This window comes from Ruegeria alba (genome assembly GCF_022321465.1).
Classification (GTDB): domain Bacteria; phylum Pseudomonadota; class Alphaproteobacteria; order Rhodobacterales; family Rhodobacteraceae; genus Ruegeria_B; species Ruegeria_B alba.
The window spans coordinates 54906-111970 of sequence record NZ_JAKOEM010000008.1 but is presented as its reverse complement, the minus strand read 5'-3'; the positions used below and the strand labels follow the sequence as shown (position 1 = coordinate 111970).

Annotated in this window: 49 protein-coding genes and 2 tRNA genes (2 of these 51 cut by a window edge); 31 read left to right on the top strand and 20 right to left on the bottom strand. The window is 63.7% G+C overall.

Features of this window, described 5'->3' with window-relative positions; translation table 11 throughout:
* Window positions 1-526: the 5' portion of a flavin reductase family protein gene (locus MB818_RS11245; RefSeq protein ID WP_234177791.1), read on the bottom strand. 83 nt of this gene lie to the left of the window's left edge; 526 of the gene's 609 nt are visible here — the first part of the coding sequence; the start codon lies at window positions 524-526; the stop codon falls past the left edge of the window.
* A gap of 83 nt (window positions 527-609) precedes the next feature.
* Between MB818_RS11245 and MB818_RS11240 the strand changes: the two genes are divergently transcribed.
* The 5 genes from MB818_RS11240 (at window position 610) to MB818_RS11220 (ending at window position 3595) form a co-directional block, all read left to right on the top strand.
* A complete protein-coding gene (locus tag MB818_RS11240) occupies window positions 610-1098 on the top strand; it encodes a GNAT family N-acetyltransferase (protein ID WP_234139642.1) in 489 nt (162 codons plus the stop codon).
* Window positions 1099-1147: 49 nt separating this feature from the next.
* Window positions 1148-1909 carry an EcsC family protein gene (locus MB818_RS11235; protein ID WP_238905125.1) on the top strand — a complete coding sequence of 254 codons (762 nt, stop codon included), beginning with the start codon at window positions 1148-1150 and terminating at the stop codon, window positions 1907-1909.
* A 68-nt stretch (window positions 1910-1977) separates the two neighbouring features.
* On the top strand, window positions 1978-2478 hold the full coding sequence (locus tag MB818_RS11230; RefSeq protein WP_238905123.1) for an NUDIX hydrolase: 501 nt from the start codon (window positions 1978-1980) through the stop codon (window positions 2476-2478).
* Window positions 2479-2529: 51 nt separating this feature from the next.
* Window positions 2530-2955: a DUF1178 family protein gene (locus MB818_RS11225; RefSeq protein ID WP_234139645.1), complete on the top strand. Its 426-nt coding sequence runs from the start codon at window positions 2530-2532 to the stop codon at window positions 2953-2955.
* Between the two features lies 1 nt (window position 2956).
* The gene (locus MB818_RS11220) at window positions 2957-3595 is read left to right on the top strand and encodes an SDR family NAD(P)-dependent oxidoreductase (protein WP_238905121.1); all 639 of its coding nucleotides are present in this window, start codon (window positions 2957-2959) and stop codon (window positions 3593-3595) included.
* Here the strand turns inward: MB818_RS11220 and MB818_RS11215 are convergent.
* Window positions 3589-3942 (bottom strand): hypothetical protein, encoded by a 354-nt coding sequence (locus MB818_RS11215; protein WP_238905120.1) that lies wholly within the window; start codon window positions 3940-3942, stop codon window positions 3589-3591. The genes MB818_RS11220 and MB818_RS11215 overlap by 7 nt on opposite strands.
* 182 nt (window positions 3943-4124) lie before the next feature.
* Between MB818_RS11215 and MB818_RS11210 the strand changes: the two genes are divergently transcribed.
* The 5 genes from MB818_RS11210 (at window position 4125) to eda (ending at window position 12341) form a co-directional block, all read left to right on the top strand.
* On the top strand, window positions 4125-5363 hold the full coding sequence (locus MB818_RS11210; RefSeq protein WP_234139648.1) for an aspartate kinase: 1239 nt from the start codon (window positions 4125-4127) through the stop codon (window positions 5361-5363).
* A gap of 47 nt (window positions 5364-5410) precedes the next feature.
* Window positions 5411-7654 (top strand): phosphoenolpyruvate--protein phosphotransferase, encoded by a 2244-nt coding sequence (gene ptsP / locus MB818_RS11205; protein ID WP_234139649.1) that lies wholly within the window; start codon window positions 5411-5413, stop codon window positions 7652-7654.
* Between the two features lie 791 nt (window positions 7655-8445).
* A complete protein-coding gene (gene zwf / locus MB818_RS11200; RefSeq protein ID WP_234139650.1) occupies window positions 8446-9897 on the top strand; it encodes a glucose-6-phosphate dehydrogenase in 1452 nt (483 codons plus the stop codon).
* A 2-nt stretch (window positions 9898-9899) separates the two neighbouring features.
* Window positions 9900-11705, top strand: coding sequence for a phosphogluconate dehydratase (edd, locus tag MB818_RS11195; RefSeq protein WP_439653285.1), 1806 nt, complete (start codon window positions 9900-9902; stop codon window positions 11703-11705).
* A 3-nt stretch (window positions 11706-11708) separates the two neighbouring features.
* Window positions 11709-12341, top strand: coding sequence for a bifunctional 4-hydroxy-2-oxoglutarate aldolase/2-dehydro-3-deoxy-phosphogluconate aldolase (eda, locus tag MB818_RS11190; RefSeq protein WP_238905117.1), 633 nt, complete (start codon window positions 11709-11711; stop codon window positions 12339-12341).
* A gap of 22 nt (window positions 12342-12363) precedes the next feature.
* Here the strand turns inward: eda and MB818_RS11185 are convergent, their stop codons facing one another.
* A complete protein-coding gene (locus tag MB818_RS11185; protein WP_238905115.1) occupies window positions 12364-13158 on the bottom strand; it encodes an alpha/beta fold hydrolase in 795 nt (264 codons plus the stop codon).
* Between the two features lie 68 nt (window positions 13159-13226).
* Here MB818_RS11185 and MB818_RS11180 point away from each other — a divergent pair, with 68 nt between their 5' ends.
* Complete coding sequence (locus MB818_RS11180) at window positions 13227-13541, top strand: ArsR/SmtB family transcription factor (protein ID WP_238905156.1); 315 nt, start codon at window positions 13227-13229, stop codon at window positions 13539-13541.
* A gap of 93 nt (window positions 13542-13634) precedes the next feature.
* Here the strand turns inward: MB818_RS11180 and MB818_RS11175 are convergent, their stop codons facing one another.
* Window positions 13635-15491, bottom strand: coding sequence for an ABC transporter ATP-binding protein (locus MB818_RS11175; RefSeq protein ID WP_234139655.1), 1857 nt, complete (start codon window positions 15489-15491; stop codon window positions 13635-13637).
* Between the two features lie 157 nt (window positions 15492-15648).
* On the opposite strand from MB818_RS11175, the gene speB reads away from it, so the two are divergent.
* Complete coding sequence (gene speB / locus MB818_RS11170) at window positions 15649-16626, top strand: agmatinase (RefSeq protein WP_234216843.1); 978 nt, start codon at window positions 15649-15651, stop codon at window positions 16624-16626.
* Window positions 16627-16678: 52 nt separating this feature from the next.
* Window positions 16679-17887, top strand: coding sequence for a pyridoxal-phosphate-dependent aminotransferase family protein (locus MB818_RS11165; RefSeq protein ID WP_238905113.1), 1209 nt, complete (start codon window positions 16679-16681; stop codon window positions 17885-17887).
* Between the two features lie 7 nt (window positions 17888-17894).
* Here MB818_RS11165 and MB818_RS11160 read toward each other — a convergent pair whose 3' ends face one another.
* A complete protein-coding gene (locus MB818_RS11160) occupies window positions 17895-18074 on the bottom strand; it encodes a hypothetical protein (RefSeq protein WP_234139658.1) in 180 nt (59 codons plus the stop codon).
* A gap of 50 nt (window positions 18075-18124) precedes the next feature.
* Window positions 18125-19231 carry a pyridoxal phosphate-dependent aminotransferase gene (locus MB818_RS11155; RefSeq protein WP_238905111.1) on the bottom strand — a complete coding sequence of 369 codons (1107 nt, stop codon included), beginning with the start codon at window positions 19229-19231 and terminating at the stop codon, window positions 18125-18127.
* A 92-nt stretch (window positions 19232-19323) separates the two neighbouring features.
* Between MB818_RS11155 and MB818_RS11150 the strand changes: the two genes are divergently transcribed.
* Entirely contained in the window at window positions 19324-20394 is a 1071-nt protein-coding gene (locus tag MB818_RS11150; RefSeq protein WP_238905109.1) for an SMP-30/gluconolactonase/LRE family protein, read from the top strand.
* A gap of 73 nt (window positions 20395-20467) precedes the next feature.
* Window positions 20468-21250 carry a crotonase/enoyl-CoA hydratase family protein gene (locus tag MB818_RS11145; RefSeq protein ID WP_234216840.1) on the top strand — a complete coding sequence of 261 codons (783 nt, stop codon included), beginning with the start codon at window positions 20468-20470 and terminating at the stop codon, window positions 21248-21250.
* Window positions 21251-21420: 170 nt separating this feature from the next.
* Here the strand turns inward: MB818_RS11145 and MB818_RS11140 are convergent, their stop codons facing one another.
* The 3 genes from MB818_RS11140 to MB818_RS11130 all read right to left on the bottom strand — a co-directional run bounded on the left by MB818_RS11140 (window position 21421) and on the right by MB818_RS11130 (window position 27410).
* Complete coding sequence (locus MB818_RS11140; RefSeq protein WP_234139662.1) at window positions 21421-22818, bottom strand: alpha/beta fold hydrolase; 1398 nt, start codon at window positions 22816-22818, stop codon at window positions 21421-21423.
* A 184-nt stretch (window positions 22819-23002) separates the two neighbouring features.
* Window positions 23003-26164 carry a valine--tRNA ligase gene (locus MB818_RS11135; protein ID WP_238905154.1) on the bottom strand — a complete coding sequence of 1054 codons (3162 nt, stop codon included), beginning with the start codon at window positions 26162-26164 and terminating at the stop codon, window positions 23003-23005.
* Window positions 26165-26522: 358 nt separating this feature from the next.
* Window positions 26523-27410, bottom strand: a complete 888-nt coding sequence (locus MB818_RS11130) for a phytanoyl-CoA dioxygenase family protein (protein ID WP_234216839.1) — start codon at window positions 27408-27410, stop codon at window positions 26523-26525.
* Between the two features lie 104 nt (window positions 27411-27514).
* Between MB818_RS11130 and MB818_RS11125 the strand changes: the two genes are divergently transcribed.
* On the top strand, window positions 27515-28426 hold the full coding sequence (locus tag MB818_RS11125) for a LysR substrate-binding domain-containing protein (RefSeq protein ID WP_234144721.1): 912 nt from the start codon (window positions 27515-27517) through the stop codon (window positions 28424-28426).
* Here the strand turns inward: MB818_RS11125 and MB818_RS11120 are convergent.
* Window positions 28399-29127, bottom strand: coding sequence for a dienelactone hydrolase family protein (locus MB818_RS11120; RefSeq protein WP_234139665.1), 729 nt, complete (start codon window positions 29125-29127; stop codon window positions 28399-28401). The genes MB818_RS11125 and MB818_RS11120 overlap by 28 nt on opposite strands.
* Before the next feature lie 161 nt (window positions 29128-29288).
* Here MB818_RS11120 and MB818_RS11115 point away from each other — a divergent pair, with 161 nt between their 5' ends.
* Window positions 29289-31580 (top strand): xanthine dehydrogenase family protein molybdopterin-binding subunit, encoded by a 2292-nt coding sequence (locus MB818_RS11115; protein WP_238905107.1) that lies wholly within the window; start codon window positions 29289-29291, stop codon window positions 31578-31580.
* A complete protein-coding gene (locus tag MB818_RS11110) occupies window positions 31555-32634 on the top strand; it encodes a T6SS phospholipase effector Tle1-like catalytic domain-containing protein (RefSeq protein WP_439653284.1) in 1080 nt (359 codons plus the stop codon). Before MB818_RS11115 ends, MB818_RS11110 begins: the two co-directional genes overlap by 26 nt.
* Before the next feature lie 203 nt (window positions 32635-32837).
* Here MB818_RS11110 and MB818_RS11105 read toward each other — a convergent pair whose 3' ends face one another.
* A complete protein-coding gene (locus MB818_RS11105) occupies window positions 32838-33323 on the bottom strand; it encodes a PaaI family thioesterase (RefSeq protein ID WP_234139667.1) in 486 nt (161 codons plus the stop codon).
* A gap of 61 nt (window positions 33324-33384) precedes the next feature.
* Window positions 33385-34251 (bottom strand): methylenetetrahydrofolate reductase [NAD(P)H], encoded by an 867-nt coding sequence (gene metF / locus MB818_RS11100; protein WP_234139668.1) that lies wholly within the window; start codon window positions 34249-34251, stop codon window positions 33385-33387.
* Between the two features lie 106 nt (window positions 34252-34357).
* Here metF and MB818_RS11095 point away from each other — a divergent pair, with 106 nt between their 5' ends.
* Window positions 34358-35263: a LysR family transcriptional regulator gene (locus MB818_RS11095; RefSeq protein ID WP_238905106.1), complete on the top strand. Its 906-nt coding sequence runs from the start codon at window positions 34358-34360 to the stop codon at window positions 35261-35263.
* Between the two features lie 33 nt (window positions 35264-35296).
* Here the strand turns inward: MB818_RS11095 and MB818_RS11090 are convergent, their stop codons facing one another.
* Window positions 35297-36337 carry an NADP-dependent oxidoreductase gene (locus tag MB818_RS11090; protein ID WP_234139670.1) on the bottom strand — a complete coding sequence of 347 codons (1041 nt, stop codon included), beginning with the start codon at window positions 36335-36337 and terminating at the stop codon, window positions 35297-35299.
* Between the two features lie 174 nt (window positions 36338-36511).
* On the opposite strand from MB818_RS11090, the gene MB818_RS11085 reads away from it, so the two are divergent.
* Window positions 36512-37297 carry an inositol monophosphatase family protein gene (locus MB818_RS11085; RefSeq protein ID WP_234139671.1) on the top strand — a complete coding sequence of 262 codons (786 nt, stop codon included), beginning with the start codon at window positions 36512-36514 and terminating at the stop codon, window positions 37295-37297.
* A gap of 70 nt (window positions 37298-37367) precedes the next feature.
* Here MB818_RS11085 and MB818_RS11080 read toward each other — a convergent pair whose 3' ends face one another.
* On the bottom strand, window positions 37368-38111 hold the full coding sequence (locus MB818_RS11080) for a rhomboid family intramembrane serine protease (protein ID WP_234163419.1): 744 nt from the start codon (window positions 38109-38111) through the stop codon (window positions 37368-37370).
* 123 nt (window positions 38112-38234) lie between these two features.
* Complete coding sequence (putA, locus tag MB818_RS11075; protein WP_238905105.1) at window positions 38235-41639, bottom strand: bifunctional proline dehydrogenase/L-glutamate gamma-semialdehyde dehydrogenase PutA; 3405 nt, start codon at window positions 41637-41639, stop codon at window positions 38235-38237.
* 110 nt (window positions 41640-41749) lie between these two features.
* Between putA and MB818_RS11070 the strand changes: the two genes are divergently transcribed.
* The 3 genes from MB818_RS11070 (at window position 41750) to MB818_RS11060 (ending at window position 43136) form a co-directional block, all read left to right on the top strand.
* A complete protein-coding gene (locus MB818_RS11070) occupies window positions 41750-42232 on the top strand; it encodes an Lrp/AsnC family transcriptional regulator (RefSeq protein WP_235776007.1) in 483 nt (160 codons plus the stop codon).
* 30 nt (window positions 42233-42262) lie between these two features.
* On the top strand, window positions 42263-42823 hold the full coding sequence (locus MB818_RS11065) for a tetratricopeptide repeat protein (protein ID WP_234139675.1): 561 nt from the start codon (window positions 42263-42265) through the stop codon (window positions 42821-42823).
* 226 nt (window positions 42824-43049) lie between these two features.
* Window positions 43050-43136, top strand: a tRNA-Leu gene (locus MB818_RS11060).
* 583 nt (window positions 43137-43719) lie between these two features.
* Here MB818_RS11060 and MB818_RS11055 read toward each other — a convergent pair.
* Window positions 43720-44169 (bottom strand): MarR family winged helix-turn-helix transcriptional regulator, encoded by a 450-nt coding sequence (locus MB818_RS11055; protein WP_234139676.1) that lies wholly within the window; start codon window positions 44167-44169, stop codon window positions 43720-43722.
* 147 nt (window positions 44170-44316) lie between these two features.
* Between MB818_RS11055 and MB818_RS11050 the strand changes: the two genes are divergently transcribed.
* The 8 genes from MB818_RS11050 (at window position 44317) to MB818_RS11015 (ending at window position 53258) form a co-directional block, all read left to right on the top strand.
* Window positions 44317-46248 (top strand): FAD-binding monooxygenase, encoded by a 1932-nt coding sequence (locus tag MB818_RS11050; protein WP_238905103.1) that lies wholly within the window; start codon window positions 44317-44319, stop codon window positions 46246-46248.
* An 18-nt stretch (window positions 46249-46266) separates the two neighbouring features.
* A complete protein-coding gene (locus MB818_RS11045; protein ID WP_234165943.1) occupies window positions 46267-46635 on the top strand; it encodes a metallophosphoesterase family protein in 369 nt (122 codons plus the stop codon).
* Between the two features lie 56 nt (window positions 46636-46691).
* Window positions 46692-46904, top strand: coding sequence for a metallophosphoesterase family protein (locus MB818_RS11040; protein WP_234139679.1), 213 nt, complete (start codon window positions 46692-46694; stop codon window positions 46902-46904).
* A 619-nt stretch (window positions 46905-47523) separates the two neighbouring features.
* Window positions 47524-47597: transfer RNA gene (locus MB818_RS11035), tRNA-Gly, on the top strand.
* Between the two features lie 305 nt (window positions 47598-47902).
* Window positions 47903-49702 carry an ABC transporter transmembrane domain-containing protein gene (locus MB818_RS11030; protein WP_234139680.1) on the top strand — a complete coding sequence of 600 codons (1800 nt, stop codon included), beginning with the start codon at window positions 47903-47905 and terminating at the stop codon, window positions 49700-49702.
* A 66-nt stretch (window positions 49703-49768) separates the two neighbouring features.
* Window positions 49769-50197 carry a peptidoglycan-binding protein LysM gene (gene lysM, locus MB818_RS11025; RefSeq protein WP_234139681.1) on the top strand — a complete coding sequence of 143 codons (429 nt, stop codon included), beginning with the start codon at window positions 49769-49771 and terminating at the stop codon, window positions 50195-50197.
* A gap of 230 nt (window positions 50198-50427) precedes the next feature.
* A complete protein-coding gene (locus MB818_RS11020; protein ID WP_234144733.1) occupies window positions 50428-52317 on the top strand; it encodes an acyl-CoA synthetase in 1890 nt (629 codons plus the stop codon).
* Complete coding sequence (locus tag MB818_RS11015) at window positions 52305-53258, top strand: alpha/beta hydrolase (protein ID WP_234177769.1); 954 nt, start codon at window positions 52305-52307, stop codon at window positions 53256-53258. The genes MB818_RS11020 and MB818_RS11015 overlap by 13 nt, the downstream gene beginning before the upstream one ends.
* 13 nt (window positions 53259-53271) lie before the next feature.
* Here the strand turns inward: MB818_RS11015 and MB818_RS11010 are convergent, their stop codons facing one another.
* The 4 genes from MB818_RS11010 to MB818_RS10995 all read right to left on the bottom strand — a co-directional run.
* Window positions 53272-53832 carry a DUF4453 domain-containing protein gene (locus MB818_RS11010; RefSeq protein ID WP_234139684.1) on the bottom strand — a complete coding sequence of 187 codons (561 nt, stop codon included), beginning with the start codon at window positions 53830-53832 and terminating at the stop codon, window positions 53272-53274.
* Window positions 53833-53890: 58 nt separating this feature from the next.
* Complete coding sequence (locus MB818_RS11005) at window positions 53891-54727, bottom strand: alkaline phosphatase family protein (RefSeq protein ID WP_238905101.1); 837 nt, start codon at window positions 54725-54727, stop codon at window positions 53891-53893.
* Between the two features lie 95 nt (window positions 54728-54822).
* Window positions 54823-56460: an ABC transporter ATP-binding protein gene (locus tag MB818_RS11000; RefSeq protein WP_238905097.1), complete on the bottom strand. Its 1638-nt coding sequence runs from the start codon at window positions 56458-56460 to the stop codon at window positions 54823-54825.
* Window positions 56457-57065: the 3' portion of an ABC transporter permease gene (locus MB818_RS10995; RefSeq protein ID WP_234171365.1), read on the bottom strand. It continues 207 nt past the right edge of the window; 609 of the gene's 816 nt are visible here — the last part of the coding sequence; its start codon lies beyond the right edge, outside the window; the stop codon is at window positions 56457-56459. Before MB818_RS10995 ends, MB818_RS11000 begins: the two co-directional genes overlap by 4 nt.

The following is a 57065-nucleotide window of genomic DNA, read 5'->3' as shown; positions in this document are numbered from 1 at the left end:
AGGTGGTGACGTCGAAAATCCCGTCCTTAAGGCAGTCATCGCGCATGTGGATACCGGTCACCTCGCCGAATACCACCCGATTGGACTCGCCGGGCAGCGTCACGATCTGCGTCAGCTTGCATTCCAGCGCGGCGGGCGCCCCGGCGATGCGGGCGCAGGCGATCGTTTCGCACTCGACGGATGTCAGCCCGGCATGGGCGAATTCATCCACATCGCGCGGGAGACTCTCCGATGTCGCGTTCATCGCGTCGCGCATCGCGTATTCGACGATGTTGACGCAGAAGACACCTGTCGCCTCGATATTGGCGACGGTGTCCTTGGTGTTGTCCTGGTCGGGCTTGCTGCCCGTGGTCGAGAACATCACCTGAGGCGGGACATAGGCGGCACCATTGAAGAAGCTGTAGGGGGCAAGGTTGTTGGTGCCATCCGCAGCACGGGTGGATATCCAACCGATGGGGCGCGGCGTGATGATGGCGTTGAACGGGTTGTGCGGCAGGCCGTGCCCGTCTTCAGGTCGATAGAACATGTGTCTTTGATCTCCAAGCGTTTGCCCTAGGGGTAACGAAGTGATAGGGCGATTTCCACCCGAAGGGAGAGGCAGGAAGACAGGTGATCGAGGTCAAACCGGAAACACCGGACGATTGGTGGGAGGTCGAGGCGCTTTATGACCTGTGTTTTGCACCGGGCCGCACGGCGCTGTCCTCGTACCGGCTGCGCGATGATGTACCGCCAGTGGCCGGCCTGTCGCTGGTTGCGCGCGACAGCGATGGCACACTGGCCGGGGCGATCAGGTTCTGGCCGGTGCATGTGGGCGATTGCGACGCGCTGCTTCTGGGGCCCGTGGCCGTGCACCCCACCCACCAGGGCGAAGGGCTGGGTGGGTTTCTGATCCAGGAAGGGCTGGAGGCGGGCCGCGAAAGCGGCTGGGCACGGGTGATGCTTGTGGGCGATGCGCCCTATTACAGCCGCTTCGGCTTTGCCCGGCTGGATGGGGTCGAGATGCCGCCACCCACCAATCCCGACCGGGTGCTGGGGTTGGATCTGGTGCCCGGCGCCTGGGCAGGCGTTTCAGGCCGGGTCACCCGCTGGACCCGTTGAAATCGCATGATGCGATGCCGATCTTTGACTAACAGAGGAGGCATGCGCCATGCAGGATATCGTGATCGTTGCCCCGGTGGATGCCGAGGCCGAGCTGGAGGCGCTGGCGAGACGCTATCGTGCGGCGGGCGGCACCGGGATCCGGTTGTTGAACGCGCTGGGCGGGCAGGCAGAAGGGCTGCTTGACCGGCTGCCGCATCAGGTGCGCACCGGTCTGACCGAGGCGACCGAGCGGGCGCTGGTGCTGGCGATGCGCGCCGCACAAGGCTCGCGCCTGGCGGTGCCGGGACAGAGCGCGCGTACCAACATGATCTGGACCACAGCCATGGGCGCCGCCGGTGGCATGGGTGGGTTGCCTTCGGCGCTGGTCGAATTGCCAGCGACCACCACGGTTCTTTTGCGCGCGATACAGGACGTGGCCGTCGAACACGGGTTCGATCCCGCCGCCGAGAACGTGCAGTTCGACTGTATCCGGGTCTTTGCCGCCGCAGGCCCGTTGTCGACGGATGACGGCGCCGATCTGGGTTTTGTCTCGCTGCGGCTTACGCTGACCGGTGGGGCCTTGCACAAGATGATCTCGGCCGTGGCACCGCGACTTGCGACAGCATTGGGGCAAAAGCTGGCGGCGCAATCGGTGCCGGTGCTGGGCGCGGTTGCCGGGGCATCGGTGAACTATGTCTATACCCGCTATTACCAGCAGATCGCGCATGTGCATTTCGGGCTCAGGCGGTTGGCGGTGGATGCGGATATTCCCCATGCCGAACTGGTTGCGCGCCTGTCGGACAAGATGGCGCTGGGCGAAGGGATGTAACCGCAGTTTCACAATTCCGCCGTTAATTGGTTTCAACCCGCGCGACCACGCGGACAGGACGGAGCGCGATGAACGCAAAGCTCGACAAGGCGGTGACGATGCAAAGGGCGCAGGCGCTGACCCGGCTGCAATATGGCGCGCTCTGCTACCGGTTCGACGGGGACACGCCCCTGGTGCTGCTGATCACCTCGCGCGGGACGGGGCGCTGGATTCTGCCCAAGGGCTGGCCGATACCCGGCCTGGACGGATCCGCCACCGCCGCACGCGAGGCGTGGGAGGAGGCGGGCGTCGTGGGGCGTGTCTCTCCGGTCCCGCTGGGGGCTTACCACTATGCCAAGCTGCTCGATAAACGGCGCGAGGTTCCCTGCAAGGTCGAGGTATATCCGCTCTGCGTTGCGCGTCTGGAAGATGAATACCCCGAAACGGGCCAGCGGCAGCGGGTCTGGTTTGCCGCGACCGAGGCAGCCCGGAAGGTTGATGAACCGGAGCTGAAACAGCTGCTCGGGACACTCGATCCCATGGCGCTGCGGCGGTTGTGCCCGACCGCCACAGGGCCGCACTCCACTTGATCTTGCGGGATATGTGGATATCTACTGGGCGGACCGCAACGGAATGGCCAGATGATTCAGTATTCTCTGAAATGCAGCGCCGGGCACAGCTTTGACAGCTGGTTCCAATCGGCTGCCGCCTTTGAAAAACTGGCGGCGACCGGAATGGTCGCCTGCTCGGTCTGTGGCGGGACCGAGGTCGAAAAGGCGATCATGAGCCCCCGTGTCACCTCGGTCCGGTCCAACAAGGACGCCCGCCCGCTGACCGCGCCTGCAACGCCCGCCGAACAGGCACTGGCCGAGATCCGGCGCAAGATCGAGGCGAATTCCGACTATGTGGGCCGGGATTTCGCAACCGAAGCGCGCCGGATGCATCTGGGTGAGGCGCCGGAACGGGCGATCTATGGCGAGGCCAAGATGGAAGAGGCCAAGGCCCTGCTTGAGGACGGTATTCCCGTCGCGCCGTTGCCATTCCTGCCGAACCGAAAGGCGAATTGACATGCATGTACTGATCACCGGCGGCAACCGCGGGATCGGGCGGGAGCTCGCCGCACAGTATCGCAAGGCGGGCCATGACGTCACCGCCACCGCGCGCGATGACAGCTGCGATATCGCGCTTGATGTGACCGACCCGGTCCAGCACCGCGCCATGGCCGAGGTGCTGGCGGGGCGCCCCATTGATCTGTTGATCTGCAACGCAGGCGTCTATCTGGACAAGGGGCTGTCGCTGGAGGGCTACACCGCGCAGGTCTGGACCGACAGCTTTGCCGCCAATGTCACCGGCGTCTTTCTGACCGTTCAGGCCCTGCTCCCCAATATCAGGGCCGCCGGCGGCAAGATTGCAATCATCTCGTCGCAGATGGCCTCGCACACGCGTGCGCCGGGCGGCAGCTATGCCTATCGCGCGTCCAAGGCTGCTGTGCTGAACCTGGGTCGCAACCTGGCTGCCGATCTGGCACCCGAGGGCATCGCCGTGGGCGTCTATCATCCGGGCTGGGTCCGTACCGACATGGGCGGTCAGGGCGGCGATATCGACGTTACCGAGGCGACGGGCGGCCTGATCGAGCGCTTTGCCACGCTATCGCCCGAGACGACGGGATGTTTCGAAACCTGGGACGGGCGCGCGCACCCTTATTGAGACGCGACCGCGGCCGCCGGCAGTTCGAATACCTCGCCTGGTGCAATGAAAATCCGCAGCGTATCGCCGGAGGTTTCCGAACTGACGGCAGAGGGCGAGCTGCTGGAAACCGGTTTACCATCCTCGAAATAGATGTTGCGCACCGTCCCGCCGGGCAGGATGACAGCCAATGTGGCGGTACCATCCTCCTTGCGGCGCAGCTCTGCCGGGCAATCGGAAAGGGCCTGACCACCCGTCGCGCAGGGGACCGTTCCCAACGCGTTTTGTCCGTCGGTCCCGGATACGGTGGCGGCAAACGCCACAGACGAAGACAGGATAAGGCTGACAGCGAGAATGGTGGCGCGCATGGTCTTTCCTTTCTGGCTAAAGGCTGTGCAACGCTCGCATTCCGGCCCGAATCTGTAAAGCCCGTAGGCCGCCTTGCGGCCCTGCGTCAAATCGGTGCGGCCCCATTGCCCTCTTGCTCTTGTACCCCCCCTCGCATAAGAGGCTCGGGACATTTTTCCACAGGCGCGGAGACCTAGCCCCCATGCCAACGCTCGTGATGAAATTCGGCGGCACTTCGGTCGCCAATCTCGACCGTATCCGCCGCGCGGCCAAGCGCGTGGGCGTCGAAGTGGCCAAGGGCTATGACGTCATCGTCATCGTCTCGGCCATGGCCGGCAAGACCAATGAACTGGTGGGCTGGGTCAACGAGACCTCGCCGCTGTTCGATGCGCGGGAATATGATGCGGTTGTGTCGTCGGGCGAGAATATCACCGCCGGCCTGATGGCGCTGACGCTGCAAGAGATGGATATCCCCGCGCGCAGCTGGCAGGGCTGGCAGGTGCCGCTGATGACCAACAGCGCGCACAGCCAGGCCCGGATCGAAGATATCCCGCCGCACAATATCAACCAGAAATTCGCCGAAGGCATGAAGGTTGCGGTGGTCGCCGGGTTCCAGGGCGTCAGCCCCGAGGGCCGCATCACCACGCTGGGCCGGGGCGGGTCGGACACCACCGCCGTTGCCTTTGCCGCCGCCTTCGAGGCCGAGCGCTGCGACATCTATACCGATGTGGATGGCGTCTATACCACCGATCCGCGCATCTGCACCAAGGCGCGCAAGCTGGAAAAGATTTCGTTCGAGGAAATGCTCGAACTGGCCTCGCTGGGGGCCAAGGTGCTGCAAACCCGCTCGGTCGAACTGGCCATGCGGTACAAGGTCAAACTGCGTGTCCTCTCCAGTTTCGAGGAACAATCCGACACCGCCGGTACGCTGGTTGTCGATGAGGAGGAAATCATGGAATCCAATGTAGTCTCCGGCGTCGCCTATTCCCGCGACGAGGCCAAGATGACCGTCGTTTCGGTCCAGGACCGTCCCGGCGTTGCTGCCACCATTTTTAACGCGCTCAGCGAGGGTGGTGTGAACGTGGACATGATCGTGCAGAACGTGTCCGAGGAAGGCATCACCGACATGACCTTCTCGTGCCCCACCGACCAGGTGGCGCGCGCCGAAAAGGCGATGAACGCGGTCAAGGACGCGGGCGAGCTGGAATTCGAGGACCTGCTGGTCGATTATGACGTCTGCAAGGTGTCGGTCGTCGGCATCGGCATGCGCAGCCAGTCGGGCGTGGCCGCCAAGATGTTCAAGATACTCTCGGATGAGGGGATCAACATCAAGGTGATTACAACCTCTGAGATCAAGATTTCCGTGTTGATCGACCGGAAATACATGGAACTTGCCGTGCAGGCGCTGCATGATGCGTTTGAACTGGACAAGGCGGCCTGATCCAAGCGGGGCCGGGCGCGCCTGATCCTGCAACGGCGCGAGGACCCATGGCGGACGGAACCGAAAGCGAATCCCGCAAGCTGCTGGGGCGGCTACGCGAGGCGATGGCGACGGACGAGGCCGGTCAGGCCCGTCTGGACCGGATCACGCATCTGATCGCCGACAGCATGGGGACCGAGGTCTGCTCGATCTACCTGTTCCGCGATGTCGACACGCTGGAACTGTGCGCCACCGAGGGGTTGAAGCCCGAGTCGGTGCACCAGACCCGGATGCGGTTGGGCGAGGGGCTGGTCGGCCGCGTCGCCAAGTCCGGCAAGGTGGTCAACACGCCCGATGCGCCCTCGGCCAAGGGGTTCCGCTACATGCCCGAGACAGGGGAGGAACGCTATTCCTCCTTCCTGGGCATCCCCGTGCAGCGGCTTGGCGAAAAGCTGGGTGTTCTGGTGGTGCAGTCGCGCGACGCGCGCGAGTTTTCCGCCGACGAGGTCTATGCGCTGGAAGTGGTGGCCATGGTGCTGGCCGAGATGGCCGAGTTGGGCGCCTTTGTCGGCGAGGGCGCGGCGCTGTCGCCGCTGCATCAGAAATCTGCCATGTTCCGGGGCGGCACCGGGCAGGAAGGCGCGGCCGAGGGCCATGTCTGGCTGCACGAGCCGCGCGTGGTGATCACCAACCCGATCGCCGACGACCCCCATCGCGAGATGGAGCGCCTGAACGAGGCTGTGGACGAGTTGCGCGTCGGCGTCGACAAGATGCTGGAGATGTCGCAGAACGGCGACAAGGAACAGTTGCAGGTTCTCGAGGCCTACAGGATGTTCGCCAATTCCAAAGGCTGGATGCGCCGGATGGAAGAGGATATCGCCCGCGGCCTCAGCGCCGAGGCGGCAGTGGAAAAGGAACAGTCTCTGGCCCGCGCCCGCATGGGGCAGGTACAGGATTCCTATCTGCGCGAGCGTCTGGCCGACCTCGATGACCTGTCGAACCGCCTGCTGCGCATCCTGACCGGTCAGGGCAAGCAGACCGGCGCCGAACTGCCGCCCGATCCGATTCTGGTGGCACGCAATATCGGGCCCGGCGACCTGCTGGAATATGGCCGCTCGCTCAAGGGGATCGTGCTGGAGGAAGGCTCGGTCGGCAGTCATGCGGCCATCGTTGCGCGGGCACTGGCGATACCGCTGGTCGTGCATGCCGAGCGGATCACCACCGAGGCACTGAACGGCGATCAGATCCTGGTCGATGGCGATCAGGGGGTGGTGCACCTGCGTCCCGAGGAGAGTGTGGTCAGTGCCTTTCGCGACAAGATCGCGATGCAGGCGGATGCACAGGCGCGCTATGCCTCGATCCGGGAAACCCCCGCCATCACAAAGGACGGACAGCATATCAATCTGGTGATGAATGCGGGGCTGATGGCGGATCTGCCCTCGCTCGAAAGTTCGGGTGCCGAAGGGGTGGGGTTGTTTCGGACCGAACTGCAATTTCTGGTACGCAACCAGATGCCGAAACGATCGGAACTGGTGGCGCTCTACTCGCGCGTTCTGGACGCGGCCAAGGGCAAGCGGGTCGTGTTCCGCACCCTCGATATCGGGTCGGACAAGGTGCTGCCCTATATGAAGCCCACGGACGAGCCGAACCCGGCGCTGGGCTGGCGCGCGATCCGGGTGGGGCTGGACAAGCCCGGAGTGATGCGCATGCAGTTGCAGGCGCTGATCCGGGCCGCAAATGGCCGTGCGCTCAGCATCATGTTCCCCTTTGTCGCCCAGGCCGAGGAATATCACGCCGCGCGCGCCGAGGTGGACAAGACCATCGCCCGCGAAAAGGTTCTGGGCCATCCGCTGCCCGAGACGCTGGAAATCGGCGCCATGCTCGAGACGCCTTCGCTGGCCTTTGCGCCGCAGAAGTTCTTTGACGATGTCGGATTTCTCTCGATCGGTGGCAACGATCTGAAACAGTTCTTCTTTGCCGCCGACCGCGAGAACGAACGCGTGCGCCGGCGCTATGACACGCTCAACAGCAGTTTTCTCAGCCTGATCGAACGGATTGTCGAGCGGTGCGGCATCTCTGGAACGCCGCTCAGCTTTTGCGGTGAGGATGCCGGACGACCGATCGAGGCGATCTGTCTGGCGGCCATGGGTATCCGCACCTTGTCGATGCGCCCCGCTTCAATTGGACCCGTCAAGAGCTTGCTTTTGCGCACGGATCTGGGTGAGCTGCGTAAGATCATCACGGATGCCCGCCACCGTGGTGTTCAGTCCGTGCGTCCTGCGGTGATGGACTGGCTTAGCCAGAATCCTTGATCTTCCCCGATACCGGATCCCTGACAGTGCCCGTACGGGCCCGGTGCCATTTGTCTGTTGTTTTCAGCAAATCTTTGCTGGCCCTGGGCCGGATCGAGTAGCGGTTTGGGTCAACTTAGAGCGAGAGCTGTGGATAAATTCACCAGCGTTTCGCCGTAAATAATTGATGTTTCTTGATTCACTTGATCGAATTTCAGGAAGATTTTGCCTCAGAATATGCTATTTTTGATAACAAGCGTATTGTGCATCAATTTCATCCACAACTGCTGTGCAGACAGGAAATCCGCTGTACGATATGCTTTGACGTATCTCCGCAGGTCGTTTTCTGGCAGCAAGCCTCGTTCACCTTACTCTTGGTGGCACGGATATCAGGTGCAATGCGATTTCTCCATTGAATCCGTGCGTAGTGGTCTCAAATGCTGAACCGCCACATAAGTATTCATGTCTAACCATTTATAATAAAGTCAACTTTCGATATCACCCACAGAGTTTTCCACAGCCGAAAGCAGGAGCTTAATGGGCCTGAAAAACCTGTTTTCATATAGGTTATTTCGTCTGATGGTGGCAGTCGTGTCACAGATATCCACAATCGCTTCTCGTCGTGCTCGTCGCCGCTTGCTGAGGGTGGGCTGGATCAGGGCCGCTACAGAAAACTGTTTTATGTCAGGATGGGCTTGATATTTTGCAGGGTATCCGTAAAGAGGACGGCAAATTGTTAGCGTTAACATTTGTGATGTCCCGGCCCGGAGCCCGGCGTGGATACGCAAAAGAGCCGTTGCAAAGGAGACAGCATGGTATCCCGTGTCATTCCGGTCAGTGCCTTCGATCTGGTTCTGTTCGGGGCTACCGGCGATCTTGCTCGCCGCAAGATCTTGCCAGCGCTCTTTCATCGCTACGAAGTGGGACAGATGCCCGAGGAGGCGCGGATCATCGGTTCGGCCCGCACCGAGCTGACGACCGAGGCCTTTCGCGCCGAGGTGCGTCAGGCGATCGAGGAATTTACCCCGGACACCCCGACCCGCACCGAGGTGCTCGGACGGTTCCTGCAAAAGCTCGACTATGTGGCGGTGGATGCGCTCGGCGAGGATGGCTGGCAGGCGCTTGCAGCCATGTTGCGCGCGGATGCGGTGCGGGCCTTCTACCTTTCGGTCGGGCCGTCCCTGTTTGCCGGCATCGCACGGCAGCTTGAGAGCCACGGCATGGCCACGCCCGAGGCGCGGATCGTGGTCGAAAAGCCCTTTGGTCGTGATCTGGAAACCGCGCGCGCCCTGAATGCCGGTCTGAGGGTCTGTTTCGAGGAACACCAGATCTATCGGATCGACCACTATCTGGGCAAGGAAACGGTGCAGAACCTGATGGCGCTGCGCTTTGCCAACTCGCTGTTCGAACCCCTCTGGAACGCGACCCATATCGACCATGTGCAGATCACGGTGGCCGAAAGCATCGGCGTCGAGGGGCGAGAGGCCTATTACGACCAGTCCGGCGCCATGCGGGACATGGTTCAGAACCATCTGGTGCAGCTCCTTTGTCTGACCGCGATGGAGCCGCCATCGAAATTCACCCCCAACGCGGTGCGGGACGAAAAGGTCAAGGTGATCGAGGCGCTTGACCCGGTTCCGCCCGGCGACATCGCCCGGGGGCAATACCGCGCCGACGAGGGCGGCGATGGCTATCTGGACCATGTGGGCGATCCCCAGAGCCGCACCGAGAGTTTCATTGCGCTCAGGGTTCATGTGGCCAACTGGCGTTGGGCCGGGGTGCCGTTCTATCTGCGCACCGGCAAGAAGCTGCGGGCGCGGGTGTCGGAAATCGTGGTGCAGTTCCGCGATCCGCCACATTCGATCTTTCCCAATGTGGGGCCGATCCACGGCAACAAGCTGATCATCCGGTTGCAACCGGATGAGGGCATCACCCTGCGCACCACGATCAAGGATCCGGGGCCGGGCGGCTTCCGGCTGGCCGAGGTACCGCTGGACATGAGCTTTGCCGAGGCGCTGGGCGGCGATACCCGGCCACAGGACGCCTATGAGCGTTTGGTGATGGACGTGATCCGGGGTGACCAGACCCTGTTCATGCGCGGCGACGAGGCTGAGGCCGCCTGGGCCTGGGTGGATCCCATCATCGCCGAATGGGAAAGAAACCGCGACCGGCCCTATCCTTATGATCAGGGCAGTTCGGGTCCGGAAGAGGCGCTGATGCTGCTGCATCGCGACGGCCGCCGCTGGCGGCAGATCGGAGGATGACCATGGTACATGCGACCATAGCCGAGGTGACGGCCCGGATCGTGGCGCGCAGCGCCGAAACGCGCGGTCCCTATCTGGCCCGGATCGACGCGGCCCGCGACCAGGGCCCGGCGCGGGCGCATCTCAGCTGTTCGGGACAGGCGCATGCTTATGCCGGGGCGGGGGAGGATCAACAGGCGTTGGCCACCGGCTCGGCCGGGCATCTGGGCATCGTCACCAGCTATAACGACATGCTGTCGGCGCATCAGCCGTTCGAGCGCTATCCGGATGTGCTGCGCCAGGCCGCCCGCTCTGTCGGCGGCACCGCGCAGGTGGCAGGCGGCGTTCCCGCCATGTGCGACGGTGTCACCCAGGGCGCACCGGGAATGGAACTGTCGCTGTTCTCGCGCGACGTGATTGCCATGGCGGCGGGTGTTGCGCTCAGCCACAACACCTTTGACGCGGCGGTGTTTCTGGGCGTCTGCGACAAGATCGTGCCGGGGCTGGTGATCGCGGCGCAGAGCTTTGGCCATCTGCCGGCGATCTTCGTGCCTGCGGGGCCGATGACCAGCGGTCTGCCCAATGATGAAAAGGCCAAGGTGCGGCAGCGCTTTGCAAAGGGTGAGGTGGGCCATGTCGAGCTGATGGCTGCCGAGATGGCGGCCTATCACGGGCCGGGCACCTGCACCTTTTACGGCACCGCCAACACCAACCAGATGCTGATGGAGTTCATGGGGTTGCACCTGCCGGGCGCCAGTTTCGTGCCGCCGAACACCGGCCTGCGCGAGGCGCTGACCGCCGAGGCGGCGCGGCGATCACTCAGCCTTTCGGCGTTGGGCAACACCTATACCCCGGTGGCGCATGTGCTGGATGAACGCGCCTATGTGAACGGCATTGTCGGGCTGATGGCGACCGGTGGCTCGACCAACCTGCTCATTCATCTGGTTGCAATGGCGCGGGCGGGGGGTATCCTGCTGGATTGGCAGGACTTTGCCGAGATCTCGGCGGTGGTGCCGCTGATCGCACGGGTCTATCCTAACGGGTTGGCCGACGTGAACCATTTCCACGCGGCGGGCGGGCTGGGCTATACCATCCGCACCCTGCTCGAGGCCGGTTTCCTGCATCCCGACACGCTGACGGTGGCGGGCCGGGGGCTCGAGCGCTATACACAGGAGCCCAAGCTGCGGGATGGGGTGCTCGGTTGGGAGGCCGGAACGCAAACGAGCCTGAACGACAAGATCCTGCGCCCGGTCTCTGACCCGTTTCAGGCGACCGGTGGGCTGTCGCGCCTTTCGGGGTCGCTGGGAACGGCGGTGATGAAGGTCTCGGCCGTGGCGCCGGAACATTGGGTGGTCGAGGCGCCGGTGCGCGTCTTTCTCGACCAGGACGAGGTCAAGGCCGCTTTCAAGTCCGGTCAGCTGACCGGCGACATGGTGGTGGTGGTCCGCTTTCAGGGACCCAAGGCCAACGGCATGCCCGAGCTGCACTCGCTGACACCGATCCTGTCGATCCTGCAAGGGCGCGGGCAAAAGGTGGCGCTGGTCACCGATGGGCGCATGTCGGGCGCTTCGGGCAAGGTTCCGGCCGCAATCCACGTGGTGCCCGAAGCGCTGGAGGGTGGTCCCATCGCGCGGCTGCGCGACGGCGACTTGTTGCGGGTCGATGCCGAGGCGGGCGTGCTTGATATCCTGACCGAGGGTGTACTGGCACGCGACCCGGTCACGGCAGACCTGTCCGGCAACCAGTTCGGCACCGGCCGCGACCTGTTTGCCGCCTTCCGGGCGGCGGTCGGTTCGGCAGATACTGGCGCCAGCGTATTTGGAGGTTAGCGCATGACATCCCGAGAGACCCGCGCCATCTGCGAGATGGCGCCCATCGTTCCGGTTCTGGTGATCGACGATGCCGCCCATGCGCGCCCGCTCGCCGAGGCGTTGGTCGCCGGAGGTCTGCCCGCACTGGAAGTGACGCTGCGCACTCCGGCAGCGCTCGAGGTGATCCGCATCATGGCCCAGGTGCCCGGCGGCGTGGTCGGCGCCGGCACGCTGGTCACGCCCGAGGACGTGCGCGCGGCCAAGGCCGCCGGTGCCCGGTTTGGGGTGTCCCCCGGCGCCACCGACAGGCTGCTCGCCGCCTGCGAGGCGGAGGGCCTGCCGCTCTTGCCGGGTGCCGCCACCGCCAGCGAGGCGATGCGGCTGTTGGAACGGGGCTATGACATGCTCAAGTTCTTTCCGGCCGAGGCCTCGGGCGGGGCACCCGCGCTCAAGGCGATCGGGGCGCCCCTGCCGCAGATCGGGTTCTGCCCCACCGGCGGCGTGTCGCCGCAGAATGCCGAGAGCTATCTGAGCCTGCCCAACGTGGTCTGTGCCGGTGGCAGCTGGGTGGCGCCCAAGAACATGGTGGCGGCGGGCGACTGGGCCGGGATCGAGGCCCTGGCCCGCGCCGCAGCAGCGCTGGGCCGGGGATAGAGGGGGGCGGGATCGTCCAGGGTCAGGTGATCTGCTTCAGGACGGCGGCAACGATCGCTTCGGGGCAATCCTCCTGAACCAGATGCCCGGCATCGGGGATGGGAGAGCAGGCATTCCTTGAGATCAAAGCCGCCAGCTCCATGCCTTTGTCGCAGGGGATCCAGGCGTCGCGCTCTCCCCACAGGACGGTGACAGGGCAATCCATCTGACGGTACAGCCCTTGAACCTCGTCGGTGTATCTCTGATCCATCTGGGCGATCTGGCGATAGAAGGCCGGTTGTCCGACTGGGCCAGTCCAGGGCGTTGCATAGATATCCATCGCCTCTGGCGACAGCGGCCTGTACGCGGCGGTCTGCAAATAGGCGCGCAGCAGCGCCTGATGCATATAATCGGGCATTCCCGCAAATGCGGTCTCGTGCTGCCGCACGTGCTGCACGAAGGGCGACCCCCAGGGGGCAAGTGCAACAGCGTCGAAGATCGTCAGCGACTTGAAGCGCAGACCATCGAGGAAGTAGCCACGCAATGCCGTTGCGCCGCCAAAATCGTGGGCCAGAACATCGGGGCGGTCCAGGTCCCATTCCCGGAACAGGCCGGCCAGGACCCTGGTTTGAACCGCCAGCGATACATCCTGCCCGTCACGCATTTCGGACTGACCATAACCGGCCAGATCAAAATAATAGACCGTCCTATGGTCCGTCAGGTAAGGCACGATCCTGCGCCAGACTTGCGAGGAAAACGGCGTGCCGTGGATGGCAACCAACGGAGGGCCGTTCCCGGTCTTTCCCCACCGAATAGCGGCGCCTTCGATGATCGACATATGGGGAAGATCCAGCATGACCATATCTCACATTTACATTTAGCTAACTGACTATATGATTGGAAGCCATGGACAGGTCAATTCAAATCAAGGCCATGGCCAGCGGGCCGCGACTGAAGGTTTTGCAGCTGCTGGCGGAACCGCAGCGGCATTTTGCGGATCAATGGTCGGCGGATCCGGCAGAGTTCGGGGTGTGCATGACGATGATCGCCAAGGCGCTCGACGTTGCGCAGCCAACGGCCAGCAGGCATCTGGACCTGCTGAAACAGGCAGGTTTCATAACGGTGCGGAGGCACCTGAAATGGTCCTATTGCAAGCGGGAGGAGGCGGCGATCCGGGAGTATCTGGATTGGCTCGCAGCAGAACTCGCACCAAGGCGCTAGAGCGGTGAGGACGTAAGTCGGGGGCTCTGCCCCCGTCGCGCGGGCGCGACTCCCCCGAGGTATTTTCGAACAGAAGAAATGCGAAGCGCGCAATCAGCCCAGAATGCGGGACATGAGGCGACGGTACCAGCCGGAGCTGCGCTGCGTCTCGTCGGTGCTGGGCCGTTGCTGGGCGGCGGCGCCGATCGGGTCCACCAACTCCTTGCCGCCCTCGAATTGCAGACGATAGAGATCGGCATAGATGCCGCCGCGCGCCAGCAGGTCTTCGTGACTGCCCTCGTCCACAACTTCGCCACGCTCCATCACCACGATCTTGTCGGCGTTGCGAATGGTGGAGAGACGGTGCGCGATAACGAGCGTGGTGCGTCCGCCCGAGAGCTGATCCAGCGCCGCCTGCACCACTTTTTCCGATTGCGCATCGAGCGCCGAGGTCGCCTCGTCCAGCAGCAGGATCGGTGTATCGCGCAGCAGGGCGCGGGCGATCACCACCCGTTGCCGTTGCCCGCCCGACAAGGCAGAGCCGCGTGGCCCCACCAGCGTGTCGAGCCCGTGTTCCAGCTTGGGCAGGAAGTCCGAGACATGGGCGGCATCCAGCACCTCTTGCAGCCGCGCCTCGCTGACATCGGTGCGTCCCAGCAGGATGTTCTCGCGCAGGGTTTCGTCGAACAAGAGCGCCTCTTGCGTGACAACCGAAAAGAGGCCGCGCAGTTTTTCCAGCGACATGTCGCCAACCGCCACATCGCCCACGGTGACCCTGCCGGATTGCGGATCGACCAGCCGGGTGAGCAGGTTGAAGATGGTCGATTTGCCTGCCCCCGAGGCGCCCACCAATGCGGTGGTCTTGCCCGCTTCGGCGCTGAGTGACAGGTTGCGCAGCACCTGCGCATCACCATAGGAGAGCGACACATCCTGAAGCTGGATCGCGGGCAATCCCGAGGGTGCGGCCACCGGTTTCGGCGGCGACAACAGCAGGATCGGCGTGTCGAGCAGGTCCTTGATCCGCTCCAACGCGGCTGCCGCCGCCTGCCAGGTGCCCGAGATCGAGGCCAGCCGCCGCATCGGGTCAAAGCTGAGCCCGATGGCGGTGAAGAAGCTCATGAACTGGCCGACGCTCTTTTCGCCGGCGATGATCTCGGCCCCGCCGTAAAGCAGCACGCCCATGAAGCCGAGACCGGCCATTACATCCACCAACCCGGTGATCGAGGCGGTGCCGAAAGACGCGCGCACCTCGGAGCGGACATAGGTCTTCATGTGGCCATCGAACCGGTCGAGCTGATAGCGCTCCAGCGCGTTCAGCTTGATCGGTACGATGCCGTGGAAAATCTCGTCCAGCCGGGTAGCCAGCGTCGCGCCCTGATCACGGGCCAGCGCAGCTTTCTTGCGCACATAACGCTGTGCCATGGCGATGGGCAGGAAGGCCAGCGGGACGCCCACCAGCATCACCAGCGTCCAGATCAGATCGACATTGACCGCCACCCCGATCAGAACCACCAGCGAGACCAGATCCTTGCCTGCGCCGGTGATGATCACCTGCCAGACCTGGTTGACCGAACCCACATCCACCTGCACCCGCTGGATCAGGAAACCGGGCGGATGGGTCTGGTGAAAAGCGGTATCCTGTTTGATCAGCCGTTTGAGCAGGTCGAACCGCAGATGTGCGGCAGTTTCCTGGGAAATACGCGCCAGCAGCACCTTCTGCCCGACGCTGGCCATGCCTCGTACCGAAAAGATCACCAGAAAGGCGAGGCTGACCCAGACCAGCGCATCTGCATTTCCGTTGACGAAAATCTCGTCGAACATCGGCTGCATCATGTAGCTGATGGCGCCGACCATCGAGCCTTCGAGCAGCATGAACAGAAAGGCGAGGCCCAGAAGGCCCATCCGGCTTTTCAGATAGTTCTGCCAGAGCCAGCCCACCAGCTCGCGCGACGACATCGGTTTTGCGCTCATGGTTGGGCCTTTGGTCGGGGGAGGGGGGACAGATCGCGTGTCATGGTCGGCCCATTTAAGCAGGAGACCGCCGTGGCGCAAGCATTGCGCCGCTTGACCCGGCGGCGCATCCGGGCAGGGTGTTGGTCAAAGAGGTTGATCCGGGAAAGGACTAAGGATGGCAGAGACAGGGTTTCAACCGGTTTCGGGATTCGATTTGCCAAGGTTCGCAGGTATCGCCAGTTTCATGCGTTTGCCGATGATCGGTCTGGACGATCCGCGCCTGCCACAGGTCGATATTGGCCTGATCGGCCTGCCCTGGGATGCCGGAACCACCAACCGCCCCGGCCCGCGCCACGGACCACGGCAGGTGCGTGACATGTCCACCATGATCCGCGCGCAACACGGGGTCAGCGGTGTGCGTCCGTTCGAAACGGTCAACTGTGCTGATCTGGGCGACGTGCCGCCCAACCCGGCTGACCTGTCGGATGCTATGGACCGGATTACCAAGGCGGTGACGCGCGTGCACAAGGCGGGTATCCTGCCTGTCTGTGTCGGTGGCGACCACCTGTGCACCCTGCCGGTCTTGCGGGCACTGGCGGCTGACGCGCCTCTGGGGCTGATCCATTTCGACAGCCACACTGACCTCTTTCATTCCTATTTCGGCGGCTCGATGTACACCCATGGAACACCGTTCCGCCGCGCTGTCGAAGAGGGGCTGCTGGACCCGGCCCGGATGATCCAGATCGGCATTCGCGGCACCGCCTACGATTCGGAGGATCGCGCGTTTGCCGCCGAGCAAGGCATACGAATCGTCACCATCGAGGAGCTTTTCGATCGCGGTCTCAAGGATGTGATGGCCGAGGCGCGGCAGATCGCCGGCACCGGTCCGACCTATGTCAGTTATGATATCGATTTCGTCGACCCGGCCTATGCCCCTGGGACCGGCACGCCAGAGGTTGGCGGGCCAAACGCCTTTCAGGCCTTGCAGGTTGTTCGGGAACTCGCGGGTGTGAACATCGCGGGTGCCGATCTGGTCGAGGTGTCGCCGCCCTTTGATGGCAGCGGCGGAACCGCCTTCCTGGCGGCGTCGATCCTGTTCGAGATGCTCTGCATAATCGCCCCGGCGCTGGCCGCATCGCGCCGGGTGGATTGACGCCAAGCAACCGCTGGCTAGGGTGTGCCCAACGCAGACAAGAGGCATGGACATGACCGGCAATATCTCTCTTGCGCAGGGGCGCGAGTATCTGGCGATACCGGGGCCCTCGGTGATGCCCGATGCTGTGCTGCGCGCCATGCATCGCGCCGCGCCCAATATCTATGCCGGCGAGCTGGTCGAGATGATGCCGGGGCTGATGGCCGATCTGCGCCGGGTGGTGCGAACCGAACACCACACGGCCATATACATCTGCAACGGCCACGGCGCCTGGGAGGCGGCCCTGTCAAACGTGATCGCGCCGGGCGAGGTGGTGCTGGTTCCTGCTTCGGGACGGTTCTCTCATGGCTGGGCCGAGATGGCCGAGGGGCTGGGCGCCGAATGCCAGATCATCGACTTTGGCAAATCCGCGCCTTGGGATCTGGGCCGGATCGCCGAGGCGCTGAAGGCCGATACCGCGCACCGGATCAAGGCGGTGCTGGCGGTGCACGTGGATACCTCGAGTTCGATCCGCAATGACATCGCCGGGCTGCGGGCGGTTCTGGACGAGGTGGGGCATCCGGCGCTTCTGATGGCCGATTGCATCGCGTCGCTGGGTTGCGACGTGTTCGAAATGGATGGCTGGGGCGTTGATGTGACCGTGACCGCCAGCCAGAAGGGTCTGATGGTGCCGCCGGGGCTTGGTTTTGTTTTCTTTAGCGAAAGGGCGGCCGAGAAACGGGCATCCATGCCGCGTGTATCGCGCTACTGGGACTGGGTGCCGCGCGCCAACCCAGCCGAATTCTACCAGCATTTCGGTGGTACTGCGCCGACCCATCACCTGTATGGGTTGCGCACGGCGCTCGACATGATCCACGCCGAGGGGATCGAACAGGTCTGGGCCCGTCATGCGGTGCTGGCGCGGGCGGTCTGGGCTGCCTGCACGGTTTGGGCTGAGGGCGGCGATCTGGTGATGAATGTTGCCGACCCGGCTTATCGCAGTCATGCGGTGACTGCCTTGAGACTGGACAGCGGCAAGGGCGCGGCGCTGCGGGAATGGACCGAGGCTAATCTGGGCCTGACGCTGGGCATCGGGCTGGGCATGGCCGCGCCGGGTGAACCGGGTTATGGCAAGTTCTTTCGCCTTGGCCATATGGGGCATTTGAACGGGCAGATGGTCATGGGACTTCTGGGCGGGATCGAGGCCGGATTGCAGGCGTTGGACGTTCCGCGCGGCGCCGGAGCGCTGGAGGCGGCGGCTCAGGTCCTTGCCGGGGGCTAAGCGCGGTTCAGCGCATCCGTACGGCCAGCCGTGTGATGCCATGGTGAACGAGCGCCGCCAGCAGCAATGCGGCGCCAAAGCCCCAGAGCGCCCAGACCAGTATCAGGATCCAGGTCAGGTTCACCCCGAGCATGACCAGGGCAGGGATTGTGTAGTCGGGCGCACGCCCGATGCCGCGTTCATCCATGATCCGCAGTTTAGGGCAAATTGCCTGAATGTCAGGTAAATCCGTTGCGATCAGCGGCGTGCCGCCGCCAAGGCGGCGGGCAGGGCGGTGGCAAACGCGTCCAGATCGGCCCTTGGTCCGCAACTGACGCGGATGCAGCGATTGTGTGGCTCGGCAAAGGGCATCCGTACAAAGATGCCAGATGCGACCAGGTTATCCAGAACGCATTTTGCAAAGATGCCATCTTTGCCGCAGTCGATGGTCACGAAATTGGTGGCCGACGGCAGCGGTATCAGTCCGTTTTCGCGCGCGATTTCACCAAGGCGCGTGCGGGCTGTCGCGATCTCTGTCTGTACATGCGCAAGCCATTCACCATCGACCAGCGCCGCCAGCGCCCCGGCCTGGGCCGCGCGGTTCATGCCGAAATGGTTGCGCACCTTGTTGAAGGCCGCGATCAGCTCTGGCGCCCCCAGCGCATAGCCCACCCGCGCGCCCGCCATGCCATAGGCCTTGGAGAAGGTGCGCATGCGGATCAGGCGCGGATCGTCGGCATCGACCTGAACGGCGGTGCCGTCGGGGGCGCATTCCACATAGGCCTCGTCCAGCACCAACAGCGTATCCTCGGGCAGCGCCTGCATCGCGGCCACGATATCGGCGCCCTTCAGCCAACTGCCCATCGGATTGTCGGGATTGGCGAGATAGACCAGCTTGGCCCCCACCTCGGCTGCCTTGGCAAAAAGCGCCTGCGGATCCTCGTGATCGCCGGCATAGGGCACCTTGTGCAGTACTCCGCCAAAGCCCGCCACGTGATAGTTGAAGGTGGGATAGGCGCCCTCGGACGTGACCACCGGATCGCCCGGACCCACCATCAGGCGCACCAGGTAGCCCAAAAGGCCGTCGATCCCTTCGCCCACCACGATATTGTCGGGCTGAACCCCGTGATGCGCCGCAAGCGCCGCGCGCAGGTCGTGGTTTTCCGGGTCGCCATACATCCAGATCTCAGACGCTGCCCGCTGCATCGCCTCGATGGCGCGGGGCGAGGGGCCAAAGATATTCTCGTTCGCGCCCAGCCGGGCGGCAAAGGGCGCGCCGCGCTGACGCTCCTGCGTTTCGGGGCCGACAAAGGGCACCGTGGCGGGCAGCGATTGGGCAAGCGGGGTATAGCGTGGTCCGGTCATGCGCGCCACATAAGCGCAAGCCGTGGCGCCGGGCAAGACTTGCCTTTGCTGGTCCCGCCTCGCATGGTGCGCCCAAGTGCAAAGAGGTGCCCATGCGTTACGTTCTGATCCTGTTGCTCGCTGGCCTTGGCTATCTGTTGTTCTGGCCCATTCCGGTGGCGCCCGTGGCCTATCACCCGCCGGAAAACCCCGGATTTACCGGTGATTTCGCCGAGAACCGGGTTCTGGACAAGGCCGAATTCGTGACCCTCCCCGACGGTCAAATCGGCCCCGAGGATCTGGCAGTGATGCCGGACGGCACGGTCTATACGACGTCGCTTGCGGGCAATCTCTATCGCATCGACGGCGCGGTGCCGGAGCTGGTCGACCGCCTGGGCGGGCGGCCGCTGGGCCTCAAGGCGGGACCGGACGGCGCGCTTTACATCGCGGACAGTTTCCGGGGCGTCCTGCGCTGGACAGCACCCGGCAAGGTCGAGACCGTGGTGGACCGGATCGACGGTGCACCGGTGATCTATGCCAACCAGCTGGATCTGGGTCGCGACGGAACCCTCTATTTCTCGAACTCCACCGACCGGTTCGATCCCAGGACCCTGGGCGGCACCAAGCCCACCTCGGTCATGACCGTCTGGGAACAGTCCGATACCGGCTATGTCGCCCGGCGCACGCCCGATGGCAGGGTCGAGAAGATCGCGACCGGTTTCGTCTATACCAACGGCGTCGCCCTTTCGCCCGACGAGGATTTCCTGCTGATCAACGAGACCGGGCGGGCGCGTGTACACCGGCTGTGGCTCAAGGGCGAGAAGGCGGGCCAGACCGAGGTGTTCCTGGAAAACCTGCCGGGCTATCCCGACAATCTCGAGGCGCAGGGCGACGGCACCTATTGGCTGGCCTTTGCCAGCCCGCGCGTGCCTGCCGAGGCGCTGATGCCTTACCCCCTCCTGCGCAAGGTGGTCTGGCGATTGGGGCCCAAGGTACGACCCGCGCCGATCCATCGCGGCATGCTGATCCAGTTCGACGGGCAGGGGCGCATCCTGCGTACGGTGCAGGACCCCGATGGCCGGTTGGGCATCACCACAGGAGGCAAGCAGGTGGGCGAGATGTTCTATGTCATGACGCTGGACAGCCCCGGTTATGCGCGCATGAAGGCCGCCGACCTGCCCTGATCTGCCCCCACGTCCCGCTGGCGCTTGGACACAAGAGCGGGCAGTCTGGCTCCAAACAGGAATGGAGGCCCCGATGGCGCGCGTATCTGTCGAATACAAGGACCATATCGCATTTGTCACCCTGACCCGCGGCGACAAGATGAATGCGCTGGATCAGGCGATGTTTCAGGCGATCATCGCGGCAGGGCAAGAGGTTGCGGCCTCGGACGCACGGGCGGTGGTGCTGTCGGGCGAAGGTAAAAGCTTCTGCGCGGGGCTTGATGTGGCGAATTTCGCGGCCTTTGCCGGACAAGACCCGGTCGAGATGCTGATGCCGCGCAGCCACGGCGACACCAATGCGTTCCAGGAGGTCGCGATGGTCTGGCGCCGGGTGCCGGTGCCGGTGATCGCGGCGCTGCATGGGGCGGTCTATGGCGGCGGGTTACAGATCGCGCTGGGGGCGGACATCCGCATTGCCGCACCGGATACGAAACTGTCCGTGCTGGAAATGAAATGGGGCCTGATCCCGGATATGGGCGGCATGGTTCTGTTGCCGCAACTGGTGCGCTCGGATGTGCTGCGTCTGCTCACCTATACCGCGCGGCCCATCGGGGCCGCCAAAGCGGCCGAGTGGGGGCTGGTGACAGAACTGGCCGATGATCCGCTGTCCGAGGCCACCGCGCTGGCGCAAGAGATCGCGGGCAAGAGCCCGTCAGCGATACGGTCCGCCAAGCGTCTGATCGAGCTTGCTGAATCGGAACAGCGAACCGATGTCTTGCTTGCGGAATCGCACGAACAGGCGCAGCTGATCGGCAAGCCGGATCAGATGGAAGTGATCGCGGCTCAGATGCAAGGGCGCGCACCAGTCTTCAAGTAGCGGGTTCAGACTTTCGCGAAAGTCTGAAGACAAATCCTCGTCGAGGATTTGTGCCAATTCCTTTCAGGAATTGACCTGCGCATCGGCGTGCTTTCCATTTCTGCCTGCTGCACTCCCAAGCGGGGTCTCACCATGTGCGGTGAGACGAGGGCATCCGCCAATCTTCCCTCTCAACTTTCGACAATCTCTGCCAGAAAGGCCGAGAATTCCGAAAGGAACAAATCCAGTGCGGGTGAGCCATCAATGAGGGCATGGTTGTTTCCCGGCAGGGTAACAAAGCGCGCGCCGGGGATCAGCGCCGCCATCCTGCGCCCCTCGGCCACAGGCACGCGCCGGTCGCCTTCGGAGTGCAGAACCAGTGTTGGAGCCTGGATTCGGGATGCATAGTCTGAAACCTCGACCGAGGCATTCATGGTATTGATCCGGGCCGCCACATCCGGCGAGCATGAGACCCGCTGCAACTCGTCAAAACTGGATTTCTGCGCCTCGGTGGAATCCGGCATCATGCTTTCGGTGAACAGGTGCCGATAGGCCGGGTTGGGTGATCCCCAGCCTTCGCGGATGAGAACGTTTGTCGCCTCGGACAGGGCCGACTGTTCGGGTGAATTGCGCATGAGCGCGCCTCGGAGATAGCCCGCGACCAGCACCAGGCCAGAAATTTTTTCCGGATTTTCAGCGGCATAGCGCACAGAGAATGCGCAGCCCTGCGAGATACCGAAGAGCACGAACCGGTTCAGGCCAGCCGCCTCGACGATGCTGCCGATGTCCGAGATCATCGCGTCCTCGGAAATCTCGGCCGGGTCTCGATCGGAAAGCCCGTTGCCGCGTTGGTCGAAGCGGACAAGATCGCATCTGTGCGACATCTGCTCCAGGAACGGCCCCCAGACGGGGCTGCGCCATTCATAGTCGAGATGGTTGAGCCAGTTGGGTGCCTTCAGGACACTCGGCCCTTTGCCGATCCGCGCCCATGCCAGTTGTGTGCCGTCCCCCGCAATGCAGAACGACACGTGCTGGGCCTGTGAACGGGCGGTATCGGGGCTGTTGTCCCGGCTACGGTCCGGCACCCATTGCCAGACACGGATCGGGCGTGTGATGTTCTTGACCTTTTGCAGGCCCAGATCGGTGAAAGGCTCCGTTACCCGATCCTGCGTAATCTGGTGGACGATGTCCGAGATACAGATTCCGCCAGGCTCCGAAATCGCCTCCAGCCGGGCCGCAACATTCACCCCGTCACCGAAGATGTCCCCGTCTTCCAGAAGGATATCGCCGATATTGATTCCGATGCGGTACTGGATGCGCTCCTTGCGCGGGGTGTCGGCCTCACGCTGCTGCATGGCCTGCTGGATTTCCAGCGCACAGCGCACGGCGGCCTGCGCGGTGTCAAAGCGCGTCAGCATGCCATCGCCGGTCGTCTTGACGATCTGGCCACCCGCCTGCGCGATGGCGGGGTCGATCAACTCGCGGCGATAGAGTTTCTGACGCCCCAGAACATCGCTTTCGTTGCGCTCCATCAGACGCGTGTAGCCTGCCATATCGGCGGCCAAAATGGCGCAAAGCCGGCGTTCCATGACCGGGTCCCCCGTCGCAATTCCTTCACCCGTCTCTGCGAGGATACATGGAAACGGTGACTTTGCGCGCTGTTATTTGAAAAAGGCGCTGCGGGTCAGCTTTAGAGGGCGTCAGGGGCTACCCCCATCGGATGCGATGCCGATGGGGGGCGGTGTCATGAGTATTTTCAGCAAAGTGAAGGGGTTAGCCAAGCTCGGCCAAACGGGCCAGCGCCTCGTCGATGCGGGCCTCTTCCTCTTCGCGGGCGGCGAGGTTCTCGCGGGCCTCTTCAACCACTTCGTCTGGCGCGGACTCCACGAATTTGGGATTGTTCAGACGCCCGCGCAGGCCGCCCAACTCCTTGGCGAGCTTGCCCTTGGCCTTTTCCAGACGCTCCTTCTCAGCGCTGATGTCGATGATCTCGGCCAGCGGCAGGCCAAAGGCCGCGCCAGGGGCCGCGATCGAGATGCAGCCCTTGGGCATCACATCCGCCTTGGTCAGGCTGTCGATGCGGGCCAGACGTTTGATCAGCGCTTCGTTCCGGTCCCAGGCGGCCTGACCGTGATCGTCGATTTCCGTCACGATCATGGGCACATAGAGGCCGGCAGGCACGCGCATCTGGGCGCGGGCGGAACGCGTGTTCTCGATCACCGAGATCACCCAGTTCATCTCGCGGTCAGCGGCGTCATCGACCAGATCCGCGGCCTTGTAGGTGGGCCAGTCGGCATGCACCAGCATCTTTGCCCGTTCGGCGGTCAGCCCCCAAAGCTCCTCGGTGATGAAGGGCATGATCGGGTGCAGCAGCACCAGGCACTGGTCCATCACCCAGCGCATGGTGGCGCGGGTCTCGGCCTGGGCCTCGGTATCTTCGCCCTGCAACAGGGGTTTGGAGAGTTCGACGTACCAGTCACAGACCTTGCCCCAGACAAAGGCATAAAGCGCGTTGGCCGCGTCGTTGAAGCGGTAGCTGTCCAGCGCCGCGTCCACCTCTTCGCGCACGCGGGCGGTTTCGCCGATGATCCAGCGGTTGACGGCGGCCCTGGGCGCCAGCTCGGCGGCGCTCAGCTGCGGCACGGCGTCGGTAAAGACCTCGTTCATCTCGGCAAAGCGGATGGCGTTCCACAGCTTGGTGGTGAAGTTGCGATAGCCTGTGATCCGCTCTTTCGACAGTTTCAGGACCCCGCCAATCGCCGCCATGGATGCGTTGGTGAACCGCAGCGCGTCGGCGCCGAATTCGTCGACGATCTCCAGCGGGTCGATGACGTTGCCGGTGGTCTTGGACATCTTCTTGCCCTTCTCGTCGCGGACGAGCTGGTGCAGATAGACGGTGTGGAACGGCACCTCGTTCACGACCGCAAGCTGCATCATCATCATCCGGGCGACCCAGAAGAACAGGATGTCGAAGCCGGTGATCAGGACCGAGGTCGGGAAGTACCGGCGCATCTCGTCGGTGTCCTCGGGCCAGCCCAGCGTGCCGATGGGCCAGAGGCCGGAGGAGAACCAGGTGTCGAGCACGTCGGGGTCGCGCCAGACCGGATAGACCAATTTGGTCGGGTCCTGCGACATCTCGTATTCGGCCAGTCCAGCCGCCAGCGCATGCACGGCAGCGGCACGGTCTTCGACCTCGATCACGCGGGCATGGTTAAGCGGCGTGGGCAGCGGCGCCTCGGCATCGGCCACCTGCCGGATGACTGCCTCGAAATCGGGCGCGCAGAAATGATGCTCGTCGCCCAGCAGCAGTTTCTGTTCCGACAGCAGGCGGCCCATCTCGACCAGGTCGAGCGCTCCATCATTCTCATCATCGGCGAAGCTTTCGCGGGACAGGTCGAAGCCATACCAGACCGGAATCTGATGCCCCCACCACAGCTGGCGCGAGATGCACCAGGGTTCGATGTTTTCCAGCCAGTGGTAATAGGTTTTCTCGCCCGATTCAGGGATGATCTTGACCGTGCCGTCGCGCACCGCGTCCAGCGCCGGGCCCACGACCTTTTCGGCGTCGACGAACCACTGGTCGGTCAGCATCGGCTCGATCACCACCTTGGAGCGGTCGCCAAAGGGCTGCATGATGGGCTTGGCCTCGACCAGCGGCACGATGGCATCCGCCCCCTCGGCGCCGGGTTTCAGCGCGGCGGTGCCCAGGCGCGGGTCCGAGGCCACGGTCATCACGGCGAGACCCTCGGTGGTGATCTCTTCGACCACTTTCGCCCGCGCTTCGAACCGGTCGAGGCCGCGCAGGTGGTCGGGAACCAGGTTGATCACGTCGATCTCGTTCTCGGTGAAGTCCTTGCCGCGCGCATAGTCCTGCGCCTTGCCTGCCTCTTCGGCATAGGGCGCACCATCGGCCCGCATCTGGCCGCGCGTGTCCATCAGGCGGTAAAGCGGGATGCCGCCGCGCTTGGCCACCGCATAGTCGTTGAAATCATGCGCGCCGGTGATCTTGACCGCGCCCGAGCCGAAATCCTTGTCCGGGTACTCATCGGTGATGATCGGGATCTGGCGGCGATGCTCTTTGGGGCCCACGGGGATTTCGCAGAGTTTGCCCACGATGGGGGCATAGCGCTCGTCCGATGGGTGCACGGCCACGGCGCCATCGCCCAGCATGGTCTCGGGCCGGGTGGTGGCGATGGAGATATAGTCGCGCTCTTCCTCGAGCACGATGTTGCCGTCTTCGTCCTTCTCGACATAGGTATAGGTGGCGCCGTCCGCGAGCGGGTATTTGAAGTGCCACATATGACCCGCGACCTCGATATTCTCGACCTCGAGGTCCGAGATCGCGGTCTCGAAATGCGGGTCCCAGTTGACCAGCCGCTTGCCGCGATAGATCAGGCCCTTGTTGTACATGTCGACAAAGACCTTGATCACCGCATCATGAAAATTCGGCGAATTTTCATGGCCGGTGCGCGGGTCGCCGGCCGCGCCCGCCATGGTGAAGGCATTGCGCGACCAGTCGCAGGAGGCGCCGAGGCGTTTGAGCTGATCGACAATGGTGCCGCCGTACTGGCCCTTCCACTCCCAGACCTTCTTGAGGAATACCTCGCGGCCCAGTTCGCGGCGCGAGGGCTGCCCCGTCGCGGCCAGCATCTTTTCCACCTGCATCTGGGTGGCGATGCCCGCATGGTCCTGACCGGGCTGCCAGAGCGTGTCGAAGCCGCGCATCCGGTGCCAGCGGATCAGGATGTCCTGGAGCGTGTTGTTGAAGGCATGGCCCACATGCAGCGCGCCCGTCACGTTGGGCGGCGGGATCATGATGGTGAAGCTTTCGTCACGCGAACGGTTGGCGCCCGCCTTGAAGGCGCCGGCCTCTTCCCAGGCCTTGGTGATGCGGGCCTCGGCCTCGGCCGCGTCGAATGTCTTTTCCATCGCCATCGTGGGGATCCCTTCGGTCAATCGAGGGATCAATTACCCAAAGGCGAGGCGAAGGAAAAGGCGGCAGGCGGCGATTTCTTGTTGCTTAGGGCCGGATCGCGGGTGGAGGGGGCGGAAATGAGTATTTTTGACCAGAAAGAAGCGGCAAGCCTTTGTTAACCAGAATCGCCGCAGGCTGGCGGGGCGGTACAGGCTGGAGAGCCGATAACCGCACCAGGAAGAAGCCGCCCCTTTCCCGCGGCAGGATTATCCCCTTGCGGACGGACGGCCGCCGGATCGGGGCGCTTCGTTTGCCGCTTCTTTCTGGTCACAAATACTCAAATGGCGCCCCCGTGGGGCTGGGCGCGCCGTAAGGGGGTTATCCGGCTGTCTGGTAGAGCGGCACCGCGCTGCTGGCGCCCTGGGCCAGGGCCTTGGCCTGGTCGGCGCGGATGCGCTCGTAGAGCGCCAGCGCCTCGGGGGCGAAGAGGCGCGCGGGCGCGTCGACGGGGATGAAATTGCCCGAACTGTCTGTGCCGCGCGCGGGCATGGCATAGTCGCGTTCGGCCACCAATTGGCGCGCATTGGGGTTGAGATAGCGGATCGCCATGCCGATGCGGCGGTCGTCCGAGCGGTTGGGGCCGGAGCCGTGGATGGTCAGCCCGTGGTGCAGCGACATCTGGCCCGGCGCGAGTTCGATATGGGTCTTGTCGGCCTCGGCCACGTCGACAGTGATCTCCTGTCCTCGCGACAAAAGGTTGTTTTCGGAATAGGTGTCGGTATGCGGCAGGATCGGGTTCTTGTGGCTGCCTGCCACGAAGTCCATGCAGCCGCTTTCCACCGTCGCGGGCGACAGCGCCAGCCAGGCGGTCACCTGGTCGGGGGTTTCGCCCATGCCCCAATAGGTCAGGTCCTGGTGCATGCCGACCACATGGGTGGTGCGGGGTTCCTTGATGAAGAACTCGGCCGACCAGACCAGGAGGTCGGGGCCAAGCACGCCCTGGACCAGGTCGAGGATGCGCGGGTCGCGGGCGATGCGGGCGGCGAGCGGCATCACAACATGGGCATTCACGCGCTTGTACATGTTGAGCGGTAGCGGCAGGTCGGCGGAGAGCCAGTCGCGCTCGATCTGTTCCAGTTCGGCGCGCAGGGCGGCGGCCTCATCCTCGGGCATCACCTGCAACGGGTGCAGGAAGCCGTTCTGCCAGTATTGCGCGGTCTGCTCGGCAGAGAGTCGGCCGTTCGCGGTGGGAATGGGGTTGGGCATCGGGGTTTCCTTTGGTCGCGTTTCCGGCAGGGTAGCGGTGGTGCGGTGCGGTTCAGAACGGTAAGTCTTGCCGGTCAGGGTAAGTTCAGCTTAGCCTTGTGGTCATGGTATCGCGGATCCCCTCGCTCAACTGGTTGCGTGTCTTCGAGGCGGCGGCGCGGACGCAGAGCTTTGCCCGGGCGGGGGCGCAGCTGAACATGTCGGCGGCCGCCGTCAGCCAGCAGATCAAGGCATTGGAGGGGCATCTGGGCGTGGCGCTGTTCGAGCGGCGGGCGCATTCGGTGGTTCTGACCGAGAGGGGGCGGGCCTATCTGCCCGGTGTGCAGCAGTCGCTGTTGATGCTCGAGACCACGACGGCGGGCCTGTTCGGGGGCGGCGGTGAGCAGATCGTTTATGTCCGCTCGATCCTGCTCTTTGCCCAGGGCGTGCTGGCCCCGGCGCTGGGCGGGTTCATGGCGGCATATCCCGGTGTCGATCTGCGCTTGAGCACCGGCAATGACGTGGCCGATTTCCAGGGTTCGGTGGCGGATATGCAGATCGTGTTCGGCAATCCGGCACTGTTTGGCGGGCAGGCGGACGATCTGATGGGCGAGCGGCTGTATCCCGTGGCGCATCTCGATCTGGCGGCTGGGATTACCCGCCCGGAGGACCTGTTGCGGCATCGGCTGATCGACGTTTCAGCGCATCGGGCGGGCTGGTTGCGCCTCTTCGAGGCGCTGCGCCTGTCACCGGCGGCGGGGCAGTTCCTGTTTGTCGACAACACGGTGATGGCGGCGGCGCTGGCGGCCGAAGGGGTCGGGCTGGCGCTGGCGCGGGCACCTGCCAGCGACACGCTCATGGCGCGGCATGGGCTGGTGCGCTGCCTGCCCGGGATCGAGACGCCGGGGCTGGAACGCTATCATCTGGTCTGCGAGGATCGCGCGCGGTTGCGCAGGCCTGCGCGGCAGTTCCGCTCTTGGCTCCTGGATCATCTGGGAGGAGGACCTGATCAGGCGCCCAGCCGCTCGCGGAAATAGGTTTCGACCCGCGCATAGGCCGGTTGGTGAAAATGCAGCGTCAAAAGGGAATGTTGGGTGCCCGGGTACTCGACCGTGTCCAACCCGTCGCCAAACGCAGTTTCTAGGTTCCGCATCAGCCTTGCGGGGGCCATCTTGTCGTCGCGGTAACGCATGCCCAGGGCGGGCCCCTTGGCGGACATGCCCGCGCGGGCACCGGAAATGTCGGCCTCGCTCATAGGCAGCGCGTCGCCCCCGAAAACGGGCAGGGCCGGCTGGCTGGCCACGGCACCCAGAACGGCGTCATCGGCCATCAGGGCCAGGGCGAAACTGCCGGTCAGGCACATGCCGATCACGCCGATGCCCGGCACGCCCTGCCGGTCGCGGATATGGCGGGCAAGGGCGCGCATCCACGTGGCAACCGGGCTTTGTCGGCCCCTGAGAAACATGTTGAACTCGCGACGGACACAGAACAGGCGGGCGGCGTTGGTTACAAGCGTGGTCTTGCCGAAGGTTCCGAAGAAATGTGGCAGGTAGACGGTGAACCCCGCCGCGATCAGGCGGTCGGCCAGCGCCAATGTCTCGGGGCCGATACCGGGCAGTTCCTGCAACAGCAGGATGGGCGGACCGGAGCCTTTGACATGCACGCTGTGTCGGGCCTCGCGCCCGCTGTCCAACGGGGCGGCGAAGGTGAAACACTCATCCGGGTTCCAGCTGCACATGCACGCTTATAGGCCTTTTGCGTGCACAAATCCACGCGCTTGAGCGTGGTACCACTGCTGTATGGCTCAGAGGCGCACTCTGCGGTATCGCCGGGCGACTGGACAAGCCGTGGGCACAGGCTAGTCTCGGGTGAAGCAGAATGCGGGCGAAGGGGAAAGCAATGGAAAAATTCGGCAAAAGCCAGCCGGTTACGCGGATCGAGGACCAACGCTTTCTGACCGGCCAGGGCCGGTATGTCGACGACCTGGTTCCGGGTGATGCGCTGGTGGCGATGTTCTTTCGCTCGCCGGTGGCACATGGTGAAATCCTCGACCTGGACCTGGGCGCGTCGCGCGAGATGCCGGGCGTGCATCTGGTGCTGACACTGGCCGATCTCGAAGCGGCAGGGGTCAAGGTGGGGCTGAGCGGCACCACCATGGCCAATCGCGATGGTAGTCAGGGTGCGGCGCCGGAACGGCCGATGCTGGCGCGCGACCACGTACGTTTCGTGGGCGAGGCGGTGGCGATGGTGGTGGCCGAAACCGCCGATCAGGCCCGCGACGCGATCGAAGCGATGGGCATGGATATCCGCGACCTTCCGGTGATAACCGACGTGGGCCCGGGCGGCCCGGCGATCCACGCGGAGGCTCCCGAGAATCGCGCCTTTGATTGGGGGCTGGGCGATGAGGCCGCAACCGAGGCGGCCTTTGCCAGCGCCGCACATGTGGTCGGGTTGCAGGTCGACGACAACCGGGTCATCACCAACTCGATGGAGCCGCGCGGCTGTTACGCCGAGATGGTCGAGGGGCGACTGCATTTCGCCTATGGCGGCCAAGGTGTCTGGGGGATGAAGGCGCAACTGGTCGAGAAGCTGGGCATCGCATCCGAGGATCTGCGGGTGACTACCCCGGATGTGGGGGGCGGGTTCGGCATGAAGGCGATGCCATACCCCGAATATTTCACCGTCGCCCATGCGGCACGGGTGCTGAACCGACCGGTGCGCTGGATGTCGGACCGGACCGAGGCGATGCTGAGTGACAATCATGGTCGCGACCTGACCTCGCTGGCGGAACTGGCCTTTGACGCCGATCTGCGCATCACCGCCTACCGGGTGCGCACCCGCTGCAATCTGGGCGCCTATAACAGCCATTTCGGGCAGGCTATCCAGACACAGCTGTTCTCGCGCGTGTTGACCGGGGTCTATGACATCCAGACCGCCTGGTTGCAGGTCGAGGGGTACTATACCAACACGACCCAGGTCGATGCCTATCGCGGGGCTGGCCGGCCCGAGGCGATCTATGTGTTGGAGCGGGTCATGGATCGGGCCGCGCGCGAGTTGGGGGTCACCCCCTGGGAGATCCGTCGCCGCAACTTCATCCGGCCTGAGGCGTTCCCCTACAAGACCGCGACGGGCGAGACCTATGACGTGGGCGATTTCGACCGCCTGCTGCGGCTCGCTGAGGCCGAAGCGCAGGACTTCAGCGTGCGCCGGGATAACGATGCTGTGCGCGGCCTGCTGCGCGGGATCGGAGTGTGTTACTATATCGAAAGCATTCTGGGCGATCCTTCCGAAGGCGCGGAGATCGCTTTCAACGAGGATGACACCGTGGACCTGATGGTCGGCACGCAATCGAACGGACAGGGGCATGAAACCGTCTATGCCCGGTTTCTGGCCGACCAGACCGGCCTGCCGATGGACCGGATCCGGGTGGTGCAGGGTGACAGTGACCGCATTGCACAGGGCGGCGGCACGGGCGGCTCGCGTTCGGTCACGGTGCAAAGCAATGCGACTTTGGCCACAGTTGAACGCATGGTTGCCGCATTCACGCCCTTTCTCGCGGGCAAGATGGGGGTTGAGGAGAGCGCGGTGATATTTGACGATGAAACCTTTCGGGCGCCCGGCTCGAACCTGACGCCCTCGCTGCTGGAGGCCGCTGCCATGGCGCGGGCCGATGGGCGCAATGACCTTCTGCGCCATGCCGCGCGGGCCAAGCTGCCGGGCCGGTCCTATCCCAACGGCGCGCATCTTGCCGAGATCGTGATCGACCCAGAAACCGGTCACGCCCATGTGGACCGTTACCGGGTCTGGGACGATTTTGGAAACCTGATCAATCCCTTGCTTGCCGAGGGACAGGTTCATGGCGGGGTGGCGCAGGGGATCGGCCAGGCGCTCTGCGAACACGTGGTTCATGACGACGAGGGGCAGCTGCTCACGGCATCGTTCATGGACTATGCCTTGCCACGCGCAAGCGAGGTTCCCATCATCGGGTTTACCTCGGTGCCGGTGCCGTCGACAGCCAACCCGATGGGGATGAAAGGCTGTGGCGAGGCCGGTACGGTCGGCGCATTGGCCGCGATTGCGAACGCGGTGCAGGATGCGATCTGGGATCGGGGGGTGAGGCAGGCGGATATGCCCTTTACCCCTCTCAGGCTTTGGGAATTACTGAATGCTGAACCTGTCGCGGCTGAGTAGAAAGCTACTGGGATGGCTGGGGCGGCCGCTCAGCGCCGCCCATTCTGGCGAGGTGCGCCAGCGGGGACCGCAGACCCATGTGATCATCCTCGACGGGACCATGTCGACGCTGGAGCCGGGGCGCGAGACCCACGCGGGACAGACCTATCGGCTGATGTCCGAGATGGGGGCGCAGGTTTCGGTGTTTTACGAGGCCGGGGTGCAGTGGACCAGTTGGCGCACGACGCCCGACGTGATGATGGGCCGGGGGCTGAACCGCCAGATCCGGCGGGCCTATGGCTATCTCGCCTCGCGCTATCGACCGGGCGACCGGATCTTTCTGCTGGGATATTCACGCGGCGCCTATGCGGTGCGCAGCCTGGCCGGGGTGATCGACATGGTGGGACTGTTGAAGGCCGAACATGCCACCGTCCGCAATATCCGGCAGGCCTATCGCCATTATGAATGCGACGTCCAGGGACCGCATGCACAGGTGTTTCGCGACCTCTACTGTCACCGGGACGTGATGATCGAAATGGTCGGGGTCTGGGACACGGTGAAGGCGCTGGGCTTGCGGCTGCCACTGCTGTGGCGCCTGTCGGAACAGCGGCACGCCTTTCACAGCCACCATCTGGGCCGCAGCGTGCGCCATGGCTATCACGCGCTGGCGCTGAACGAGACACGCGACGTGTTCGAGCCGATCCTGTGGGACTGCAAGCCCGAGTTCCGTGGCCATGTGGAGCAGGTCTGGTTCCGTGGCACGCATGGCGATGTGGGCGGGCAGTTGGGAGGGGATGAGCGCGCCCGGCCGCTGGCCAATCTCTCGCTGGTCTGGATGCTGGAGCGGGCAGAGAACCTTGGCCTGCCGTTGCCCGAGGGCTGGCGCGCGCGCTTTCCCACCGATCCCAACGCGCCTTCGGTGGGCACCTGGAACGGCTGGGGCAAGATCTTTTTGCTGCGCTCGGCCCGCACCGTCGGCCGTGACCCCAGCGAGCGGTTGCATGAAAGCGTGACCGGCGACGCGCTGCCCACCGGTCTGCCGGCCCCCTACCTGCGCTCACGCAGCTACGGCTGAGCGGGCCGCTGCCGGATTGCGCGCCTGCGGCGCAAGACGATATCTCGGCGGCGTGCCGCCGCCTCGGGCGGGTGATCGTTGTGAGGCCGCGCAATGCGTGCCGGTCGGCAACGGGTTGAGAGGTGGGATGTCTCCGGCGGGAGTATTTTCGGCGAAATGAAGAGGCGGGGGTGCCGCTTCTTTCTGATCACAAATACTCGAATTCAACCGCGTGGGATATTCAGGACGATGCAGGTGGTCGAGCCGGTGGCATAGAGGCGGTCGTCCTCGACGCCCCTGATCTCGCCATGGGCGACGCCGGTGGAGCGGCCGACGTGATCGGCGATGCCTACGCATTCGACCTCGGTTCCGGTCGGGATCGAGCGGATGATGTTGATCTTGTATTCCAGCGTCGTATAGGCCGCGCCCTGGGGCACCATCGTCTGCACCGCGCAGGCCATGGCGCTGTCGAGAAGGGTGCCGTACCAGCCGCCATGCACGGCGCCAAGCGGGTTGCAGACATCGAAGGTCGGCGTGCCGCGAAAGGCGACGCGGCCTTCGGCGACCGCGTGCAGGTGATAGCCCATGGTGCGCGCGATGGGCGGGGCGGGCAGGCGGCCGTCGAGGATGCCCTGCATGAAGTCGAGCCCGGAGATATTGGCCATGTCGGCCGGTCCCAGCAGGTCTTCGGGTCCGTTGGCGAAAGTCATGGGGCGTTCCTCCGGGTCAGGGTTGGAGGAACGCTAGCAGGGGCCGCGGGATGCTCAACCGTTACGCGACGTTCTGGAGCGCCACCTTGGGCGTGACGCCAAGCGCGTGGCAGACATCGCGGGTCAGTTCGGGGCGGTTCAGCGTGTAGAAATGCAGCTTGTCGACGCCGCCCTCGATCAGCTCCGAGCAGAGCTCGGTGCAGATGGCGGTGGCCAGCAGATCCTCGCGCCCGTCGCGGGTGGCCTTGTCAAAGGCGTCCTCGACCCATGCAGGGATATGGGTGCCGCAGCGGCGGGCGAAGTTGCGCGCGCCTTTCCAGTTCTCGATCGGCAGGATGCCGGGGGTGATCTGCTTGTCGATGCCGGCCTTGGCGCAGGCGTCGCGGAAGCGGAAGAAGGTGTCCGCCTCAAAGAAGAACTGGGTCAGCGCCTCATCCGCCCCTGCGTCCAGCTTGGCCTTCAACCAGTCAATGTCGGCCTGGGCGCTGGCGGCTTCGGGGTGGATGTCCGGGTAGGCGCCGACCCTGATGGCGAATTTGCCGGTTTCGGCCAGGGCTTGGATCAACTCCACCGAATTGGCAAAACCGCCGGGATGCGGGGTGAAGCGGCCCGCGCCCTGCGGCGGGTCGCCGCGCAGGGCGACGATGTCGGTGACACCGGCCCGGGCAAAACTGTCGGCAATGGCCAGCGTTTCCTCGCGGCTGGCCTGCACGCAGGTCAGGTGGGCCGCCACGTTGAGGCCAGAGGATTTGTGCAGCGTGGCCACCGCGTCGCGGGTCAGCTCGCGGGTGGTGCCGCCGGCGCCATAGGTCACCGAGACGAAGCGGGGGGCCAGTGGCGCCAGCACCTGCACCGTATCCCAGAGCCGGAACGAGGCTTCGAGGTTTTTCGGCGGGAAGAATTCGAAGGAAATCTGGGGGGCGGTCATTTGGGCGGTCATCCTGCGCAAAGGGCGATGTTTAGCCTCTTGTCGCACCTGCAGCATTGTGAGACAACTTCATAATACTCAAGAACAACATGAGCGATACTATAGGATGCATATCGAATTCCGGCATTTGCGGACCATCAAGGCGATCCATGAATGCGGTGGGCTGGCCCGTGCCGCCGATCAGCTGAACATCACCCAATCGGCGTTGAGCCATCAGATCAAGGGGCTGGAGGATCAGGCCGGGGTCGAGCTGTTCGTGCGGCGGTCGAAGCCGATGAAACTGTCGGCGGCGGGGATGCGCCTGCTGCGGCTGGCCGAGCAGATCCTGCCGCAGGTCGAGGCGATGCAGGCCGAGTTCTCGTCCTTGCGCGACGGGCGATCGGGGCGGATGCATATCGCCATCGAATGTCACGCCTGTTTCGAATGGCTGTTCCCGGTGCTGGAGGCGTTTCGCAAGAGCTGGCCGGACGTGGATGTGGATATCCGGCCCGGTCTGGCCTTTGATGCGCTGCCCGCGCTGCAAAAGGAAGAGGTCGATCTGGTCGTGTCCTCGGACCCCGAGGACATTCCCGGCGTCGAGTTCGTGGAACTCTTCGATTACAATGCGGTATTTGTCGCCGCCTCGACCCATCCGCTGGCGGAAAAGCCGTGGATCGAGGCCGAGGATTTCCGGGGAGAGACTTTGATCACCTATCCGGTGGAACGGTCGCGGCTGGATGTGTTCAGCCAGCTTTTGATCCCGGCCAAGGTGGAACCGGCGCAGGTGCGCCAGGTGGAGCTGACGGCGGTGATTCTGCTGCTGGTTGCGTCGAACCGGGGCGTGTCCGTCTTGCCCGACTGGGTGGTGCGCGAGGTGAAATACAGCTCGGACTATGTCACCCGCCCGCTGACCGAGACGGGTATCACCCGGCGGCTCTACGCGGCGGTGCGCAGCGAGGATCTGGAAAAGCCATTCGTTCAGGAACTGGTTGGACTGGCCCGCAGCGAGGCGCGCAAGCTTCAAAGCCAGTAGCGCGCAACGCCGATACGCCATTCAGGCTCTCGGTCAGATCAGTTTGACGATCTGTTTGCCGGTATTCCCACCCTTGAGCATGGACATGAAGGCGGCAGGCGCGTTTTCCAGCCCTTCTGCCACGTCCTCGAGATAGCGGATCTCGCCGTTGGCCAGTTTTGGGGCTACCTCGGACAGGAAGGCCGGGTAGCGGCCGAAATGGTTCGAGATGATGAAGCCGTTCACGGAAAGGAACTTGACCAGGATAGAGCGCCAGATTGCCGGACCGGTCAGTCCGGGGTCCGTCGCGCCCGCGCCCAGGCCACCGGCATTGTACCAGCTGATCATGCCGCAGATCGGGATACGGCCAAAGTTGTTCATCAGCGGCAATACGGCCTCCAGCACCTTGCCGCCGACATTCTCGAAATAGATGTCGACCCCGTCCGGGCATTCTGCGGCCAGCGCCCGGCGCAGATCCGCCGCCGTCTCAAAAGCGCGGTGATCCAGGCAGGCGTCAAAGCCAAAGGTCTCGGTGGCGATGCGGCACTTGTCGGCTCCACCCGCGACGCCCACCGTGCGCAGCCCGGCCAGGCGCGCGACCTGACCCACCATCGAGCCCACCGGCCCGGTGGCCGCGGCCACCACCAGCGTTTCACCGGCCTTGGGTCGACCATGCTCCATCAACCCGAACCAGCCGGTAAACCCCGGCATGCCCAGCACGCCCAGCGCGGTGGTGATCGGCATCACCTTGGGGTCGATCTTGCGCAGCATCTTCGCGGGCTGCACGCCGTGTGTCGCCCAGCCGAACATGCCGAAGGCGAAATCGCCCGGCGCAAACCCCAGGTCGTTCGAGGCGATCACCTCGCCCACGCCGCCGGCCTCCATCGTGCCACCGATGGGCACCGGCGCGGCATAGGATTTGGCATCGTCCATACGGCCCCGCATATAGGGGTCGAGCGACATGTAATGGACGCGTACCAGCACCTCGCCGGGGCCGGGGGTGGGAACGGGCGCTTCTTCATACGAGAAATTGGCGGCCTCGGGCGCGCCGGTCGGGCGGCTGGCGAGGGCGATGCGGTACATGCGGTCGGTCATGGGAGGGCTCCTTTGCTCGGAAACAGTCTAGAGTGCCGCTCGGGGGCTGCAAACCGTGCCGAGTCGATGACGCGGCGCCATGCACCGGTATGGCAACCGCCTTGCACAGAGAGCCCCTTGGCAAGTCGCGCCCGCGCGAGTATACGCGCGGCTTGACCGAACAGGAGCTCCCCGATGATTGGCAGTGCGAACCTCAACATCATGATCAAGGCCGCCCGCAAGGCAGGCCGGTCGCTGGTGAAGGATTTCCGCGAGGTCGAGAACCTGCAAGTGTCGATGAAGGGCGCGGGCGATTTTGTGTCCAAGGCCGATATCGCAGCCGAGGCGATCCTCAAGGAAGAGCTGCGCAGTGCCCGCCCGACCTATGGCTGGGTGGCCGAAGAGGGCGGTTCGGAAGAGGGCGAGGACCCCACGCGCCGCTGGATCGTCGATCCGCTGGACGGAACGACCAACTTCTTGCACGGGCTGCCGCATTGGGCGATCTCCATCGCGCTCGAGCACAAGGGCAAGGTTGTCGCCGGTGTCATCTATGACGCCGCCAAGGACGAGATGTTCTTTGCCGAAAAGGGCGAAGGCGCCTGGATGAACGATCAGCGTATCCGGGTGTCGGGTCGCCACCGGATGATCGAGTCGATCTTTGCCACCGGCCTGCCCTTTGGCGGGCGCGCCGACCTGCCGCTGACGCTTCAGGATCTGGCGCGGCTGATGCCGGTCTGCGCCGGCGTACGGCGCTGGGGTTCGGCGGCGCTCGACATGGCTTATGTGGCGGCGGGCCGCTACGAAGGGTTCTGGGAACGGCGCCTGAATGCCTGGGACATGGCCGCGGGCATCATCATCGTCAAGGAAGCGGGCGGCCTGGTCGAGGCGCTCGATCCCGAAAACTCGATCCTCGACAGCGGCGAGGTGATCTGCGCCAACGGCGACATCTTCGACCCGTTTGCCAAGGTGATCCGCGGCTAGGTCGCGACCTAGATTTTTCGTCGAAAAATCTTGAACCCGGCCAATGGCCGGGTTTTTGCGTTCGTGGCGCTCACCTGCGCGGTATCTTGGGGATCCGGCTGGGCGACAGGCGGTATTTCTGCTCGGGATGTGGCGGATGGCCCTCGGTACGCTGCCAGAATCCGCGCCCGCCACGCTTCAGCCAAAGCGGTAGCGTCAGCACCAACCCCACTGCGAAACCGCCCGTATGCGCCCAATAGGCGACGCCACCGGTATCCGGGTCGGAACTGAACCCGCCCAGGAACTGGAACCCCAACCAGGCCCCCAGCATCACGAAGGCGGGGATCGTGAAAACGCGGAAATAGACGAACAGGATCAGCAGGATATCGACGCGCGCACGCGGAAACAGCAGCAGATAGCCCCCCATCACCCCGGCAATCGCGCCCGAGGCACCGATGGTTGGAACCAGAGACTCAGGGCCGCTCATAACATGGATCAGCCCGGCCCCAATCCCTGCGGCAAGGTAGAACAAGGCAAAGCCCAGATGCCCCATCTCGTCTTCGAGATTGTCGCCGAAGATCCACAGAAACAGCATGTTGCCGCCCAGATGCATCCAGCCGCCATGCAGAAAGACCGAAGTGACCAGGGTCAGCCACCCGTCCCCGTCCGAGATGCGGGCCGGGATGATCGCATAGTCATAGTAAAAGCGGCTGACCAGCCGGGGATCCTCCATGATGCCCAGAGTGGTCAGGAAAATCCCGATATTGGCCGCCAGCAGCAGGTAGACGACATAGGGCGTTCGGCCCGAGGGGTTGTGATCGCGGATCGGGAACATCCCGCGACGCTGCGGGCAAACGAGGCAGAGGTCAAGAGGCGCCGGGCGCGCCGCGTCAGCGGCGCGCCCGGCCCAACTGCCGCGGATCGCAAGATCCGGCGGCAGGCGGGAGCGCTCTCTGCCTTAGCCCATGCCACCCAGCAGCGCAGCATTGCCGCCCGCGGCGGTGGTGTCGACGCAGACATGGCGCTCGGCCAGTACACGCGCCCGGTCGGGCTGGCCGGGGATCAGCGGCAGGATCGGGCCGGGCCGGCGCGACAGGGCCAGTTCATAGGCGCGTGCTGTCTCCTCATCGCCCCACCACAGCACGCCCGAAATCCCCTCAACCGTTTCCAGAGCTTCCGCCGCCAGTGAACCGGTGGCGCGGATCGCGGTGCCGCCCAACGCCTCGACCGCCTGTGCCTGTGCCGCAACCGCCGCTGCCGTCGGCCCAAGGCAGAGGAGCGGCGGACGCGCCATCTCACTCAACCGGTTCGACTCGCCGGTCGGGCCGGGCAGGCTTTGCGTCCGTACCGGCGCGGGCGTGCCAGTCGCGCGGGGCAGGGTGGCCATCGGCGCGGCCCAGTCTGCCGCCGCCTGCTGCCGGTCCGGCGCACAGAAACGCGCCATGTAGTTCGGTCCGCCCGCCTTGGGTCCGGTGCCCGACAGGCCCTCGCCGCCAAAAGGCTGGCTGCCGACAATGGCGCCGATCTGGTTGCGGTTGACATAGATATTGCCCGCATGCACCGCCTCGGTCACATGCTGTACACGGTCGTCGATCCGGGTCTGCAGGCCAAAGGTCAGACCATAGCCGGTGGCGTTGATCGCCCCGATCACCTGGTCCAGCTCGTCCGAGCGGAAGGTGGCGACATGAAGCACAGGGCCGAATATCTCGCGCTCCAGGGCCTCGATGCCGGAAACCTTGATCAGGGTGGGGGCCACGAACGTGCCCTCGGGTGGCAGGGCCAGTTCCTTCAATACCCGTCCCTCGGCCCGCGCACGCGCCACATGGTCGGCGATGGTCTGGCGTGCGGCCTCGTCGATCACCGGGCCGCTGTCGGTGGACAGCGCCCAGGGGTTGCCCAGGCTCAGCGCATCCATCGCGCCCTTGAGCATGGTCAGCACGTCCTCGGCGATATCCTCTTGCAGGTAGAGGCAGCGCAGCGCCGAACAGCGCTGGCCCGCCGATTGGAACGCGCTTTCGATCACCGCCTGCACCGCCTGTTCCGGCAGCGCGGTGGAATCGACGATCATCGCATTGAGCCCTCCGGTCTCCGCGATCAGCGGCGTGCCCGGGCGCATGTTCGCGGCCATGGCGGCGCGGATCTTCTGCGCCGTCGCGGTCGAGCCGGTAAAGGCCACGCCGGAAACCCGCGCATCCGAGGTCAGCGCCGCCCCCACCGCCGGGCCGCCCGGCAAGAGTTGCAGTGCGTCACGCGGTACCCCGGCCTCGTGCAGCAACTCTACCGCGCGATGGGCGATCAGCGGCGTCTGTGGCGCGGGCTTGGCCAGCACCGCGTTGCCGGTGGCCAGCGCCGCCGCGATCTGGCCCGAGAAGATGGCCAGCGGAAAGTTCCACGGGCTGATGCAGGTGAAAGTTCCCGCAGGCGCCGCATCGGGGATATTGGCCGCGTAATAGCGCAGGAAGTCCACCGCTTCGCGCAGCTCGGCCACCGCGTCCATCAGGGTCTTTCCCGCCTCGCGATGCAGCAGCGCAAACAGCTCGCCATAATGCGCCTCGTAAAGGTCGGCAGCGCGGTTCAGCGTGGCGGCGCGCTCGGCGGCAGGGGCCTGCCACGGCTGGGCGCTGGCCAATGCCAATTCGGCGTCCGCCGCACTGGCGGCGGCCACGCTGCCCGGAATGTCGTGCGGATCGGCGGGGTTGACCACGGCCTCCTCGGCTTGCGGAGCGGCCTCCTCGGCCAACAGCGGCCCGGCCTGCCAGCGATGGGTGCGGAAGGGATCGCGCGCGGCGTCGATCGCATCCAGCGACGGCTGATGGCCCAGATCGAACCCTTTCGAGTTGGGGCGCTCGGGCGCGAACAACTCGGGCCCGCGCTTCAGCGGTTTGGCCGGTTTTTGCGCGGTTTCGAACGGGTCGGCTGCCACCACTTCGGGCGGGACGTTCTCGTCCACGATCTGGTTGACGAAAGAGCTGTTGGCGCCGTTCTCCAACAGGCGCCGCACCAGATAGGCCAAGAGATCGCGATGCGCCCCCACCGGTGCATAGATGCGGCAGCGGGTCTTGTTGGCGGTCAGCACAAGGTTATGCAGTGTCTCGCCCATGCCGTGCAGGCGCTGGAACTCAAAGGGCTGGCCGTCCCGCGCCATATGCAGGATCGCGGCCACGGTATGGGCGTTATGGGTGGCGAATTGCGGATAGATCCGGTCGGTCATACCCAAGAGCTTGCGCGCATTGGCGATGTAAGAGACATCGGTCACCGCCTTTTGCGTGAAGACCGGGAAGCCATCGACCCCCGCAACCTGGGCGCGCTTCACCTCGGTGTCCCAATAGGCGCCCTTGACCAGCCGCACCATCAGCTTGCGGTCATGGCGCTGCGCCATCTCGTAAAGCGTGTCGATCACCAGCCCGGCGCGCGGGCCATAGGCCTGTACCACGATGCCGAACCCGTCCCAGCCCTTCAGCGCCGGTTCCGCCATCACCGCCTCGATCACCTGCAACGACAGCGCCAGCCGGTTGGCCTCTTCGGCGTCCACGTTCAGCCCCATGCCGGCAGCCTTGGCCAAGAGCGCCAGCGCCCGCAGGCGCGGCACCAACTCGTCCATGACGCGGGCCTCCTGCGCCAGCTCATAGCGCGGATGCAGGGCCGACAGCTTGACCGATATGCCCGGATTGGCACGGATGTCACCATGGGTGCAGGCCTCGGCAATGGCGGCAATGGCGCGCGAATAGCTCAGGTGATAGCGCGCGGCATCCGCCTCGGTGCGCGCGGCCTCGCCCAGCATGTCATAGGAATAGGTATAGCCCTTGGCCTCCATCCCCTGCGCGCGTTTCATCGCCGCCTGGATGTTCTCGCCCAGCACGAACTGGCGGCCCATCTCCTTCATCGCGCGGGAGACGGCGGTGCGGATCACCGGTTCGCCCAGCCGCTTGATGGCGCCACGGAGCGCGCCCACGGGGCTTGCCTTGCGCTCGTCCAGCACCTTGCCGGTCAGCATCAGCGCCCAGGTCGAGGCATTGACCAGCGAGGACGAGGAATGCCCCAGATGCTTGCCCCAGTCCGACGGCGCGATCTTGTCCTCGATCAGCGCGTCGATCGTGTCGGCATCAGGCACCCGCAACAGCGCCTCGGCCAGACACATCAGCGCGATACCTTCGTCGGTGGACAGGCCATATTCGGCCAGGAACACCTCCATCATGCCTGGCGCGGTGCTGGAGCGGATATCGCGCACCAGCCCGGCGGCGGCGGCGCTGATTGCGGCGCGGTCGGCGGTGGATAGGGCGGCCTGCGCGACAAGTTGATCGAGCAAGGCGGATTGATCGGCATAGGTCTGGCTGTCGATATGGGTGCGCAGGGCGTTGGTCATGGTGCCTCCGGTTCAGTTGGCGTATATTACTGGGAAACAACGGGTGCTTTCGCCTTATCATCGCCAAGCCGCAGGCGGATCGACCAAAAAAAGGGGATCGTATAGTGCAAATGAACCTTCCGGACCTGGATCGTTATGATCGGGCGATTCTGAACCATCTGGCGGCGGATGGGCGCATCTCGATTGCCGATCTCGCGCGGCGAATTGGCTTGTCGAAGACGCCCACCCAGGCGCGGCTGAAACGGCTCGAGACGACAGGGATCATCACCGGTTACCGGGCGCTCGTCGATCCCATCCGGCTGGGACTTGATCACGTGGCCTTTGTCGAGGTGCGGCTCAGCGATACCCGCGAAAAGGCGCTGGCCGAGTTCAACGCCGCCGTGCGCCGCATCGGCGAGGTCGAGCAGGCTCATATGATCGCGTCGAATTTCGACTATCTGCTCAAGGTGCGGACACATTCGATGACCGAATACCGCGCTGTTCTGGCCGAGCGCATCTCGTCCTTGCCGCATGTCTCCAGCACCTCGACCTTTGTCGCGATGGAGGCGGTGAAGGAACCCGGAATGCTGGGCGCGCTCGAAAGCGTTACTTGACGCGAGGCCCGTTTGCGTCAGCATTGGCATATGAGACATATCGCCCTTGCCTGTTTCCTGCTCGTCCCCGGAGCCGCACTGGCGTCGGAATGCCCCGCCGCGCCAGACAACTCCGAGCAAATCGCGCATCTGATCGAAGACATCCGCGTTGCGCCCAACGAAATGCATGCGCGCACCATATCGAACCGGATGTGGGAGCTATGGGCCGACGCGCCGGACGAGGCCGCCCAAGCGATCCTCGACAATGGTATGTCTCGGCGACGTGCATGGGATTTGTTGGGCGCTCTTAATGAATTCGATCGGCTGGTCGCTTACTGCCCCGACTATGCCGAGGGATATAACCAGCGCGCTTTTGTCCAGTATCTGCGCCAGAACTATGCCGCCGCACTGGTTGACCTCGACCGGGCACTTGCCCTGTCGCCAAACCATATCGCGGCGATGAGTGGGCGAGCCCTGTCGTTGATGGGGCTTGGACGTTTGGACGAGGCGCGGGTGGCGCTCAGCGATGCGCTCGAACTCAACCCCTGGCTGCCTGAGCGAGGTCTTGTCGCCCCTGGCGGGCCGCTTGAACCCAAGGGAAAAGACATCTGAAGGCCAGAAACCCCCACTTTTTTCGCCTAGCGTGATCTGCGTCACATTGAGGTTGTCCCGCTATATGCTTAGAGGGAGGAGGATCCGGTTGGGGCCGGTGGTTGGTTAAAGTTTCTTACGAGTTTCAGGGCCTTGGCCTTGCTGTTTTTCCAAAGTTTGTTATCGAGTTCCACCTGGACCTGACGGTCGGCAGCAATGCCGGCCTCCCCTTCCGGATTCACGAGATGCGGGCGTGGTGGAATGGTAGACACATGGCACTTAAAATGCCTGGGCCGTATAGGCCGTGCCGGTTCAAATCCGGCCGCCCGTACCATCAATTCATCTTCCTTTGCTGGAGGGTATTGGCGCAAAACACTTGCCTTGGTGCCACCGGATGAATTTCTTAGCGATCCTCTGCTGAGCGGGAGTGGTATACTGGCTATTTGCTCAAGCAGAGGAAGCGACTGCGATTTGCGTGTCTTCTCGCATGACCTCCCCCCGCGGTTAGGGGCGGTTTGATCTGGAATCTTCCGGTTGGTTTGCAGTGTTGAGCGACAGTGTGGAGACCGCAAGGCGCCAACCTCATCCGGGTGGAACTGGGGAGCGAGGCCTGTGCTCTTGCTTCCCAGCGGTGCCAACGCGTTCACAGCGGAGCATCGGGCCCACGGCCGTGGCGCTGAAGCAGCAGAATGGTCGGCTCTACGGCGCGCTGGCCAATCACATCTGGGGTCTGGATGCACCGCCAGCGCAAACAAGATCAACAGTACATTCCTGCAGCCGTTTCTCATATATGCGACCGCCGACTCCTGGACGTTTTCGCTGAACACGAAGTCATCTTATGACTGGAAATCCAAGCGATGGACGGTCCTGGTCAAAACCCGGCTTGGAAAGGAAATCACCAACTCGATTTGGCTGCATCACTCTGCGGTATCCGATATTGAGGTTGAAGCTGACCAGATGGCTTTTCTCGCCAGACAAAGAAACTGCTCTTGTTCTCCGACAGTAAGGTCACCCAGGATTTCAGTCTGCAACCGCTCCACGATCGGGAGTATGTCTTCGTAAATCCGTTGGCCTTTGTCTGTAATCCTCACAGAACGCGCCCGCCGGTCCCGTTCATTGATTGTCCGCGAGACAAGGCCCTTTTGCTCCAACCTGTCGATGACGCCGCCAATTGTCGCGCGGTCATAGGCGATTTGGGCCGCGATGCCCGCCTGATCCAGGCCCGGACTCGACCACACTGCGTCAAGCGCGGCGAACTGAACAGGGGTCAGGTCGTATCCGGCCTCTTGCATCCGCTTCAAGAAAACCTTGGTGGACATCTGGTTGAGCCGACGGATCAGATGGCCCGCCATGTTGAAGAGGGTCAATTTTGGAATTTCCTTAGTGATCGTATGGGACCTGTGTTCGAATATCATAGTTTAACCCAAAAGGTATGTATGCATACCTTTTTTCCATCAGTATAGTGAGTATAGATACTAATAAAGGGGCCGAGTGCGCCAGTGCGGAGGAAAACCATGCAATATCATGTCGATGGGTTTAGGCCGGGGGATCCGGACATCAAGGCTCCTGCCCCGGGCCTCGATCAGCCGCAAGCCGATGCGATTCCAAAAGCAGTCGATGTTCTCATTGCCGGCTGTGGACCGGCCGGGCTCTGTCTTGCTGCGCAACTGGCCCGGTTTCCGGACGTCACGACGATGATCGTTGACCCAAAGCCCGGCCCGATGGAAAAGGGTCAGGCCGATGGCGTGAACGTGCGCTCGATGGAGATGTTTCAAGCATTCGGCTTTGCCGAGACGGTCAAGCGCGAAGCGTATTGGGTCAACCAGACCACCTTTTGGAAGCCGGATCCAACCAACACCGACCACATCACCCGCGTCGGGATTGCTCAGGACGTGGCCGACGATCAGTCCGAGATGCCACACACCATCGTCAATCAGGCGCGCGTCCACCAACTCTTTCTTGATGTGATGAAGAACTCTCCGACGCGGCTTGAGCCGTGTTACGGGCTTCGTGTTATCGACCTCCAGATCAATACCGGCAGCGACGACCATCCCGTGACCGCGACGCTGGAGCGCGTGACCGAAGTTGGCAGTGCGGGCGATACGCTCACGGTCCGTGCCAATTATGTGGTCGGATGCGACGGTGCGCGCAGCACTGTTCGCCGGGCGATAGGCGGCAAGCTGCATGGAGACGCGGCACATCAGGCATGGGGCGTGATGGATATCCTCGCCAATTCGGACTTTCCCGACCTGCGCCGGAAATGCCTGATCCAGTCCGCGCGCGAAGGCAACGTACTGATCATCCCGCGCGAAGGTGGCTATATGTTCCGGATGTACGTGGAGCTCGACAAGTTGAACCCGGATGAGCGGGTGTCGAACCGCAACCTGACCTCGGATCATATCATCGACGCCGCGAACCGGATCATGCGCCCCTACTCCATTGACGTGAAAGAAGTCGTCTGGTGGTCGATCTACGAGATCGGGCATCGCCTGACGGACAAGTTCGATGACGTCCCAGAGGATGAGACGGCAATCCGCAATCCTCGCGTCTTCACTGCTGGAGATGCCTGCCACACTCATAGCCCCAAGGCCGGCCAGGGCATGAACGTGTCCATGGGCGATACCTTCAATCTAGGTTGGAAGCTGGCACATGTACTGACGGGGCGATCGGACCCGAAGCTGCTACACAGCTACTCTGCCGAGCGACGCGAAGAAGCGAGGCGCCTGGTCGAGACCGATCACAAATGGGCGCGGATCATGAGTGCCCCTCCAGGACAGTCCGAGCTGGACGGCTCGGACATGCCGCGCTTTCAAAAGCAGTTCATTGAGAACCTGGAATTTACAGGGGGACTAGCCGTTCATTACGGTCCGTCGGATATCACCGCCGAACCAACGTATCAACATCTCGCCACCGGCCAGATCGTCGGCAAGCGTTTCCATTCGGCGCCGGTCCTTCGGCTGTCGGATGCCAAGCCGCTACAACTGGGTCACGTGGCTGAGGCGGACGGGCGGTGGCGCATCTACGCCTTTGCCGGACAAAACGACGTGGGAATCGAAGGCGGCGCGATCCACCAGCTCTGCGCCTGGCTGGAAAGCGATCTTGCTTCACCAATCCGGCGCTTCACGCGCCAGCATGAAGACATCGACGCGCTTATCGATCTTCGCGCTATATTCCAACAGGATTTCAAGACCTTGAGCTATGAAGAGATGCCCCTCTTTCTCAGGCCTGCAAAAGGGCGCTATGGGCTGCGCGACTTCGAGAAGGTCTTCTGCATCGATCACAAACTGGGCGCAGACATTTATAAGATGCGCGGGATCGACAGGGCAGACGGGTGCATGATCATCGTTCGGCCCGACCAATATGTCGCCCATGTTCTGCCCTTGAATGAATTTGATGCTCTCTCCAAGTTCTTCGACAGCATCTTCGTGCCAAGTATCGAAGAGTAGCGAAACCGGTAGATCGACTTGGAGCCGAACGGGAAATCTGAGGCGGCGCGGAACGTCATCTACCCAGTACTGTCCTGGTTCAAGCAAGGCTGTGAGCCGTTCAAGATCGCGGTGAATTCGGACCTGAACGGCTGCTACGGATCAAGCAGTTATGGCAAGTCGGTCCACGACGGGATCGCCCTGATCGTGGCGCTTGAACCCGATCTGGTCATCAGCACCGGCGATATGGTCGCGGGCCAGCAGGTCAATCCGCATCTTTCGAGCGACCAGATTGCCGCCATGCGGTCGGCGTTCGATGACTCGGTCATGATCCCTTTGGCCAGGGCCGGCATTTCCTTCGTAGTGAGCCCCGGAAATCACGATGCTTCTGCCTATCCCGGGTTGTAGGTAGAGCGGGCGATTTTGCCAGGGTCTGGGGCGACAGGCAACCTGACGGGACATTTGTGGACAAGGCCGATTTTCCCTTTCGATACGCCCTGTCAGTGCAGGGCGTGCTGCTGGGTTCCTTGGACGTGACCACCACCGGAGCCCTGTCGGAAAACCAGTTCGACTGGCTCGACGATCTGCTGGAATGCCAGGCCAGCCGGCACAAGTCTGTTGTCCTGTTCAGCCACCTGCCGCTCTGGCTGTTGCCGAAAAGCGGCGTGATGACGTGATCGGGGATCCAAAGTTGCACGACCTTCTGTGCGGCACGGTGTGGACCTCTATCTGAGCGGGCATCACCTTGCCTATTATCCTGGTGTCGCCGACGGCATCCTGATAGTCTCGCAATCCTGCCTTGGCTCTGGGCCGCGCGTTCTGATTGGCGCAAGCCGACCTTCGCCCAAAGCGTTGTCCTTGGTCGAGATCGCCGCGGATGGCACCAGCGAGGAAACCGCCTACCAGTTCCCCAGTTTTCTGAAGCCGGCAAGTCTCGACGATCTTCCTCGCTCGATCGGGCGACTTGTCCGTAGGGACCTAGTCGGCAAGTGCCCCGACATGGCGAAGCGCACATTTCGGAAGTGGCCGACCTACCATCCGGACGGTAGTCTCAAGACATTGGGTTTGAGTGAGGCAAGGCCGGCCCTTGGCCTCCGAGGCTGCGTCAGTAGGAACCCGGTTGAGGCGGGCAGGGGGGTGCCTTCGAATGGGGCTTGGGGCTTGAAGTCTCGTTGGCAGGCGCTCTTTTTTAGCGCTGTTCGGTCAAGACATGCAGGTATTTTCGAAGCCTATAGAGAGTTTGTCGTTCCCAACTTGACGCCCGAAAATCAATGGAATAGTACCGGTGAGCGCCGAGCGGGCGTTGTGTAATGGTAAGACCCTTGCCTTCCAAGCAAGAGATACGGGTTCGATTCCCGTCGCCCGCTCCAGAAATTCTTTTCCGACACATTACCCGCAAAGAATTTCAGAGGTGTCTTTTATCTCATTGATATTATGTTCTTTTGGGAGATTGGAGCGCTAGTCTTCTAAGCTGGTAAAGCGGGTTCGATACCCCGCCGCCCGCCACCCGCTCCAACGCATCAGACCCGACATGTCTGCTCGATTGCGTCATTTGGACCTTTTTACGGGGTCCGGGCGCGCTGATCGCTTGACCCTGATGGCTCTCGCCGCCATGAAGCTGGACCTAGCCTGGGTTCCCGGGCGCATCCGGACCCAAGGCAGGAAACCGCAACGCATGGCTCGCAGAACCACCGCCCCCGTCGCCAGCGAAGAGCGCGCAGGCTCGAAGAAGGTTGGCGTGCTCTCCGCGCTCTGGCCCTTCATGAAGCCCTACAAGGCACTGATGGCGGGTGCGCTGATGGCGCTGGTACTGACGGCCAGCATGTCGCTGGCCCTGCCGCTGGCGGTGCGCCGGGTGGTCGATAATTTCCGCATCGAAAATGGTGACCTGCTGGATGTCTATTTCCTGGCCGCGCTGGGCATTGCAGCGGTGTTGGCGCTGGGCACCGGCATCCGTTACGCGCTGGTTACCCGGCTGGGCGAACGCGTGGTGGCCGATATCCGCAAGGCGGTGTTCGACCGGGTGATCGGCATGAGCCCGGAGTTCTTCGAACGCATCATGACCGGCGAGGTGTTGAGCCGGATCACCACCGACACCACGCTGATCCAGTCGGTGCTGGGTTCCTCGGCCTCGATCGCGCTGCGCAACATGCTGCTGTTCGCGGGCGGTCTGGTGCTGATGCTGCTGACCTCGGCCAAGCTGACGGGGCTGGTGCTGCTTCTGGTGCCTGCGGTGCTGGTGCCGATCTTGGTGCTAGGCCGCCGCCTGCGCGCCATCAGCCGCGAGAACCAGGACTGGATCGCGGCCAGTTCCGGCAACGCGGGCGAGGCGCTGGGCGCGGTGCAGACCGTGCAATCCTATACCAACGAAACCGCCAGCCGGGCAGCATTTGCCGAGGTGACCGAGACCGCCTATGATGTCTCGCGCCGCCGGATCGCCACGCGCGCGGTGCTGACGGTGATCGTGATCTTCCTTGTCTTCTCGGGCATCGTCGGGGTGCTCTGGATGGGCGCCAACGACGTGCGCACCGGTGTGATGACCGAGGGCACGTTAATCCAGTTCGTGATCTATTCGGTGATCATGGCGGGCGCTGTGGCCGCGCTCTCCGAGATCTGGAGCGAGCTGCAGCGCGCCGCCGGAGCCACCGAGCGTCTGGTCGAGCTGCTGAATGCCGACGATACCGTCAATGATCCCGCGCAGCCCGTGGCGATGGCGCTGCCGGTTCAGGGCGAGATCGCCTTTGACAACGTGACCTTCCGCTATCCGGCGCGGCCCGATCAGGTGGCGCTTGACGGAATGAGCCTGACCGTGCGGCCGGGCGAGACGGTGGCCTTTGTCGGGCCGTCGGGTGCGGGCAAGACCACGGTGATCCAGCTGATCCAGCGGTTCTATGATCCGCAATCGGGCCGGGTGTTGCTGGATGGGCAGGACCTGACCACGCTGGCGCGCGCCGAATTCCGTCGCCACATGGCGCTGGTGCCGCAGGACCCGGTGATCTTTGCCGCCTCCGCGCGCGAGAACATCCGCTTTGGCCGCCCATCGGCCTCTGACGCCGAAGTCGAGGAAGCCGCCAGCGCCGCCGCCGCGCATGAGTTCATCGCCGCACTGCCGGAGGGCTATGACAGTTTCGTCGGCGAACGAGGCATCATGCTGTCGGGCGGTCAGAAGCAGCGTATCGCCATCGCTCGTGCCATCCTGCGTGATGCGCCGGTCCTGCTGCTGGATGAAGCGACCTCGGCGCTTGATGCCGAAAGTGAACGCGCGGTGCAACAGGCTGTGGAACGGCTAAGCGCCGACCGCACAACACTGATCGTGGCGCATCGGCTGGCGACGGTGAAAAAGGCCGACCGCATCGTGGTCCTGGAAGAGGGCCGAATCGTTGCCCAGGGCACCCATGACGAGCTGGTGGCGGGTGGTGGGCTCTATGCCCGGTTGGCACGGCTTCAGTTCACCGATGGTTTGGTGGCCGAATAATTCCCCTTACCTCTGATTGATCGTGTGCGCATCCTCGGAGCCAAGTGGAACCGAGGGAGAAACGGCATGGGTCTGTGGAGCTTTGTGAAGGATAGCGGCAAGAAGCTTTTTGGCGGCGGTGAGGAAGAGCCGCAGGCCGAAGCGCTGCAAAAGGAGATCGCGGAACTGGGCCTGGATGCAAGCGGTGTCGAGATCTCGGTCGAGGGCGATACGGTCAAACTGCAAGGCACTGCGGCCAGCGACGAGTTGAAAGAAAAGATCATCCTTGCGGTCGGCAATGTCGAAGGTGTCGGCGCCGTGGACGACCAGACCACCGGCGGCAGCGCCGAACCGGTGTTTCACACGGTTGCCAAGGGCGACACCCTGTGGGCGATTGCCGAAAAGACGCTAGGCAAGGGCAGCCGCTACAACGAGGTTTTCGAGGCCAATCGCCCTATGCTGAGCCACCCCGACAAGATTTATCCCGGCCAGATGCTGCGAATTCCGCAGGTCTGACACCACTAAGTGGCTGGGGGGGGAGAAGAGGCGGCCCATTGGGCCGCCTCTTTGCGTTTGGCTGCTTCAAGGTCGCGGGGCCGTAACGTCATCTCTTTTTCGCCGTTGCGTCACGGGCGCTTTCGCGGCGCCATCCGGTTATGCGCCAGCTTGCGCCGGGATGCGTTTCTTCGCATCTTGGGATCAAGGATGGAATGGCCCGGGAAACGGGCCCTTGGGGAGGATTGCTCATGCCGTTTGCCGGGCTCGAAGACCGCGCACGTGTCGAAAACGAAATGCCGTGGGAGGCGCGGGACGTTCCCGCCACGCTGCACAAGCTGCTGACGCGGACCGCGACACGGTTCCCGAACCACAACGCCATGAGCTATCAGCTGTTGTCGGGGCCGACCGACAAGGCCGAAACCCTGACCTGGTCGCAGCTTCTGTCCAAGGTCAACCAGGCCGCCAACCTGTTCCGCAGCCTTGGCATCGGCGAAAACGATGTGGTGGCCTATGTGCTGCCCAACACCAACGAGACGCTGATCACCATGCTGGCCGGTGCGGTGGCGGGCATCGTCAACCCGATCAACCCGCTGTTGGAGCCCGAGCAGATCGCGGCGATCCTGCGCGAAACCAACGCCAAGGTGGTGGTCACGCTGAAGCCTTTCCCCAAGACCGACATCGCGCAAAAGGTGGCCGAGGCGGTGCGCCACGCCCCGCATGTGACCACCGTGCTCGAGGTCGATCTGAACCGCTACCTGACACCGCCCAAATCCTGGATCGTGCCGCTGGTGCGACCCAAGATGGCGGACAAGGAGCATCTGGCCCACGCCGATTACCTCAGCTTCAACCGCGAAATGCGCAAGCATCCGACCGAGCTGACATTCGCGGATTCCGCTGGCGACCGGGTGGCCTGCTATTTCCACACCGGCGGCACCACCGGCATGCCCAAGGTGGCGCAGCACAAATATTCCGGCATGATCTATAACGGCTGGCTGGGGCATACGCTTCTCTTTACCGAAGAGGACACCATCATGTGTCCGCTGCCGCTGTTTCATGTCTTTGCCTGCCATGTCATCGTGATGGCGGCGGTGGCCTCGGGCGCGCATGTGGTGTTCCCGACCCCGGCCGGTTATCGCGGCGACGGCGTGTTCGACAATTTCTGGAAGCTGATCGAACGCTGGAAGGTCTCGTTCATCATCACCGTGCCGACGGCAATCTCGGCCAAGATGCAGCGCCCGGTCGATGCGGATATCTCCAGCGTCAAGACCGCGTTTTCCGGCTCGGCGCCGCTGCCGGTCGAACTGTTCCGCCGCTTCGAAGAAGCGACCGGAGTCACCATCATCGAAGGCTACGGCCTGACCGAGGCCACCTGTCTGGTGTCTTGTAACCCGGTGGATGGCGAGAAAAAGATCGGCTCGATCGGCATTCCCTTCCCCTACACGGACGTCAAGATCATCAAGGGCACGCCCGATGGCCCCGTCGAATGCGCGGTGGACGAGATCGGCGAGATCTGCATCTCGAACCCGGGCGTCTATGCGGGTCACACCTATACCGAAGAGGACAAGAACAAGGATCTCTTCTACTATGGCACCCACCTGCGCACAGGCGATCTGGGCCGCTTCGACGCGGATGGCTATCTGTGGATCACCGGTCGGGCCAAGGATCTGATCATTCGTGGCGGTCACAATATCGACCCCGCCGAGATCGAAGAGGCGCTGCTGGGTCACCCTGCGGTGGCCTTTGCCGGGGCCATCGGCCAGCCCGACGCCCATGCCGGCGAGGTACCCTGCGCCTTTGTCGAACTGGTCGAGGGCGGCAAGGTGACCGAGGCCGAGCTGATGGAATATTGCAAGGTGCATGTGCATGAACGCGCCGCCCATCCAAAGCATATGACCATCCTGCCGGAACTGCCCAAGACCGCCGTGGGCAAGGTGTTCAAGCCCGATCTGCGCAAGAACGCGATCACCCGCGTTTATAACGGCGCCCTGACCGAGGCTGGCTCGGCCGCGCGGGTGGTGTCGGTGATCGATGACAAGAAACGCGGGCTGGTGGCGCAGCTTGCGGCACATGGCGCGACCGAGGGCGAGGTGGCCAAGGTGCTGGGCGCCTATACCCGGCCCTGGGAATGGGCAGAGTGAGTGGCGAGGGACAGCCGGTAGATTATGACCGGCTGCTCGATGCCGAAACGTGGGCCTTTGTCAGGCGCACGGCTGAGAGCTACCCCGAGGATGCGGTCTCGCTGAGTATCGAGGGTCAGCGTCAGGTCTATGACGCCATGTGCCGCGCCTTTCATGCGGGCCGGCCCGAGGGGGTGCAGGCCGAGGATCGTGATGCCAACGGCGTTCCGGTGCGGCTCTACTGGGCCGGACAGCCCACGCGCACCGTGGTCTATGCTCATGGTGGTGGCTTTGTGCTGGGCGGGCTCGACAGTCACGACGATGTCTGCGCCGAGATTTGCGCCCGCACCGGCTATCGCGTCGTGGCGGTCGATTACCGGCTTTGCCCGGAATACCGCCACCCGGCGCAGTTGGATGATTGTCTGGCGGCTGTGGGATGGGCCGAGACCGAGTTCGGCGATCCCATCGTGCTGGCGGGCGACAGCGCCGGTGGCAATCTGATGGCTGCCGTGACGCATCGCCTGCGCGGCCAGCGCCGCGAGATTTGGGGGCAGGTGCTGATCTATCCGCTGCTGTCGGCCCGGCCCGAGGCGCCCTCGTACCGCGAACATGCCGAGGCGCCGATGCTGAGCACGGCGGATGTGGCCTTTTACCAGTCGGTCCGTTTCGATGGGCCAGTGCCCCAGGGCGATCCCGGCTGGGCACCGCTGTCGGACAGCGATTTCGCAGGCCTGCCACCCACCGTGGCGGTGACCGCCGGTTGCGACCCGCTGCGCGATGACGGGCGCGACTATTGCGCCGCCATCACCGCTGCCGGTGGCCGCGCCGCCTGGATCAACGAAGAGGGGCTGGTGCATGGCTATCTGCGGGCGCGCTCCAGTGTCACCCGCGCCGCCGACAGTTTCGAGCGGATCACCCTGGCGATCGAGGCGCTGGGGCAGGGGCTTTGGCCCTACGATTGAGGGGGGTGCGGGCTCAACCCGCGAAATCCCGGCACTGCTCGGGGATCGACAGGTCGAACCAGCCACCGCTCTTGATTTGCCAATCGGCGCTATGAGTGGTGACATAGGTCCAGCCGCCAACCGGGATATGGGCGTAACCGACATAGTCTCCCGGCAGGACCTGCCCGATCTGGGCGGTGCCATGGCCCGGCCCGGCGCGCAACGCGATCACCGGTCCCAGCCAGCCCAGACAGGCGCTTTCGAACTCGTCCCGCACCGGCAGAACCCAGAGCTGCTGCCGCCAAAACACGTCATCCAGATCTAGCCATAGCTGCCCGGTGTTCACCCGGCAGCCATGGCTTTGCTCCAGCGCGCGGATCTGCGTGACCAGTCGCTGCTCGGCGGCGCCCAGGCTAACGGATTTTCCGGTGCAACCGCGATTGTCGAACACCGCCTGACCCAGCGTCGAGCCGAAACAATACCCGGCCCGGTCCATGATCAGGTTGCGAGTGAACCACAGGTCGTGACAGCCGTCATCGGCCAGGACGGGCAGGGGCAAGAGCAGGGCAAAGAGCAGGGACAGCAGGCGGCGCATCGTAAATTCTCCGGTGACTATGCGGTTGATCGAAACACCGCCAGCCTGACACGCCCGGCTATTTCAGGAAAGACCCTGCCTTCATCGTCTCGGCAATCGGCGCGCCCAAACGATCGAGGATGGTGGGCGCCAGTTGCAGCTGATCGATCACGGTATCGGCGTCGGGCCCTTCGGCATCGCCAAAGTAGTAGAGCGCGGTTTCCTGCTGCAACGGGTGGCGCCCGCCGTGATGGCCACGCTCGTCCTGGCCATGATCGGCGGTGACGATCACGTCATAGCCCAGCTGCCGCCAGCGCGGGATGAAGGGGGCCAGCATCTCGTCCATCACGAAACAGGCGTGATCCATCTCGGTGCAGTCGTGGTGAAACCGGTGTCCCATGCTGTCCAGCGTGCAGGTGTGCAGGACGCCATAGGTCAGCCCGAAACGCAGGCACAGATTGGTGAGGGTCGCGAACAGGTCCACATCCGAGGGCGTCATCTGGTTGTCATGACCGTAACCGGTCATCGTATGGAACCGGCCATGGTTGATCGTGGCGCTGTCGGGCTCGTCATATTCGATGTCGCGCACATAATCGAACGGGTGGCGGTTGAAGAATTGCGACCAGAAACTGTGGGTGACCGCGCCGGTCACACCGCCGCCCGCGCGGACCTGGCTGAAGATATCCTTGTGTTCCAGCCGGAACACGTTGCCGTTGCCGGTGCAGCCGTGTTCCTGCGGGCTGACCCCGGTATGGATAGAGGCATAGCAACTGGCCGAGATCGAGGGCAGCACGGCGCGCAGCTTCCACATCCGTGCCTCGCCACTGTCCACCCAGCCTTCGAGATTGCCGAACAAACGCCGGAAGTTCCGAAAAGGGACACCATCGAGGATGATGAGAAGAAGCTTGCGGTCCATGAGATAACTCCGGTTTGGGACGCATTTTCTGGCACAGAAAATGCCTCAGATTTTTTGAAAAATCTGAGGCCAGACCCTGATACAGGGTCTGGATTTCAGTTGCCGGCGCTTTCCATCTTGCGATGGGCGACCACCTCTTCCAGCCAGCCAAGGCGCATCTCGGGCACCGAGCTGAGCAAGAGGTCGGTATAGTCGTCGAACGGCGGGCTCAGCACCTGGCTCTTGGGTCCGTAGCGGACCACCCGGCCCTGATACATCACCGCGATGGAATCCGAGATCGCCCGCACCGTTGCCAGATCGTGGGTGATGAACAGATAGGCCACGTCCTCGATCTTTTGCAGGTCAAGCAGCAGTTTCAGGATGCCGTCGGCCACCAGCGGGTCAAGCGCGCTGGTCACCTCGTCACAGATGATCATCCTGGGCTTGGCCGCCAGCGAGCGGGCGATGCACACGCGCTGTTTCTGACCACCCGACAGCTCGGCCGGATAGCGGTCGATGAACTTCTCGCCCATCTCGATCTCGTCCAGCAGTTCGATGATGCGCTTGCGCTTTTCGGCGCCGCGCAGACCGAAATAGAACTCCAGCGGCCGTCCGATGATAGTGCCCACGGTCTGGCGCGGGTTCATCGCGGTGTCGGCCATCTGGTAGATCATCTGCAACTCGCGCAGATCCTCGCGCGAACGCCCGGCCAGATCGCGGCTCAGCTTGCGCCCGGCAAAGGTGATCTCGCCCTCGCGCGGGGGCAACAGGCCGGTGATCACGCGCGCCAGCGTCGACTTGCCCGAGCCGCTTTCCCCCACCACGGCCAGGGTCTGGCCCGGATGCAGGTCGACGGTGACGTCATGCAGCACGTCAAAGGCCAGCCCCTTGTAGCGGGCCGAGATGCCCTTGACCGACAGCACCGGCTCGGGCGTCGGCTGTTTCTCCTCATGTTCGATCGAGCGGACCGACACCAGCGCCTGCGTATACTCTTGCTGCGGGCGGTTGATGATCTGATCGGTCTCGCCATATTCGACCATGTCGCCCATTCGCAGCACCATGATGTCGTCGCTCACCTGCGCCACCACCGCCAGATCGTGGGTGATGTAGAGCGCTGCGACGCCGGTATCCTGGATCGCCTCCTTGATCGCCATCAGCACGTCGATCTGGGTGGTGACGTCCAGCGCCGTGGTGGGTTCGTCGAACACCACCAGATCGGGCTCGGGGCACAGCGCCAGCGCCGTCATGCAGCGCTGCAACTGCCCGCCCGAGACCTGGTGCGGATAGCGCTCGCCGATATTGTCGGGATCGGGCAGGCCCAGTTTGGCGAACAGGGCGCGCGCCCGCGCCTCTGCCTCTTTCTTGGTGAACTTGTTCTGTTCCACCGCCGCCTCGATCACCTGTTCCATGATCTTCTTGGCCGGGTTGAACGAGGCCGCCGCCGACTGGCTGACATAGGTGACCTCGCCGCCGCGCAGGCCGCGCACATCCTTCATCGAAGTCTTGAGAATGTCGCGCCCGTTGACCCAGACCTCGCCGCCGGTGATTTTCACACCGCCGCGGCCATAGGCCATCGAGGCCAGCCCGATGGTGGATTTACCAGCCCCGGATTCCCCGATCAGCCCCAGCACCTTGCCGCGCTCGAGGTCGAAATCGACCCCGTGCACGATCTCGATGTCATGCGGCTTTTCACCCGGCGGATAGACGGTTGCGCCGATCTTGAGGCCACGGACCTTGAGAAGCGGTTCGCTCATCCCCGGCCTCCTTTCAGCGATGTGGTGCGGTTCAGCACCCAGTCGGCCACCAGGTTGACCGAGATGGCCAGGGTGGCGATGGCCACGGCCGGGTAAAGCGCCGCGCCGATGCCATAGACGATGCCGTCCTTGTTTTCCTTCACGATGCCGCCCCAATCGGCCAGTGGCGGCTGCACGCCCAGGCCCAGGAACGACAGGGTCGAGATGAAGAGCACCATGAAGATGAAGCGCAGGCCAAGCTCGGCCACCAGCGGTGACAGGGCGTTGGGCAGGATCTCGCGAAAGATGACCCAGGTGCGGCCCTCGCCGCGCAGCTTGGCGGCCTCGACATAGTCCATCACGTTGATATCGACCGCAACGGCGCGGGCCAGGCGATAGACACGTGTGGCGTCGAGAAAGCCCATAACCAGGATCAGCACCGGAATGGTCACCGGCACCATGGCCAGCACCACCAGCGCGGTGATCAGCGAGGGGATCGACATGATCAGGTCCACCGTGCGCGACATCACCTGATCGGCCCAGCCGCCCAGAACGGCGGCCAGAAAGCCCAGGATCGACCCGGTGGTGAAGCTGAGGATGGTGGCCATGGTGGCGACAAAGATGGT

Bases quoted from the DNA above. Each gene is read 5' to 3' on its own strand.
- MB818_RS11235 (WP_238905125.1), top strand. From the start codon at position 1,148: ATGCAGGATATCGTGATCGTTGCCCCGGTGGATGCCGAGGCCGAGCTG.
- MB818_RS11230 (WP_238905123.1), top strand. From the start codon at position 1,978: ATGAACGCAAAGCTCGACAAGGCGGTGACGATGCAAAGGGCGCAGGCG.
- MB818_RS11225 (WP_234139645.1), top strand. From the start codon at position 2,530: ATGATTCAGTATTCTCTGAAATGCAGCGCCGGGCACAGCTTTGACAGC.
- MB818_RS11220 (WP_238905121.1), top strand. From the start codon at position 2,957: ATGCATGTACTGATCACCGGCGGCAACCGCGGGATCGGGCGGGAGCTC.
- MB818_RS11215 (WP_238905120.1), bottom strand. From the start codon at position 3,942: ATGCGCGCCACCATTCTCGCTGTCAGCCTTATCCTGTCTTCGTCTGTG.
- MB818_RS11210 (WP_234139648.1), top strand. From the start codon at position 4,125: ATGCCAACGCTCGTGATGAAATTCGGCGGCACTTCGGTCGCCAATCTC.
- ptsP (WP_234139649.1), top strand. From the start codon at position 5,411: ATGGCGGACGGAACCGAAAGCGAATCCCGCAAGCTGCTGGGGCGGCTA.
- zwf (WP_234139650.1), top strand. From the start codon at position 8,446: ATGGTATCCCGTGTCATTCCGGTCAGTGCCTTCGATCTGGTTCTGTTC.
- edd (WP_439653285.1), top strand. From the start codon at position 9,900: ATGGTACATGCGACCATAGCCGAGGTGACGGCCCGGATCGTGGCGCGC.
- eda (WP_238905117.1), top strand. From the start codon at position 11,709: ATGACATCCCGAGAGACCCGCGCCATCTGCGAGATGGCGCCCATCGTT.
- MB818_RS11185 (WP_238905115.1), bottom strand. From the start codon at position 13,158: ATGTCGATCATCGAAGGCGCCGCTATTCGGTGGGGAAAGACCGGGAAC.
- MB818_RS11180 (WP_238905156.1), top strand. From the start codon at position 13,227: ATGGACAGGTCAATTCAAATCAAGGCCATGGCCAGCGGGCCGCGACTG.
- MB818_RS11175 (WP_234139655.1), bottom strand. From the start codon at position 15,491: ATGAGCGCAAAACCGATGTCGTCGCGCGAGCTGGTGGGCTGGCTCTGG.
- speB (WP_234216843.1), top strand. From the start codon at position 15,649: ATGGCAGAGACAGGGTTTCAACCGGTTTCGGGATTCGATTTGCCAAGG.
- MB818_RS11165 (WP_238905113.1), top strand. From the start codon at position 16,679: ATGACCGGCAATATCTCTCTTGCGCAGGGGCGCGAGTATCTGGCGATA.
- MB818_RS11160 (WP_234139658.1), bottom strand. From the start codon at position 18,074: ATGGATGAACGCGGCATCGGGCGTGCGCCCGACTACACAATCCCTGCC.
- MB818_RS11155 (WP_238905111.1), bottom strand. From the start codon at position 19,231: ATGACCGGACCACGCTATACCCCGCTTGCCCAATCGCTGCCCGCCACG.
- MB818_RS11150 (WP_238905109.1), top strand. From the start codon at position 19,324: ATGCGTTACGTTCTGATCCTGTTGCTCGCTGGCCTTGGCTATCTGTTG.
- MB818_RS11145 (WP_234216840.1), top strand. From the start codon at position 20,468: ATGGCGCGCGTATCTGTCGAATACAAGGACCATATCGCATTTGTCACC.
- MB818_RS11140 (WP_234139662.1), bottom strand. From the start codon at position 22,818: ATGGAACGCCGGCTTTGCGCCATTTTGGCCGCCGATATGGCAGGCTAC.
- MB818_RS11135 (WP_238905154.1), bottom strand. From the start codon at position 26,164: ATGGCGATGGAAAAGACATTCGACGCGGCCGAGGCCGAGGCCCGCATC.
- MB818_RS11130 (WP_234216839.1), bottom strand. From the start codon at position 27,410: ATGCCCAACCCCATTCCCACCGCGAACGGCCGACTCTCTGCCGAGCAG.
- MB818_RS11125 (WP_234144721.1), top strand. From the start codon at position 27,515: ATGGTATCGCGGATCCCCTCGCTCAACTGGTTGCGTGTCTTCGAGGCG.
- MB818_RS11120 (WP_234139665.1), bottom strand. From the start codon at position 29,127: ATGTGCAGCTGGAACCCGGATGAGTGTTTCACCTTCGCCGCCCCGTTG.
- MB818_RS11115 (WP_238905107.1), top strand. From the start codon at position 29,289: ATGGAAAAATTCGGCAAAAGCCAGCCGGTTACGCGGATCGAGGACCAA.
- MB818_RS11110 (WP_439653284.1), top strand. From the start codon at position 31,555: ATGCTGAACCTGTCGCGGCTGAGTAGAAAGCTACTGGGATGGCTGGGG.
- MB818_RS11105 (WP_234139667.1), bottom strand. From the start codon at position 33,323: ATGACTTTCGCCAACGGACCCGAAGACCTGCTGGGACCGGCCGACATG.
- metF (WP_234139668.1), bottom strand. From the start codon at position 34,251: ATGACCGCCCCCCAGATTTCCTTCGAATTCTTCCCGCCGAAAAACCTC.
- MB818_RS11095 (WP_238905106.1), top strand. From the start codon at position 34,358: ATGCATATCGAATTCCGGCATTTGCGGACCATCAAGGCGATCCATGAA.
- MB818_RS11090 (WP_234139670.1), bottom strand. From the start codon at position 36,337: ATGACCGACCGCATGTACCGCATCGCCCTCGCCAGCCGCCCGACCGGC.
- MB818_RS11085 (WP_234139671.1), top strand. From the start codon at position 36,512: ATGATTGGCAGTGCGAACCTCAACATCATGATCAAGGCCGCCCGCAAG.
- MB818_RS11080 (WP_234163419.1), bottom strand. From the start codon at position 38,111: ATGTTCCCGATCCGCGATCACAACCCCTCGGGCCGAACGCCCTATGTC.
- putA (WP_238905105.1), bottom strand. From the start codon at position 41,639: ATGACCAACGCCCTGCGCACCCATATCGACAGCCAGACCTATGCCGAT.
- MB818_RS11070 (WP_235776007.1), top strand. From the start codon at position 41,750: ATGAACCTTCCGGACCTGGATCGTTATGATCGGGCGATTCTGAACCAT.
- MB818_RS11065 (WP_234139675.1), top strand. From the start codon at position 42,263: ATGAGACATATCGCCCTTGCCTGTTTCCTGCTCGTCCCCGGAGCCGCA.
- MB818_RS11050 (WP_238905103.1), top strand. From the start codon at position 44,317: ATGCAATATCATGTCGATGGGTTTAGGCCGGGGGATCCGGACATCAAG.
- MB818_RS11030 (WP_234139680.1), top strand. From the start codon at position 47,903: ATGGCTCGCAGAACCACCGCCCCCGTCGCCAGCGAAGAGCGCGCAGGC.
- lysM (WP_234139681.1), top strand. From the start codon at position 49,769: ATGGGTCTGTGGAGCTTTGTGAAGGATAGCGGCAAGAAGCTTTTTGGC.
- MB818_RS11020 (WP_234144733.1), top strand. From the start codon at position 50,428: ATGCCGTTTGCCGGGCTCGAAGACCGCGCACGTGTCGAAAACGAAATG.
- MB818_RS11015 (WP_234177769.1), top strand. From the start codon at position 52,305: ATGGGCAGAGTGAGTGGCGAGGGACAGCCGGTAGATTATGACCGGCTG.
- MB818_RS11010 (WP_234139684.1), bottom strand. From the start codon at position 53,832: ATGCGCCGCCTGCTGTCCCTGCTCTTTGCCCTGCTCTTGCCCCTGCCC.
- MB818_RS11005 (WP_238905101.1), bottom strand. From the start codon at position 54,727: ATGGACCGCAAGCTTCTTCTCATCATCCTCGATGGTGTCCCTTTTCGG.
- MB818_RS11000 (WP_238905097.1), bottom strand. From the start codon at position 56,460: ATGAGCGAACCGCTTCTCAAGGTCCGTGGCCTCAAGATCGGCGCAACC.